This window comes from Streptomyces sp. NPDC050423 (assembly GCF_040655445.1).
In the GTDB taxonomy this organism is placed as follows: domain Bacteria; phylum Actinomycetota; class Actinomycetes; order Streptomycetales; family Streptomycetaceae; genus Streptomyces.
The window spans coordinates 114,108-163,601 of record NZ_JBFAJY010000011.1 but is presented as its reverse complement, the minus strand read 5'-3'; the positions used below and the strand labels follow the sequence as shown (position 1 = coordinate 163,601).

The window sequence follows — 49,494 nt, the reverse complement described above, 5'->3', positions numbered from 1 at the left end:
GCGTTCGTCCTGAGCCAGGATCAAACTCTCCGTGAATGTTTTCCCGTAATCGGGATCACACACATGAGAGCGGAACGACCAAGTCGGAATAAGACTGATCGTCCACTGCGTCCTCGCTATGTGCATTGCCTGGTAGACCCGCTAAGTGATCTGCCAGGACTTTCAAAGGAACCTCGAACCTGCCGAAGCAGGTCGGGGTATCAACATATCTGGCGTTGACTTTTGGCACGCTGTTGAGTTCTCAAGGAACGGACGCTTCCTTTGTACTCACCCGCAGAACATTCTCTGAGGCTTTCCTCCGGGCGCTTCCCTTCGGTCTTGCGTTTCCGACTCTATCAGACTCTTTCGTGTCCGATTCCCGGTCGAAGCGGGCCTCGCAATTTCCGCTTTCCAGTTCTTCGCTTTCGCGTTTCTCTTTCCGGCGAGTCCGACTCTATCAGATCCTTTCGGGCCTGATTCCCAGTCAGTGGGGCTTGCCTTCCCGGCCGTTGGGCCGTTCCGACGAGTGAGACATTAGCGGAATCCAGGGCCCCGACGCTAATCGGGGTCACGTTCCTTCGAACGTGGATTCCTCATTTCGCGAATGCGCACGCAGAGGCAGGCGACAGCTGTCGCTCGCTCGTTGTGGTTACTGCGGAATGGCTGCCCGGGGACCGACCGGGGTCGGCGCTCACGTCGGACAACTCGGAGCACATTACGGATGCGGGTCGGGCGTGTCAACCCCAGGTCCTGCCGGGGTGTGGTGGAAGGCCAGGCGGTAGTCACGGGGGCTGGTGGACAGATGGGTCGCGAAGTGCTGGCGCATGGTGATCTCGCTGCCGAAGCCGGTGCGGCGGGCGACCTCGGGGAGGGGGAGATCGGTGCGCTCCAGGAGCTTCTGAGCTGCGGCGATGCGTTGGGTGATCAGCCAGCGCAGTGGAGCGGTGCCGGTGGTGGCCTGGAAATGGCGGGCGAAGGAGCGCGGGGACATGCCCGCGCGGGCGGCGAGGCCGGCCACCGTGTGCGGTTCGGCCAGATGAGTCAGGGCGAAGGCCCGTACCGCCGCGAGGGTGTCGGCGTCGCGGTCGGTGTGCGGGGTGGGGTGCTCGATGAACTGCGCCTGGGTACCGGTGCGGAACGGGGCCGTGACCATCGAACGCGCGATCGTCGCCGCGGCCTCCGCGCCATGGGTCGTGCGGACGAGGTGGAGGCAGAGATCGATGCCCGCCGCCGTGCCCGCGGATGTCCAGAGGTTGTCGTCGTGGACGAACAGGGCGTCGGGAACGACCGTCACGCCGGGGTGGTGGGTGCGCAGGAGGTCGGTGAGGTTCCAGTGGGTGACTGCCCGCCGGCCGTCCAGGAGCCCCGCCTGGGCGAGCGTGAAGGCGCCCCCGCAGAGCGCGGCGATCGGTGTGGCGCGGGCATGGGCGTGTCGGAGCGCTTCGAGGACCGGCACGGGGGCCGGTGTCAGGTGGTCGTCGAGGCCGGGGACCACGATCAGGTCGGCGCGGGACAGCCAGGCGAGCGTGCGGTCGGGGGTCAGCGAGAGGCCGCCGCGCAGCGGGATGGGGGCCGGGGCGGCCGCCGTGCGGCGCAGGTCGAATGCCGGGACGTCCCGGTCGGTGCGGTCCACGCCCCAGACCTCCGTGATGACCGAGACGTCGAACGCGCGGATGCCGGGAAAGGACACGAGCGCGATCCGGGACGGGGCCGGGGGCGCGGTCGGTGCGGGATTCGGGGGCATGGCCATCCTGGCAGTAAAGCATCGATCGATGGCTTTGCGACCCCTGGGCCGCCGGGGTCCGGGGCGGCAGCATCGTAGCCATGGATATCGCGGAGAACGCAGCGCTGGTCGTGGTGGATGTGCAGCAGGGATTCGAGGAGGCGGAGTACTGGGGTCCGCGGAACAACCCCTCCGCGGACCGGAACATCGCCGCCCTGATCGACGCCTGGCAGTCGAGCGGGCGGCCGGTCGTGTTCGTGCGGCATGACTCGCCGAAGCCGGATTCGCCTTTGCGGGTGGGATACCCGGGGAACGACTTCAAGCCGTACGTGGAGGAGCGGCGCGGAAAGGGCGGTGGGCCCGAGCTGTTTCTGACGAAGAGCGTGAACTCGGCGTTCTACGGGACGCCCGATCTGGGGGCGTGGCTGAGCGCGGGCGGGGTGCGGCAGATCGTGGTGGCGGGGATCCAGACCAATATGTGCGCGGAGACGACGGCGCGGATGGCCGGGAACCTGGGTTACGAGGTGTTCTTCGCGTTCGATGCGACGTACACCTTCGACGGGGCCGGTCCGTGGGGATGGACGCTCGGCGCGCAGGAGCTGGCGCGGGCCACCGCCGTGACGCTGCACGGCGGTGGGTTCGCGGAGGTGGTGCGCAGTGCGGAGCTGATCGCGGCCGCCGCGCGGTAGCTCAGCCGTTGCCGGAGGCGAGCTCGCGGCTGCGGTCGCGGGCGGCTTCGAGCGCCGCGATGAGAGCGGCGCGTACCCCGTGGTTCTCCAGTTCGCGGATGGCGCTGATGGTGGTGCCGGCCGGACTGGTGACGGCCTCGCGGAGCTTGACCGGGTGTTCGCCGCTGTCCCGGAGCATCACGGCGGCGCCGATGGCGGCCTGGACGATCAGGTCGTGGGCCTGGGCGCGGGGCAGGCCCAGCAGGATGCCGGCGTCCGTCATCGCCTCGACGAGGAAGTAGAAGTACGCGGGGCCCGAGCCGGAGAGCGCGGTGGCCGCGTCCTGCTGGGACTCCGGGACGCGCAGGGTCTTGCCGACCCCGCCGAAGATCACCTCGGCGGTGGCGAGGTGGGCGCCGGTGGCGTGGCTGCCCGCGGAGATGACGGACATGCCCTCGTCGACCAGGACGGGGGTGTTCGGCATGACGCGGACGACCGGGGTTCCCTCGGTGAGGCGGTCCTCGATGAAGGCGGTCGTGATGCCGGCCGCGGCGCTGATGACCAGGCGGTCGGCGGTGACATGGGCGGAGAGCTCGTCGAGGAGGCGGCCCATGTCCTGGGGCTTGGCCGCGAGGATGAGGATGTCGGCGCGCCCGGCGGCCTCGGCGTTGCTGACGGAGTCGACCCCGTAGCGGTTGCGGAGCTCCTCGGCCCGCTCCGAGCGGCGGGTGGTGACCAGCAGGTTCGCCGGGCGCCACCCGGCCCGGATCATGCCGCTGAGCAGGGCCTCGCCGATCTTGCCGGTGCCGAGGACTGCGACTGTCTGGGTCATGCGGTTCACCCTCCGGGGGGCGCCGGCGGCTGTCGGTGCCGGCTGTTCTCGGTGCTCGTGCCCGCCATCCTCGCACCGGCCCGTCAGGCGGTGCGGCGGCGGAGGGTGGCCGCGCCGAGGGTGAGGACCAGGAGCGCGCAGCCCGCCACGATCACGATGTCGCGGATGAAGTTTCCGGTGACGTCCGTGTGGTGAAGGACCTCGTTCATTCCGTCGACGGCGTACGACATGGGCAGGACGTTCGAGATCGCTTCGAGGACGGGTGCCATCTGGTCCCGGGCGACGAACAGTCCGCAGAGCAGCAGCTGCGGGAAGATCACGGCCGGCATGAACTGGACGGCCTGGAACTCGGACGCCGCGAAGGCCGAGACGAAGAGGCCGAGCGCCGTGCCGAGCAGGGCGTCGAGCAGGGCGACCAGAAGCAGCAGCCACGGTGACCCGGTGACGTCCAGGCCGAGGACCCAGACGGAGAGGCCCGTCGCCAGGAGGGACTGGAGGACGGCGACGGCGCCGAACGCGAGGGCGTAGCCCGCGATCAGGTCGCCCTTGCCCAGCGGCATGGCGAGGAGGCGTTCGAGGGTGCCCGAGGTGCGTTCGCGCAGGGTGGCGATGGAGGTCACCAGGAACATCGTGATCAGCGGGAAGATGCCGAGCAGCGAGGCGCCGATGGAGTCGAAGGTCCTGGGGCTGCCGTCGAAGACATACCGCAGCAGCGTGATCATGACGACCGGGATCAGCAGGAGCAGCGCGATGGTGCGGGGGTCGTGGGTCAGCTGGCGCAGGACTCGGGCGGCGGTGGCGAGGGTGCGGGCCGCGCTGAGGGGTGAGGTGGCGGTGGCCGGGGTGGTGGTCGTGCTCATCGGGCGTTCTCCTGACGGGTGGCGGCCGCGTCGACCAGGTGGAGGAAGGCTTCTTCGACGGTGTCGGTGCCGGAGCCGGCACGCAGTGCCTCGGGGGTGTCGTCGGCGAGGATCTCGCCCTCACGCATCAGGAGCAGCCGGTGGCAGCGCTCGGCCTCGTCCATGACGTGGGAGGAGATGAGGAGGGTGGTGCCCCGTTCGGCGGCGAGGCTGTGGAAGAGGCTCCACAGATCGCGTCGGAGAACCGGGTCCAGACCGACGGTGGGTTCGTCCAGGACGAGGAGTTCGGGGGTGCCGAGCAGCGCCACGGCGAGGGAGACGCGGGTCTGCTGCCCGCCGGAGAGGGTGCCGGCGAGGGCGTCGCAGTGGCTGGTCAGGTCAACCTCGGTGATGGCGTGGCTGACGGCTTCGCGGCGGGCCTCCCGGTGTCGGCGGCCCGGCTGGAGGATCGCCGCGAAGTAGTCGAGGTTCTGCCGGACGGTGAGGTCCGTGTAGACGGACGGTGCCTGGGTGACGTACCCGACCCGCGGGCGGAGTGCGGGGTGGCCGGCCGACCTGCCCAGGACGTCGAGGGTGCCGGTGACCTTGGCCTGCGTACCGACGACGGCCCGCATCAGGGTGGATTTGCCGCAGCCGGAGGGGCCGAGGAGCCCGGTGATCCCGCCCCGCTCGACGGTGAAGCCGAGGCCTTTCAGGACGGTGCGGTTGCCTCGTACGACGGTGAGGCCGCGGGCCTCGATGGCGACGCCCGGAGAATTCATCATGTGATGAATTTTGTCGCGGTGGCGTCCTTCCGTCAAGGGATCCGTGGCCTCCGCGCCTCCCGGTTCGGCGGATGGTCACGCTCAGCTCGACGACGTACGTCTCCTCCGCCGTGCCGTCCGGGAAGTGCCGGGCGAGGTGCTCGCGCTCCTCGGAGAGGAAGCGCCGGGCGCGCTCGTCACCGAGGACCAGGAACGCGGAGTGGCTGCCGAGGTTGGCGAGGTGGGTGGCCGGCGGGACGCGCCGGGTCCAGGGCACGCGACGGTGTACGAACGTGAGCCCGGCCGGCAGGTCGCGTGCGGACACGGGCGAGCCGTGGACACCGGCGGTCGCCGCCGCGGGCCCGGCCTCCGCTCCGGGGGCCGGGCACCTCGGGCACCTCGGCGGCGAAGAAGGCGAGCAGCCGCGCGCCCTGTTCCGCGACCCAGGCGACATCGGGGTCGGCGACGTTCCACCACAGGGCCGGCGCACCGCCCGGCCGCAGGACGCGCATGGCCTCGGGGGCGGAGCGGGCGGAGTCGGTCCAGTGCCAGGACCGGGCGTACGTGGTCAGGTCGGCCGAGGCCGCGGCGAAGGGAAGGTGGTTGCCGTCGCCCCGTACCAGCGGGACGCCCGGCAGGGTCCTGCGCGGTTCCGCCGCCATGCCGGGGCCGGGCTCGACGGCGACGACCCGGGCGCCCCGGTCGTGGAGCCGGCGGGTCGAGATGCCGGTGCCCGCGCCGACGTCGAGGGGGCGGGCGCCTCGCAGGGGCCGGCCGGCGAGTTCCTCGACGGCGTCCAGGAGGGCATCCGGGTAGCCGGGGCGGGCCGCGCCGTACTGGGCGGCGGCGCGGTCGAACGACAGGGCGCGCGGGGGTGCCGGCGAGGACGACGGATTCGGGGTGCTTGTAGTGGCCATGTGGCCATCGCCGCCTCGGCAGCCCTGCCGGGGCGAGGCGTTTGCGGCGCCGGGGCGTTCTACTTGCGGCGGGGCTTCTTCGCCCTGGCCGTCTTGCGGGCTGCCGGATTCCCGGTCCGGGCGGAGCGCCGCTTCGCGTACCGGACCTGGGCCGCCTCGTACTCCGCGCGCCGGAGCTTCTCGCCCGGCGCCTCGGTGAGGGTACGGATGAAGTAGGCGAGCAGCCCGCCGATGAAGCCGATGGTCTTGAGGCCGCGCAGGTTGTCCTCGCGGGCAGGGTCGGCCGGGCGGCTGCTGAAGCCCTCCCAGGTCTTGCGGAAGGCGATCGCGCTGCAGACGGCGAACATCAGGACCACCAGGATGCCGACGAAACTGCCGACGTCGGCGATCTCCAGCCCCTGGTAGGCGAACCGGAGCACGAAGCAGGAGGCGGCGGCCGCGGCGAGCGATCCGACGGCGACCCCGGCGCGGCGCAGACCGTAGTTGCCGTCATGGGCGACCCAGGTCGTACCGAAGAAGCGGATGGGCTCGGGCTGCGGACCGGGGGCGGTCACGGTGGCGCCGTCGGGCGCCGTCGCGGACTCGGCGGTGCCGGGCGCGGTGTCGTCGGGGGTCTCGCTGTTCTCGCTCACGAGGTCGATTGTCCCAGGGCCGGGGCGATGGCGCTGCGACCGCTCTCACGGACGCAGCGCCGTCGCGCGTCAGCCGCAGTGGCTCCACGGGCTCGTGTACGAGTACGTACCGGCGCGCGTCTCGATCATGCCGCCCCACTTCACGCAGTGGGTGCCGGCGGCGAGCCGGACCGGGCCCGCGTACGAGGAGTACGTTCCCTGGTCCTTGGCCTGTTCCTTGCCGTCCCCGTCCACGTCGAGCCAGGCGCCGGTGGTCAGCGCTTGGCCGGCGGTGGCGGAGGCGTGGAAGGTGACGACGCAGTTGTACTTGGTGGTCGCGTTGTAGAGCAGGTAGACGCGGGCCAGTTCGACCGACGACGAGTTCCGGAACGCGTGCGAGTCGATCTGGGTGTACCCGGATCCGCAGACACCGGCCGGAGTGGCGGCGGCCGGAGCCGCACCGGCCGGGACCGCACCGAGGGCCGCGAGGGCGGCGACGGCTGAGACGGTGACCGCTGAGCGCCGTACAGAAGTACGCATACTCCCCCAATCATGATCGTGCAGGACAAGGGGGCGAGCTTACTGCGATCACCTGGTCACACGGAGTAGCTCTCGGGCCATGGCGGGACGCCCGCGGCGCTGCTCCGGGGTCCGGACATGCGTCCGGCCCCTCACGGGGAGGGGCCGGACGCGGGGTCGGTCAGCCGAGCCTGGAGACGTCGCGGACGGCGCCGCGGTCCGCGCTCGTCGCCATGGCCGCGTAGGCGCGCAGCGCCGCCGAGACCTTGCGCTCGCGGTTCTTCGGCGCGTACACACCGTTCAGCGCCTCGCGGCGGGTGGTCAGCTCGGCGTCGGGGACGAGCAGCTCGATCGAGCGGTTCGGGATGTCGATCCGGATCCGGTCGCCGTCCTCGACGAGCGCGATCGTGCCGCCCGACGCCGCCTCCGGCGAGGCGTGGCCGATGGACAGGCCCGACGTACCGCCGGAGAAGCGGCCGTCCGTGACCAGCGCGCAGCTCTTGCCGAGGCCGCGGCCCTTGAGGAACGACGTCGGGTACAGCATCTCCTGCATACCGGGGCCGCCGCGCGGGCCCTCGTAACGGATGACGACGACGTCGCCGTGCGTGATCTCCTTGCGGAGGATCTTGTCGACCGCGTCGTCCTGCGACTCGCAGACGACCGCCGGGCCCTCGAAGGTCCAGATCGACTCGTCGACGCCGGCCGTCTTCACGACGCAGCCGTCCACGGCGAGGTTCCCCTTGAGGACCGCGAGGCCGCCGTCCTTGGAGTACGCGTGCTCCAGGTCGCGGATGCAGCCGCCGGCCGCGTCCAGGTCGAGGGTCTCCCAGCGCTCGGACTGCGAGAAGGCGGTCGCGGAACGGACGCAGCCGGGGGCCGCGTGCCACATCTCGACGGCCTCCGGGGACGGCGAGCCGCCGCGGATGTCCCAGTTCTTGAGCCACTCGGCGAGTGTGTCGGAGTGCACCGAGTGCACGTCCTCGTTGAGCAGACCGGCACGGTGGAGCTCCCCGAGGATGGCGGGCATGCCGCCGGCCCGGTGCACGTCCTCCATGTAGTACGTGCCGCCGGGCGCCACGTTCGGGGCGACCTTGGAGAGGCAGGGGACCCGGCGCGAGACCTCGTTGATGTCGTCGAGGTCGTACGCCAGCTCGGCCTCCTGGGCGGCGGCCAGCAGGTGCAGGATCGTGTTGGTCGAGCCGCCCATGGCGATGTCCAGCGCCATGGCGTTGTCGAACGCGGCGCGGGTGCCGATGGCGCGCGGCAGGACCGTCTCGTCGTCCTGCTCGTAGTAGCGCTTGGTGATCTCCACGACCGTGCGGCCGGCGTCCTCGTACAGCGCCTTGCGGGCGGTGTGCGTGGCGAGGACGGAGCCGTTGCCGGGGAGCGCGAGGCCGAGGACCTCGGTCAGGCAGTTCATCGAGTTGGCGGTGAACATGCCGGAACAGCTGCCGCAGGTGGGGCAGGCGTTCTCCTCGATACGGAGCATGTCCGTGTCGGAGATGCTCTCGTCGACCGCGTCGCTGATGGCGTTGATCAGGTCGAGCTTGCGGACCGTGCCGTCGACGAGGGTGGCCTTGCCGGCCTCCATCGGGCCGCCGGAGACGAAGACCGTGGGGATGTTGAGGCGCATCGCGGCCATCAGCATGCCCGGGGTGATCTTGTCGCAGTTCGAGATGCAGATCAGCGCGTCGGCGCAGTGCGCCTCGACCATGTACTCGACGGAGTCGGCGATCAGGTCGCGGGACGGGAGGCTGTAGAGCATCCCCGCGTGGCCCATCGCGATGCCGTCGTCGACCGCGATGGTGTTGAACTCGCGGGGCACCGCGCCCGCGGCCTTGATCGCGTCGGAGACGATCCGGCCGACGGGGGCGAGGTGGGTGTGGCCGGGGACGAACTCCGTGAAGGAGTTGGCGACCGCGATGATCGGCTTGCCGATGTCCTCGCTCGCTACGCCCGAGGCCCGCATAAGGGCGCGGGCGCCCGCCATGTTGCGGCCGTGGGTGACAGTGCGGGACCTCAGCTGGGGCATCGTCTCTCGCTCCTTCGACAGAAAAGACTGATTCCGAGCGTACGCCTCCGCGCCAGGATGTGGACGGAGTGTCCGGAATCCGGGACTGGGGATCGGGGCTCCCGGGCCGGGATGGCTGCCCGGGGCTGAGCCGCGAGGCTGGACGGGGTCAGTCCTCCGCCAGGTAGCGCTGGAGGGCGGGCGCCACCATGGCGATGATCTTTTCCGGGTCCGCCGATGCCAAGGGCTCCGCCCGGATCACGTACCGCAGCACCGCGATGCCCACCATGTGCGACGCGGCCAGCTCCGCGCGGAAGGTGGCGTCGGGGACGTCCACCTGCTCCGCGATCCGGCCCAGCAGGCGCCGCAGCACGAAGGTGCGCAGGACCTTCGCCGCCGCCTCGTGGGTCATCGCCGAACGCATGATCGCCAGCAGGGGGGCCCGGGACACCGGGTTCTCCCACACCCCGATGAAGTAGCGCGCCAGCCGCTCCCCCAGGTCCTGCGTGCCGCCGCCGAGGACGTCCGCGATCTCCAGGGCGGGCTCGAAGGAGACCTCGATCGCGGCGGCGAAGACCTCGTCCTTCGTACCGAAGTAGTGGTGGACCAGTGCCGCGTCCACGCCGGCCGCCTTCGCGATGCCGCGGACCGACGTCTTGTCGTAGCCGCGCTCGGCGAACTCGGTGCGGGCGGCCTCCAGGATGCGGGTGCGGGCATCGGGGCCGGCCGTCGCCTCGGTGCGGGAGGGGCGGCCGCGGCGTCTGGGGCTCGGGCCGCCGTCACCCGCCGTCATGAGCGCGGCACCCGGGCGGAGGACGACGCGAGGTGCAGCCGGGTGAAGGCCAGCGCCTCGGCGAGGTCGGCCTCGCGTTCCGCGGTGGACATCGCCCGGCGGGTGTTGACCTCGACGACGACATGGCCGGCGAATCCGGTACGGGCCAGCCGCTCCAGCAGTTCGGCGCAGGGCTGGTCGCCCCGGCCGGGCACCAGGTGCTCGTCCTTGCCGGAACCCTTGCCGTCGGCGAGGTGGACGTGGGCCAGCCGGTCGCCCATGCGGTCGACCATGGCCATGCCGTCCGTGCGGGCGGTCGCGGTGTGCGAGAGGTCCACGGTGAAGTGCCGGTAGTCGTCGTTGGTGACGTCCCAGTCGGGGGCGTACGCGAGCATCTCCCGGTCCCGGTAGCGCCACGGGTACATGTTCTCGACGGCGAATCGCACATCGGTCTCGTCCGCCATCCGCCAGATCCCGCTGACGAAGTCACGCGCGTACTGCCGCTGCCAGCGGAACGGCGGGTGGACCACGACGGTCGACGCCCCGAGCTTCTCCGCGGCGGCCCGCGCCCGCTGGAGCTTGACCCAGGGATCGGTGGACCAGACGCGCTGGGTGATCAGCAGACAGGGGGCGTGAACGGCGAGTACCGGCACCTGGTGGTACTCCGAGAGGCGGCGCAGCGCCTCGATGTCCTGGCTGACGGGATCCGTCCAGACCATGACCTCGACGCCGTCGTACCCCAGACGCGCGGCGATCTCGAAGGCCGTCGCCGTCGACTCCGGATAGACGGAGGCCGTCGACAGGGCGACCTTCGCATCCGGGATGCGCACCACTGGTTCTGCCACGCAGCCAGCGTACGGGCCGCGGTGCGGTGCGCCGAGGGAGCCGGGCGGAAAGTGAGAAGGGCCATGGCCCTCCCGCGACCGTCCGCGGCCGCCGTCAGGCAAGGACCGCCGCTCCCTGCGCCGGCAGGTGGTCCAGGCGGCGCAGGATGACGCCCTCGCGCAGCGCCCAGGGGCAGATCTCCAGTTCCTCGACGCCCAGGAGGTCCATGGCGCCCTCCGCGACCAGGGCCCCCGCCAGCAGCTGGGCAGAGCGTCCGTCGGAGACGCCGGGCAGGCTCCCGCGCTCATCGGCGGTCATCGCGGCCAGCTTCGGCACCCACTCCTCCAGAGCCTTGCGGCTGAGGGTGCGCTGCACGTACAGCCCCTCGGTGGAGCGGGCGGCGCCCGCGATCCTGGCGAGCTGCTTGAAGGTCTTGGAGGTGGCCACGACGTGGTCGGGGCGGCCGAAGCGGGTGAACTCACCGACGCTGCGGGCGATCCTCGCCCGTACGTGCCGGCGCAACGCCTTGACCTCCGCCGGGTCCGGCGGATCGCCCGGCAGCCAGCCGGCGGTGAGCCGTCCGGCGCCGAGCGGCAGCGACACCGCGGCGTCCGGCTCCTCGTCGATGCCGTACGCGATCTCCAGCGAGCCCCCGCCGATGTCCAGGACCAGCAGCTTGCCCGCCGACCAGCCGAACCAGCGGCGGGCGGCGAGGAAGGTGAGCCGCGCCTCCTCCGAGCCGCTGAGGACGGCGAGGTCGATGCCCGTCTCGTCCCGCACCCGGGCCAGCACGGTGTCGGCGTTGCTCGCCTCCCGTACCGCGGAGGTGGCGAACGCCAGGACGTCCTCGCAGCCCTTGTCCTCGGCGGCCTGGGCCGCGTCGGCGATCGTCGCCACCAGCCGGTCCACGCCGAGCGGGCCGATCGCGCCGCCCTCGTCGAGGAGCTCGGCCAGGCGCAGCTCCGCCTTGTGCGAGTGCGCGGGCAGCGGGCGGGCGCCGGGGTGCGCGTCCACCACCAGCAGATGAACCGTGTTCGACCCCACGTCGAGGACTCCGAGTCTCATATGACGAACGCTACTGCGGTGGCCGGTTCGGACCGACCGGCGCATGGGGGTGGAAGAAGGAGCGGGGCCGGGTGCGTGCGGCTGCGAGACGGAGGACCGGGGCAACGCGGAGCGTTGTCGACTGACGACAACGCCGCAGGTGCGCGCACCCAGCCCCGCGACGCCACCCCCATGCGCCGGTCGGTCTTACTCTGGGCGCGTGCCAAAGACGAAAAAGGCGAAGCCGGACAAAGTCACGAAGAAGCAGAAAACGAAGCAGGAGATGCGGCAGCCGGAGACAGAGGGACCCAACGGGTCCGACGAGACAGGGATCGACTTCGCGCGGGCGTGGGTGGAGTTCCCGGACCCCGCCGACGACGAGCAGGTCTTCCGCTGCGACCTGACCTGGCTGACGTCCAGGTGGAGCTGCATCTTCGGCAGCGGCTGCCAGGGCATTCAGGCGGGTCGCGCGGACGACGGGTGCTGCACGCTGGGCGCCCATTTCTCGGACGACGACGACGAGAAGCGGGTGGCCGGTCATGTCGCCCGGCTGACCCCGGACCTGTGGCAGTTCCACGATGTGGGTACGGAGTCGGGCTGGGTCCAGACCGACGACGACGGGGAGCGCCAGACCCGGCGCTGGGAGGGTTCGTGCATCTTCCAGAACCGGCCCGGCTTCGCGGCGGGGGCCGGCTGCTCGCTGCACATCCTGGCGCTGCGGGAGGGCAAGGAGCCGCTGGAGACCAAGCCGGACGTGTGCTGGCAGCTGCCGGTCCGCCGTACGTACGACTGGATCGACCGGCCCGACGACACCCGGGTGCTCCAGGTGACGATCGGTGAGTACGACCGCAGGGGCTGGGGTCCCGGCGGTCATGACCTGCACTGGTGGTGCACCTCGGCGACGTCCGCGCACGGGGCCGGGGAGCCGGTGTACGTGTCCTACCGCCCCGAGCTGACCGAGCTGATGGGCAAGGAGGGGTACGACCGGCTGGCCGGGCTGTGCGAGGAGCGGCTCTCCTCGCTGCTGCCGATGGCCCCGCACCCGGCCGATCCGGCGTAGTCCCGGGGCGTCCCGGCAGGCGGTGGCGGGTTGGCGGGTGGCGCCTCAGTTCGCCGGTGGCGGGACGCTCGGGCTCTTTCCCGGGCCGGTCGGGGCCGACGGGCCGGGTGACTGGCCCGGCCCGCCCGGGTCCGTCGGTGTCGTGCTGGGGTCCGTCGGATCGGGTGTCGGGTCGGTCGGGTCCGGTGTCGGTTCCGTGGGGTCCGGTGAGGACGACGGCGGGTCCGACGGAGCGGGCGGGCGCGGATGGAGCGAGCCGCCCGGCCGCGAGGGCTGCGAGGGATGCGGTCTGCCGCCCGACGGACGCCTACTGCCGTCCCCGTGGATCGCGACGACCGATCCCGCCGGGGCGAGGACGACCCGTGCGGTCCAGCGCGAGGCCGGTTCGCGCCCGTGGTCGACGAGGACGCGGATCGTGACGCTGCCGCCCGCGGCGAGCTTCCCGGACGAGCTGCTGAGGCGCAGCCAGGACGCGGGGGTCCGGGCCGACCAGGCGACCGGGCCGGCGTCCGTCGCCGTCAGGGTGATCATCGTGGTGGCGCCGGAGAGACGCGCCTCGACGGTGAGCCCGCCGGCCCGGTGCCCCCCGGTGTCCGGGCCCGACTCCGTGTCCACGCTGATGACCTCGGCCGAGACGTCCGGGAGGCCGTCGTCGTCGGTGAAGCGGGGGCCGGACTCGGGGGTGGCGTTGCCCGCGTTCTCGTAGCGGTCGTACGGGTCGCCGCCGCGGCTCCCGTCCATGTCGGTCGCGGTGACCGAGGACCCGTCGTGCCCCTCGCCGGTGAGCGGTGCGCCGCGGTAGGCGGACCACAGGGCGATCACCGGGGCGGCGACGACCGTGGCGACCACCGTCGTCGTCATGACCCTCGACCGCAGCCGGTCCCGGCGCGCGGCGTGGTCCTTGGGGTCCATCGGGAAGCCCGCGCGGTCGAACCGCGGAGTGGCGGACCGATTCTTCTGATGCTTCTGGGCGTGGATCATGGCCACGTACGCGGACGGGCGCGGCGCCTCGACGACCGCCAGCGCGCCGGCCGGGGTGACGGCCGCACCGGGCCAGGGGCCCTCGGCACCGGCCCGCTCGGCGGCGTGGCGGCAGCGTGGGCAGTCGTCCACGTGCCGTACGAGTTCGCGGCGCAGGGTGGCGGAGAGCAGCACGCGCCGGTCGCCGGTGAGCCTGCCCGCCGTGGGGCAGCCGCCCGACTCGACGACGGCGAGCGCGGCCCTGGTCCGCTCCACCTCGCAGGCGGCCGCGGCCAGGAGTTCCCTGGCGGCAGCGGCCTCCAGACCGAGGACGGCGGCGACCGCGACCGGGGTGAGCCGGTGGCGTACCGCGAGCTCCAGCGCCTCTCGCTGTTCGGGGGTGGTGCCCGCGGCCTCGGGCCAGGCCAGCTGGGCGAGCTCGCGGCGGTGCGCCTCGGCGGCCGCGGGGGTCTCCGGGACGGTGGCGGACTGGGACATCGCGGAGCGGGGCGGTGCGGCGGGGGTCCTGGGCGCGTGCGCGGCCACGGAAGGTGGGGGCGTACGCCGTCCTGCGCGCACTCCCTGCACGGCCGGGGCGGGGGCGCGGTGGCTCTCCGGCGCCGACTTCCCGCGCGCCCGCCGCTTGTCGTGCTGGCGGTGGGCCCGGCGGCCCTGCTTCCGCTCGGTGAGCCTGCGCAGGCACGTCCACCTGGCCAGCGCGTACAGCCAGGTTTTACGTTCCTCCTCGTCCGTGGGACACCGTCCGCCCTGCCGTTCGGCCAGCGCGAGCACACCGCCGAGCGCGTCGGTGGCGGCGTCGTGGTCGCAGAGCACGGAGAGGCAGTAGGTGAACAGGCCGTCGAGATGCTGCTCGTAACGGGCAGGCGGCTTCTTCGGTGAGGAGTGGGGCGCACGGTGCTGCGTCCGGTGCGCGCCGGGGGTGCTCGCGGGTGTCTCCAGCCTGCTGCTCGTCACCTTGCGACCGTAGGCAGGACGGGGCATGGCCCTGACGCCCCTTGAGTAGATTTAACCCTTACGGGTGAACGTATCCCTTGAAAGCGGACGGGACCGGACAGGATTCCGCGATTCCACGGCGGGAAGGGGCGTGCGCTCCCCCCGGCGGCACCGCGCCGGACAGGACTGTCCGAGGTCACCTATACGGTGGCGCCATGGCTGCCCGTACGAAATCCGCGAAGGACCGGCCGTCCTACCGCTGCACGGAATGCGGCTGGACGACCGCCAAGTGGCTCGGCCGCTGCTTCGAGTGCCAGGCGTGGGGGACGGTCGAGGAGTTCGGCGGCGCCCCCGCGGTACGGACGACGGCGGCCGGCCGCGTCTCCACCGCCGCCCTCCCCATCGGCCAGGTCGACAGCCGGCAGGCCACCGCCCGCTCGACCGGTGTCGGCGAGCTGGACCGGGTGCTGGGCGGCGGGCTGGTGCCCGGTGCCGTCGTGCTGCTGGCGGGCGAGCCGGGCGTGGGCAAGTCCACGCTGCTGCTGGACGTGGCGGCCAAGGCGGCGAGCGAAGAGCACCGCACGCTCTACGTCACCGCGGAGGAGTCCGCGAGCCAGGTCCGGATGCGCGCCGACCGGATCCGGGCGATCAACGACCACCTGTACCTGGCCGCCGAGACCGACCTGTCCGCGGTCCTCGGCCATCTGGACGCGGTCAAGCCGTCCCTGCTGGTCCTGGACTCCGTGCAGACCGTGGCCTCGCCCGAGATCGAGGGCGCGCCCGGCGGCATGGCGCAGGTCCGCGAGGTCGCCGGGGCGCTCATCCGCGCTTCCAAGGAGCGCGGCATGTCGACCCTGCTGGTCGGCCACGTCACCAAGGACGGGGCGATCGCCGGGCCCCGGCTGCTGGAGCACCTCGTCGATGTGGTGCTGTCCTTCGAGGGGGACCGCCATGCCCGGCTCCGGCTCGTGCGCGGCGTGAAGAACCGGTACGGGGCGACCGACGAGGTCGGCTGCTTCGAGCTCCACGACGAGGGCATCACCGGCCTCGCCGATCCGTCCGGGCTCTTCCTCACCCGCCGCGACGAACCCGTGCCCGGCACCTGCCTGACCGTCACCCTTGAGGGCAAGCGCCCCCTGGTCGCCGAGGTGCAGGCGCTCACGGTCGACTCCCAGATCCCTTCACCCCGGCGCACCACCTCGGGTCTCGAAACGTCCCGGGTGTCGATGATGCTGGCCGTACTGGAGCAGCGCGGCCGGATCAGCTCGCTGGGCAAGCGGGACATCTACAGCGCCACGGTCGGCGGCGTGAAGCTCACCGAGCCCGCCGCGGACCTCGCGATCGCGCTGGCCCTGGCCAGTGCGGCGAGTGACACACCGCTGCCCAAGAATCTTGTGGCGATCGGCGAGGTGGGGCTCGCGGGCGAGGTCAGAAGGGTCACCGGGGTCCAGCGCAGACTGGCCGAGGCGCACCGTCTGGGCTTTACGCACGCACTGGTTCCGACCGATCCGGGGAAGGTCCCGGCCGGTATGAAAGTCACGGAAGTCGCCAACATGGGCGACGCGCTGAGAGTGCTCCCTCGCCGGTCTCGTGCACAGGCCCCACAGGAGGACGGCGCACGCCGGTAGACTTTGCCCTGGTCTCGCCCGTCCGTACGAACGGTATGAGGGACGTGGGGTGTTCCCTCCGGATCAGACCTGATCCGGACGAGAGGCCCAAAGGGCACCGCAAACCTGTGACCGGAGGAGTGCAGTGGCAGCCAGCGACCGGGCAGCATCGCCCGGAAAGTCCGGCCAAGGCACCGGTAACGAGGCGCTGATGCGCGCCTCGTTGACCGCCGTCGCGCCCGGAATGGCCCTGCGGGACGGCCTGGAGCGCATTCTCCGTGGCAACACCGGCGGGCTGATCGTGCTCGGCATGGACAAGACCGTCGAGTCGATGTGCACCGGCGGCTTCGTGCTGGACGTGGAATTCACCGCGACCCGGCTGCGCGAGCTGGCGAAGCTCGACGGGGCGTTGATCCTCGACAAGGACATGACCAAGATCCTGCGGGCCGGCGTGCAGCTGGTCCCGGACGCCTCCATCCCCACCGAGGAGACCGGCACCCGCCACCGCACGGCGGACCGGGTCTCCAGGCAGTGCAGTTTCCCGGTGGTCTCGGTCTCGCAGTCGATGCACCTCATCGCGCTGTACGTGCACGGGCAGCGCCGGGTCCTGGAGGAGTCGGCCGCGATCCTCTCCCGCGCCAACCAGGCACTCGCCACGCTGGAGCGGTACAAGCTCCGGCTCGACGAGGTCGCGGGCACGCTCTCCGCCCTGGAGATCGAGGACCTGGTGACCGTCCGGGACGTGACCGCCGTCGCGCAGCGTCTTGAGATGGTGCGCCGGATCGCGACCGAGATCGCCGAGTACGTGGTGGAGCTGGGGACCGACGGCCGGCTCCTCTCGCTCCAGCTCGACGAGTTGATCGCGGGCGTGGAGCCGGAGCGCGAGCTGGTCGTGCGCGACTACGTGCCGGAGCCGACCGCGAAGCGGTCGCGCACGGTGGCGGAGGCGCTCACCGAGCTGGACGCGCTGTCCCACACCGAGCTGCTGGAACTCGCCGTCGTCGCACGGGCGCTGGGTTACAGCGGCTCCCCCGAGACACTGGATTCGGCGGTCTCGCCGCGGGGCTTCCGGCTGCTGGCGAAGGTGCCGCGGCTGCCCGGGGCGATCATCGACCGGCTCGTGGAGCACTTCGGCGGTCTGCAGAAGCTGCTCGCGGCGAGTGTGGACGATCTCCAGACGGTGGACGGGGTCGGGGAGGCGCGGGCGCGCAGTGTGCGCGAGGGCCTGTCGCGGCTGGCCGAGTCGTCGATCCTCGAACGGTACGTGTAGCCCCCGCGGGCCGCGCGGGTGCGGCCCCCGCGGCCGGGGCGCCCTTCGGGGGCGCGCGCGGGGGCGTTCGGTGCCGGGTCAGTCCTTCGCGAGGACGAACGAGGCGCGCTGCACGGGCTCGCCCGGCGCCTTGGCCTCGACCAGGTACGTACCGGGACCGGCGCTCCCCGGCGGCGGCGTGGCGCACTTCGGGGCGCTCTTCGCGCGGTTCCACTCCACGGTGTGCACGACGGTGGCGCCCGCCGGGACCTTCAGCAGCACGGCGGCCGCGTTGCGCGGGCAGTCCTTGGAGGACCACACCTCTTCGTCGTCGCCACCGGCCTCGGTGACGGTGAGCACCGCGTTCTTCGGGCCGAAGTCGACCTTGCAGGCGGTGGAGGACGTGTTCTTGGCGACCAGCCGGAACTTCGGCTTCTCGCCGGGTGCGTAGCTGACCTCGCTCTTCAGGGTCAACTGCAGTGCGCCGGGTGTGCAGTCGGGGACCGAGGAGCCGGCCGGGAGCTGCTGTCCGGCGGTCCCGCCGCTGCCGCCGGCGCCGCCCGGACCGCCGCCGGTGCCACCGCCCGAACCGGAACCGGCCTTGCCGGAGCCGTCGTTGCCGGAGCCGTCGTTGCCGCCGCCCGAGCCGCCGGAACCCGCGTCCGAGCCGCCGCCGCCGCTGCTGCTGTCGCCTCCGCCGGAGTCATCCGACTCGTCGCGCCCGCCGGGCTGTCCGCTGATGACCGGGCCGGAAACCGAGGGTCCCGGCGTGATCGCGTCGGTGGGACCGGAGCCCGAAGCCTTGGAGTCGTCGTGGTTCCCCTTGCCGCCACGGGAGGTGACGGCCCATACGACCAGCAACGCGAGCAGCGCGATCAGCGTCGCCGCTACTGCCCTCCGTCGCCAGTAAATGGTGGAGGGAAGCGGCCCGATCGGATTACGCAGAGATCCCACGGCGCAAACTGTACGAGAGATCGGCCCCAACTCCCGCCCCACCCGCCGCCCTGATCCTCAAGTTTTGCGGATCATCATCCCGGGGCGGCCCGTTCGCGCTCCCGCGGTCCACGGGACGGCCGGCGCGACGATCGCCCAACGTGATCACGGGGGTTGGATACCTACCCTCCGTCACCTGGTTGTTCACATCTGAACGGAAAACTGGACCAAAAGCTGATCGGGAAGCTGGACAGGAAGCTGATCGGAACCGGGGCGGGAACCGGGGCGGGAACCGGAACGAGAATCTGCATGGCCGTGCGGAAGGCGGGCCGCCGGACCCGATGCGGCCAGTTGCCGCAACCGGGCCCCTGAGGGAGTGCGGCCACTTGCCGGACCGGAGGTCCGGTCGCACGGGGACAGACGGGTGGCACTATCACTCCAAGGGCTCTTATGAGGGGCGACACCCCCGTGCCCCGGTCCGTCGTCTGCCCTTCCGTGCCAGGATCGGACGTGCGATGACTGCCACGACAACGACACAGACGACGCCCCCCGCCTCCCTCCACACTCCCGTCATCGGGTGGTTCGACCAGCACGCCCGCGATCTGCCCTGGCGCCGCCCCGAAGCGGGCGCCTGGGGCGTGATGGTGAGCGAGTTCATGCTGCAGCAGACCCCCGTCAACCGGGTGCTCCCCATCTACGAACAGTGGCTGGCCCGCTGGCCGCGCCCCGCCGACCTCGCCGCCGACCCTCCCGGCGAGGCGGTCCGCGCCTGGGGCCGGCTCGGATACCCCCGGCGCGCGCTGCGGCTGCACGGGGCCGCCCAGGCAATAACGGAACGACACGGCGGCGACGTACCGAGCGAGCACGCCCAGCTGCTCGCGCTGCCCGGGATCGGTGAGTACACGGCGGCGGCCGTGGCCTCGTTCGCCTACCGGCAGCGGCACGCCGTCCTCGACACGAACGTCCGCCGGGTCTTCGCACGGGCCGCGACCGGCATCCAGTACCCGCCGAACGCGACCACCGCCGCCGAGCGCAAGCTCGCCCGCGCGCTGCTGCCCGACGAGGACGAACGGGCGGCGCGGTGGGCCGCCGCGACGATGGAGCTCGGAGCCCTCGTCTGCACCGCGAAGAACGAGGACTGCACGCGCTGCCCGATCGCGGAGCAGTGCGCCTGGCGGCTGGCCGGGAAGCCCGCGCACCAGGGGCCCCCGCGCCGCGGCCAGACCTACGCCGGTACGGACCGGCAGGTGCGCGGCAGGCTGCTCGCCGTCCTGCGCGAGTCGGTGGCACCGGTAGCGCAGTCGGCGCTGGACGCCGTCTGGGAGGAACCGGTGCAGCGGGCCCGTGCGCTGGACGGCCTGGTCGCCGACGGCCTCGTCGAACCGCTGGCGGGCGGCCAGTACCGGCTGCCGCTGACCTGACGGCCGGGCGGGACATCCCCGCCCGGCCGGGGTGCGAACCCGTTCCGCACCCCGAAGGGGCCTCTTTGCCCCACTCCTCCTGTGCTGTTACACAACCGATGGGCAGCCGTGCGTCGGCGTATGGCTGCTCCGCACAGCCCCGTGACAACCGCTCCGTAGCGTCACCGACGTCAGCCCGACGACCAAGCGGCTGGCAGCGGTACCACGGGGTTCCACGGGGACGGAGGCGGTTGTTATGGCGCAGGGCGAGGTGCTCGGATTCGAGGAGTACGTGCGTACCCGGCAGGAGGCGCTGCTGCGCAGCGCACGCCGGCTGGTCCCCGACCCCGTGGACGCGCAGGACCTGCTGCAGACCGCGCTGGCCCGCACCTACCGCCGCTGGGACGGCATCGCCGACAAGTCCCTCGCCGACGCCTATCTGCGCCGCGTCATGATCAACACCCGGACCGAGTGGTGGCGGGCCCGCAAGCTGGACGAGGTCCCCACCGAGCAGCTCCCCGACGCCAGCATCGAGGACGGCACCGAGCAGCGTGCCGACCGCGCCCTGCTGATGGACGTCCTGGGCGTGCTGGCTCCCAAACAGCGCAGCGTCGTCGTGCTGCGACACTGGGAGCAGATGAGCACGGAGGAGACCGCGGCGGCGCTCGGCATGTCGGCCGGTACGGTGAAGAGCACGCTGCACCGTGCCCTGGCGAGGCTGCGCCAGGAGCTGGAGAGCAGGGAAGAGGCGGGCCGTGAGGCCCGGATCCGCGAGGACCGGGAGCACAGTCCGGCCGTCCGTGCCGCGGCGGCTCCGGTGCGGCCCCGGACACGGGCCGGGGCGCCGGGGATCGGGCGTCATGACGAGCGGGGGCGGGAGCGGTGCGCGGCCTGACAGGCAGCGGTGACGGCGGCGACGGAAGCAGCGGCGCGGTCACCGGCGGGGGAAGCGGCAACGGGACCGGTGCCGGAGGCAGACGGTTCCCGGCCGGATGGGCGGCGAGCAGTACGGCTCTGGCCGGGCTCGCCGTCATCGGGCTGTTCGCCGTCAGCTGCTCCACCGGCGGCACCGGCACGCGCGACGAGGGCCCGGCGGGCACCCAGCCGGTCGCCCGGATCACGCCGACCGCCACGACGCCGTCCAGGGCCAAGCCGACCCCCAAGGTCGACGCCGTGGCCCTGCTCAAGGCGGATCCGAAGGTGAGCGAACGGGTCCGGACTGATCTGAAGCCCTGCACCGGTGACGAGTACCCGGTGGACACCTCGTACGGGAAGCTGACCGGCGGCCCCGCGGCCGACGTGGTCGTGAACGTGATGACCTGCGGTGACTCGGTGGGCGTCGGCACCTATGTGTACCGGTCCCGCGACGGCGCGTACGAGAACGTGTTCGCCACCGAGCAGCCGGCGGTCTACGGGACCATCGACCGCGGTGATCTGGTGGTGACGACACAGGTCTACGGGAAGAAGGACTCGGTCGCCTATCCCTCCGGCGAGGAAGTGATCACGTACCACTGGGCGAACACCCGGTTCAGTGAGCAGGACCGGGTGCACAACGACTTCAACCGAGCCGTCGGCGCCGGGGAGGGGGACTTCCCGGAGCCCACGGAACCGACGAAGAACTGAGAGCTTTCCGATGGCCGAGACCCATGTCCTGTTCGTCGAGGACGACGATGTCATCCGCGAGGCCACCCAGCTGGCGCTGGAGCGGGACGGCTTCGTGGTCACCGCGATGCCCGACGGACTCCGGGGCCTCGACGCGTTCCGGGCCGACCGGCCCGACATCGCCCTGCTCGACGTGATGGTGCCCGGCCTCGACGGGGTGAGCCTGTGCCGCCGCATCCGGGACGAGTCGACGGTTCCCGTGATCATGCTGTCGGCCCGTGCCGATTCGATCGACGTGGTGCTCGGCCTGGAGGCGGGGGCCGACGACTACGTCACCAAGCCGTTCGACGGCGCGGTGCTGGTGGCCCGGATCCGCGCCGTGCTGCGCCGCTTCGGCCACGCCTCGGGCGGCGGTCCGGGCGGCGGCGCCGGGGCGGAGGACGAACCGGAGGGCGGGGTGCTGGTCTTCGGTGACCTGGAGATCGACACCGAGGGCATGGAAGTGCGCAGGGCCGGCGAGCAGGTGGGCCTGACCCCGACCGAGATGCGGCTGCTGCTGGAGTTCTCGTCCGCGCCCGGCACGGTGCTCTCCCGCGACAAGCTGCTGGAGCGGGTCTGGGACTACGGCTGGGGCGGTGACACCCGGGTCGTGGACGTCCATGTGCAGCGGCTGCGTACGAAGATCGGCCAGGACCGGATCGAGACGGTCCGCGGCTTCGGCTACAAGCTCAGGGCATGAGGCGGCCGTCCCTGCGGACGAGTGTCCGCTGGAAGATCAGCATCGCGATCGCGGCGGTCGGCGCCCTGATCGCGGTCGCGCTGAGCCTGGTCGTGCACAACGCGGCCAGGGTCTCGATGCTGGAGAACGCCCGCGAGGTCCAGCTGGAGCGGCTGACCTACGCCCAGCTGCTCTACGAGGCGACGAAGACGAAGAAGGCCGACCCCCGCTTCGGCGCGAAGCTCAACGATCCGACGATGCCGAAGAGCCTGCGCCAGGAGACCCGGAAGAACCGGCGTGCCACACATGTGGAGGACGGCGGCGGGGTGCCGGACGTCTGGGCGGCGGTACCACTGCCCAATGGCGACGTGCTCTCGCTGCACACCCGTTTCGCCGACCGCTCCACCACGATCATCGGCGATCTCGACCGGGCCCTGATCATCGGATCGGTCTCGGTGGTCTTCGGCGGCTGCGCGCTGGGGGTGCTGATCGGCGGCCAGCTGTCGCGCCGGCTGCGCAAGGCGGCGGCCGCGGCCGGGAGGGTCGCGCAGGGCAATACGGAGGTCCGGGTCAGGGATGCCGTCGGGGGCGTCGTGCGGGACGAGACCGATGAGCTGGCCGGTGCGGTGGACGCCCTGACGGACGCGCTGAACGAGCGGATCGAGGCCGAGCGCAGGGTCACCGCGGACATCGCGCACGAGCTGCGCACCCCGGTGACGGGGCTGCTGACGGCGGCGGAGCTGCTGCCGCCGGGCCGCCCCACGGAGCTCGTACGGGACCGGGCGCAGGCGATGCGCACGCTGGTCGAGGACGTACTGGAGGTGGCCCGGCTGGACAGCGCGTCCGAGCGGGCCGAACTGCAGGAGGTCGCGCTGGGCGACTTCGTGAGCCGCCGGATCGCGCTGCTGGACCCGCAGGTGCGGGTCCAGGTGGTCCACGAGTCGTGGGTCAGCACCGATCCGCGCCGGCTGGAGCGCATCCTGGGCAATCTGCTGGGCAACGCCGCCAAGCACGGCTCCACCCCGGTGGAGGTCACGGTCGAGGGCCGGGTGGTACGGATCCGCGACCACGGTGCGGGCTTCCCGGCGGCGCTGCTGCGTGAGGGCCCGAGCCGGTTCCGTACCGGGAGCACCGACCGGGCGGGCCACGGTCACGGCCTCGGGCTGACGATCGCGGCCGGTCAGGCGCGGGTGCTCGGCGCCCGGCTGACCTTCCGCAACGCCGCCCCCGAGGGCGCGGCCGAGGGCACCGGCGGGGCGATCGCCGTGCTGTGGCTGCCCGAGCACGCGCCGACCGACACCGGCAGTTACCCGATGCTCCAGCTGGCCGAGCAGCGCAACCCCGAGCCGAACGGCAAGGCGGCCGCCGACAGCGGCACCCGGGCGAACGGCGAGCGGCCGGACCGCTGAGCCGGCCGGACGCGGCAGCGAGGAGGCCCCGAGGCGTGCGCCCCGGGGCCTCCTCGTACCGTGCGGACGGCCGTGACCTACACGGCGTCGGCCACCGGGGCCTTGGCCGTCTCCGGCCCCGCTCCGCGCAGCGGAACCTCCTTGACGAAGAGCGCCGCCACCAGGGCGACCAGTCCGACCGAGGCGCCCACCAGGAAGGCGATGTGCGTGCCGGACGACACCGCGAACTGGTACGCCTCACGCAGCGGAACCGGCAGCTTCGCCAGGCTCGCCGCGTCCAGCTGGGCGGAGTGCGCGGTGGCCGCGCCGCCGCCGCGTGCCGCCATCTCGTCGTTGACCCGTCCGGTGAACAGCGCGCCCATGATGGCGACACCGAAGGAGCTGCCGAGCGTGCGGAACAGGGTGGTGGCGGACGAGGCGACGCCCATGTCCTTCAGCTCGACGCTGTTCTGCGCGACGAGCATCGTGATCTGCATCAGGAAGCCCATGCCCGCGCCGAGCACCGCCATGTAGACGCCCGAGGTGAAGCGGGTGGTGTCGGTGTCCATCAGCGAGAGCAGGAAGAGGCCGGTCACCATCAGGACCGAGCCCAGGATGGGGAAGATCTTGTACCGGCCGGTGCTGGTGGTGACCCGGCCGGCGACCAGCGAGACGACCATCATCGACAGCAGCATCGGCAGGAGCAGCAGTCCGGAGTTGGTCGCGGACGCGCCCTGGACGGACTGCTGGAACAGCGGCAGGAAGAGCACCGCGCCGAACATCACGAAGCCCGACATGAAGCCGACCACGGACATCAGCGTGAAGTTGCGGTTGCGGAAGACGTGCAGCGGGATGATCGGTTCGGCGGCCTTCGTCTCGACGAAGAGGAAGCCGGCCAGCGACGCGACACCGATCGCGATGAGCTCCATGATGATGGCGGAGTTCCAGTCGTACTGCGAGCCGCCCCAGGTGGTGACCAGCACGATCGAGGTGATGCCGACCGTCAGCAGCCCGGCGCCGAGATAGTCGACCTTCGACTTGGTGCGCTCGCGCTTGGGCAGGTGCAGTACGGCGGTGACCATGCCCAGGGCGACGGTGCCCAGCGGCAGGTTGATGTAGAAGCTCCAGCGCCAGCCGAGGTGGTCGGTGATGGTGCCGCCGACCAGCGGGCCGCCGATCATGGCGACCGCCATCACACCGGCCATCAGGCCCTGGTACTTGCCGCGCTCGCGGGGCGGCACCAGGTCACCGATGATCGCCATGACGCCGACCATCAGCCCACCGGCACCGAGGCCCTGGATCGCGCGGAAGCCGATCAGCTGTCCCATGTCCTGGGACATACCGCTGAGGACCGAGCCGATCAGGAAGAGCACGATGGACGTGAGGAATATGCCCTTGCGGCCGTACATGTCGCCGAGCTTGCCCCAGATGGGGGTGGAGGCGGCGGTGGCCAGGGTGTAGGCGGTGACGACCCAGGACAGGTGCTCAAGACCGCCGAGGTCACCGACGATGGTCGGCATCGCGGTGCCGACGATCAGGTTGTCGAGCATGGCCAGCAGCATGGCGATCATCAGCGCGAGCATCACCACTCGTACGCTGCGCTGCTGCGGCTCGCGCTTCGGCTTGCGACCGACCGCCTTCCCGCCTGTCGCCGTCTTCAGGTCCGACATGTTCCCCAACTCCCCAGATCCCCTGTACACCGGACCCTTACTTGCCGCCCGGCTAGTTGACTACACTGGGGGAAAGTACCCCCGCACTAGCCGGGCGTCAAGTAAGTATGGGGAGAGCACCATGAGCAGCACGCCACAGCCGCGCCGGGGAAACACCCGTCAGCGCATCCAGGACGTCGCTCTGGCCCTCTTCGCCGAGCAGGGCTACGAGAAGACCTCACTGCGTGAGATCTCCGAGAAGCTGGACGTCACCAAGGCCGCCCTCTACTACCACTTCAAGACCAAGGAAGACATCCTCGCCAGCATCTTCGAGGACCTCAACCGGCCCGTCGAGGACCTGATCGCCTGGGGCCGGGAGCAGCCGCGCACCCTGGAGACGAAGAAGGAGATCCTCGGCCGCTACAGCGAGGTGCTGACCGACGCCGCCCCGCTCTTCCGCTTCATGCAGGAGAACCAGGCGACCGTACGCGACCTGAGCATCGGCCAGACGATCAAGGGCCGGGTCCTGGGGCTCATCGACCTGATCAGGGACCCCGACGCACCGATCGTCGACCAGGTGCGGTGCTTCAGCGCGCTCTTCACGATGCACGCCGGCATGTTCGCCCTCAAGGACGTCGACGGCGACCTCGAGGACAAACGCAAGGCCGTCCTGGAGGTCGCCGTCGATCTGGTGACCCAGGCGCATGCCCCGGGCTCCGACCAGTAGCGGATCTGTTGTCGCGGCCGGTCAGACCTTGACGCCCGCCTTGTGGAGGTAGTTGACCGGGTTGACGGCGGAACCGTAGTTCGCGGTGGTCCGGATCTCGAAGTGCAGGTGCGGACCACTGGAGTTGCCGGTGTTGCCGGAGAGGGCGATCTTCTGCCCCTTCTGCACGGACTGGCCGATGTGCACGTCGATCTTGGAGAGGTGCGCGTACTGCGAGTACGTGCCGTTGCTGTGCTTGATCACGACGGCGTTGCCGTACGCGGGACCGTCGCCGCCGCCGTTCGGGCCGGCCTTCACGATGGTGCCCTTGTGCGCGGCCTCGACCTTGGTGCCGATCGGCACGGCGAAGTCCTGGCCGGAGTGCTTGTGCGACCAGCGGCTGCCGTCGTTGCCGTAGCTCGCGCTCAGCTGGTAGCGGTGGACCGGGGTCCCCCAGCTGAGCTTCTTCGCGGCCTTCTTCTTGGCCTCGGCCTTCTTCTTCGCCGCATCGGCCTTCTTCGCGGCCGTGTGCTCGGCGGCCTTGCCCTGCGCGGCCGCCTGCTCGGCGACCGAGTCGGCCGCGGTGGCGCTGCTCACCAGGCTCGCGGTGCCGGCGGTCCCCGTCGTGCCGGCCGCGAACGCAGCGCCCGCACCGAGAACCATCGACGTACCCAGACCGGCCGCCACCACGGCGCCGCGCACACGGGAAGCGGACGGGCGGTGGGAGTGCTTGAACGTAACGCGCTTCGACATAAGCGGAAAACCTCCGGAGATGACTGGACCCGGCACTCCGGCCGGGCTGGCTATCCCTTGGTAACCCGCACCCCCGCCCATGCTCAAACCCCCCATCTACGAAGAAAAGCCGTAGCCGTAGCCCCGGGAATTCGATTCCGAGGGTCCCGGACCCGACCCCTCCCCCACCTTCGGATCTCTTCGCCCGGAGACGTTTAACCCCAGTTCCAAACCGGCCCAATCGGACATGACCCCGTTATCGGGGCACTTCACCCAGCGGACCCCGAGGTCCCGCCGGGCACAGGGCCGAAGGTCCCTCCCGCGATCACGGCACTTTCTCCTAAGCCGCCTAGTAGGCCCCGAAAGGGCTGTGCGCCTTGTCACCGCCGGTGGGACCAAAGGCCGTCCGATTCGGGACCTTCGGCGGGCAACCTGACTACGCTGATACGGCGAAAACCGATCGGCTCCCGGGGGGACGTCACATGACCGGCAACACCGCAGGTACGGGCGGAAACGGCGGTACGAGGCCGGACACGGGACGACTCGACGGCATCGAGCTCGCCGACGCCGTCGAGTCGGTCCGCAACCAGCTCATCGAGGCCGCCACCCGCGGCACCGGCCGCCCGCTGGCCTTCGAGGTCGGCGACATCCAGATGGAGTTCACCCTCGAACTCCGCAAGGAGGCCAAGGGCTCCGCCCGGGTGAAGGCCTGGGTGGTGGAGGCCGGCGCCGACGCGGGCCGCACCACCGGCCAGACCCACAAGGTCGCCTTCACCCTGAAACCCCGCGACGTCACGACCGGCGAGGCCTGGCAGATCGGTCACGAGGGCGACGGGAGTACCGCGCGGTTCGGCCAGGGGCGGCCCCGGCCGTGACAGCCGTGCGGCCCGCTGACCGCACCGTCGTGGTCCTGGGCGCCGGTTCCGTCCAGGGCAGCGGTGTCCTGCTCACCGACCGGCTGGTGCTGACCTGCGCCCACGTCGTCAAGGGCGGCGGCCGCTGCTCCGTCGCGCACCCGGACCTCACCGGCCACACGGACTCGGCCGTCGTCTGGATCGACCACGGCCTCGACGCCGCCCTCGTCGAGACCCCGGCCCCGCTGTTCCCGGTCGAACCGGTACGGCTCGGCGTCCTGCAGAGCAGCCAGGCACTCGCCGACTGCGAGATCACCGGCTTCCCCGACGTACAGCGCTACGGCCCCGACGATCATCTGGAGGCCGACCAGTACACCGCCACCGTGCTGCCCATGGCGGGCCGGGTGCGCAAGCTGCTCGTCTGCGAGCTCGACGGTCCGTCCGCCGGGGCCGACCACGAGCCGCCCGCACTGCGCGGACTGTCCGGCGGCCCGGTCTTCGCGGGCAGCGTCCTGCTCGGCATCGCCCGGCAGATCCCGCCCCGGCACGGGGGCCGGCGGGTGGAATGCGTACCCCTCGACCCGCTCGTCACCTCCGAGCCCTTCCGGCTGATCTACCGCGAGACCGGCCACGAGCTCTCCTGGGAACGGGTCCACGGCCACTTCCCCAGGGATCTGCGCTACGAGGAGGAGTACGCGGCCGCGCTCGGCGCCGCGTACCGGCGCACCAAGATCTTCGGGCTCGACGAGCTCGGCCGGCACGACTCCGAATGGGACCTGGACACCGCCTACCTCAGCCTGGAGGCACAGTCGCGCGACCGCCCCGGAGCACCCGCCGACCCGCACCCCGGGCCCCGGCGCATCGACACACTGCTCTCCGACCGCCCCCGGGTACTGCTGCGGGGCGACGCGGGCGCCGGGAAGACCACCCTGGTCTGGTGGCTGGCGGCGCACGCCTCGGCCGGCACCCTCGGGCCCCGGCTGACGGCGCTCAACGGACTGGTCCCGTTCGTCGTCCCGCTGCGCACCCTGCGGGCCCGGGGCGGTACGTTCCCGTCCGTCGGGCAGCTGGCCACCGCCGCCCGGCCGGCCGTCGACGACCCGCCCGAGGGCTGGGCCGGGCGGGTACTGGAGTCAGGTCGCGGGCTGCTGCTCGTGGACGGCCTGGACGAGGTCCCGCCCGACGACCGCGAGGCCGCGTACGACTGGCTGTCCGGGATGCTGCGCCGCTACCCGGCGACCCGCTGCGTCGCGACCGTGCGCCCGCACGCGGTGGCCCCGGACTGGCTGGCGTCCGAGGACTTCGAGGAGCTGCGGCTGCTGCCGATGCGGAACGAGGACATCGCCGCCTTCGTCGCCGCCTGGCACCGGGCGGCCCGGCTGGACGACCCGGACCACGCGACTCTGACCGAGCTCGAACACGATCTGACCCGGCAGTTCGCCGCCAACTCCACCCTGAGCAATCTGGCCCGCACCCCGCTCCTGTGCGCCGTGATCTGCGCCCTGCACCGGCGGCGCCAGGGCCTCCTGCCGGAGACCCGCTGGAGCCTGTACGACTCCGCACTCGCCATGCTGCTCGGAAACCGCGACAAGCGGCGCAGGATCGACGCCCCCGAGGGCATCACGATGAACGTGGACGAGCAGGCCCAGCTCCTCCAGCGCATCGCGATCTGGCTGGTGCGGGGCGGCCAGTCGGAGCTGGACCGCGACCAGGCACTGCACCAGCTGGACCAGGCGCTGCGCGGCATGGAGCAGATCAGGCGCCAGGGCACGGCGCAGGAGGTCCTGACCCATCTGCTGAACCGCAGCGGCGTCCTCCAGGAGCGGGCCGACGGCGTCTACCAGTTCGCCCACCGGACCTTCCAGGACTTCCTCGCCGCGAAGGAGTTCATCGAGGGCGGCCACCTCCACGAACTGATCGGCCGGGCGGACTCGCAGCAGTGGCAGGACGTCATCCTGCTGTCCGCCGGACACTGCGGCCGCCGCGAGCACCCCGTACTGGTCAACGGCCTGCTGGACACCCGGGTGCGCCCGGACAGCAGTGTCACGCCGGCCGAGCTCTCCGTCCTGGCCGCGCTGTGCGCGCAGCACGCGACCTGGCTCGACGACGCGACCCGTGCCCGGGTCTCCGCCGCCGTGGCGGCGCTGTTCCCGCCCGGCTCCTTCGGGGAGGCCCGCCTGCTCGCCCGGCTCGGTCCGGCCGGGCTGCGCCACCTCCCCGACCCGGCCGATCCCGGCCTCACACCCGCGAATACCCGTTACATCGCGGATCTGATCGAGGAGGCCGGTGGTGCCGAGGCCGTCCCGTACGCCCGCCGCTGGGCGCTCGCACACCCCGGGCTCGAGCTGCGGTTCCGGGAGACCTGGGACAGGTACCCGGCGGCCCTCTACGCGGAGCAGGTCCTCTCCGCGATAGCTCTGAAGGACCAGAGGATGAGTGTCCACGCGGTGGACCAGCTGACGGCCCTGCGCCATCTCCCGACCGTCACCCACCTGGACATCATGGGGCAACTCGCCTCGGCCGAGTTACGGGCGGGGCTGCACGGCAGGCCGTGGAGCGAGCTCACCATCCGGGAGAACACCGTGCTGACGGATCTGTCCTTCCTCGCCGACGCGGCCGGAACACTGATGGGTCTGTCGTTGACGGACTGCCCGAACGTTCAGGAACTCGGCCCGCTCGGCGGACTCCCGGAACTGAAATGGCTCCGGCTGGACATGAGCCGCCTGCCGCCCACCGCGCTGCGGGCCACGGTCGCGAGCAAGCTGTACGCGCTGCACCTCGACGGCCTCATGGCAAACCGGCTCAGTGACATACCCGCACACCCGCGGGTCACCACTCTGATGCTCAGGTGCGCGCGCCCGATGACGATCGACGCGCTGCACGGCTGGGACAGCCTGCACATCCTGGACCTGATGTCCCCCACGGCGGTTCTCCCTCTGTGCGCCGCACTCCGGCAGTCCCCTCAGGTGACGGACCTGGCGGTGCGCGCGGCCGCCCCGGAGTTCCTGGGCGCGGCCGTGGTCCCGTCGGTCACCTCCCTCACGCTCAATCCGTTCGGGGGGCTGACTGACCTCGGTCCGCTCCCCCGGGTCTTCCCCTCGCTGAACAGGCTCCGGCTGAGGCCCGGCAGCACTTCCAGCGGTGCGGACATCGACCTGACCCCGCTGGAAGTGCTGCCGGGCCTCACGGTCGACGTCATGGGCTCCGGCGAGGTGTCCGGCGGCAAGGGACTTGACGTGCGCCGCTGAGCACAAGGAGAAGGGGCTGCCCCGGTCCGGTCGAAACCGGTCCGGGGCAGCCCCTTCGGTGCGCTCGGGCGCTACGCGCCTGTCACGCTTCCTTCGTCATGTTCGGGCCGGCGCCGCCTGCCGCCTGCTCGATCGGGGGGACGTCGGGCAGAGCCGACTTCTCCTCGCCGCGGAAGGTGAACTGCTTCTCGTCACCCTCGCCCTCGGTGCCGACGACCACGATGTGACCGGGGCGCAGCTCACCGAAGAGGATCTTCTCGGAGAGGATGTCCTCGATCGAGCGCTGGATCGTCCGGCGCAGCGGCCGGGCGCCCATCACGGGGTCGTAGCCCTTCTTCGCCAGGAGCGACTTCGCGTCCGCGCTGAGCTCGATGCCCATGTCGCGGTCCTTCAGCCGCTCGTCCACCTTGGCGAGCATGAGGTCGACGATCTGGATGATGTCTTCCTCGGTGAGCTGGTGGAAGACGACCGTGTCGTCGACACGGTTGAGGAACTCGGGCCGGAAGTGCTGCTTGAGCTCTTCGTTGACCTTGTTCTTCATCCGCTCGTAGTTCGTCTTCACGTCACCCTGGGCGGCGAAGCCCAGGTTGAAGCCCTTGGAGATGTCCCGGGTCCCGAGGTTGGTCGTCATGATGATGACCGTGTTCTTGAAGTCCACGACCCGGCCCTGGGAGTCGGTCAGGCGACCGTCCTCCAGAATCTGGAGCAGGGAGTTGAAGATATCGGGGTGGGCCTTCTCGACCTCGTCGAAGAGGACGACGGAGAACGGCTTGCGGCGCACCTTCTCGGTGAGCTGGCCGCCCTCCTCGTATCCCACGTACCCGGGGGGAGAGCCGAAGAGACGGGAGACCGTGTGCTTCTCGCTGAATTCCGACATGTCGAGGGCGATCAGCGCGTCCTCGTCACCGAAGAGGAATTCGGCGAGCGTCTTGGAGAGCTCGGTCTTACCGACACCGGACGGACCGGCGAAGATGAACGAGCCACCGGGGCGCTTCGGGTCCTTCAGACCTGCTCGCGTACGGCGGATCGCCTGCGAGAGGGCCTTGATGGCGTCCTTCTGGCCGATGACGCGCTTGTGGAGCTCGTCCTCCATGCGCAGCAGACGGGAGGACTCCTCCTCCGTCAGCTTGAAGACCGGGATGCCGGTGGCGGTGGCGAGGACCTCGGCGATGAGCTCGCCGTCGACCTCGGCCACGACGTCCATGTCGCCGGCCTTCCACTCCTTCTCGCGCTTGGCCTTCGCCGCCAGCAGCTGCTTCTCCTTGTCGCGGAGAGACGCCGCCTTCTCGAAGTCCTGGGAGTCGATGGCCGACTCCTTGTCACGGCGGACGCCCGCGATCTTCTCGTCGAACTCGCGGAGGTCCGGCGGCGCGGTCATCCGACGGATGCGCATCCGGGAACCGGCCTCGTCGATCAGGTCGATCGCCTTGTCCGGCAGGAAGCGGTCCGAGATGTACCGGTCGGCCAGCGTCGCGGCCTGGACCAGCGCCTCGTCCGTGATGGACACGCGGTGGTGGGCCTCGTAGCGGTCGCGCAGACCCTTGAGGATCTCGATGGTGTGCGGCAGCGACGGCTCGGCGACCTGGATGGGCTGGAAGCGGCGCTCAAGAGCGGCGTCCTTCTCCAGGTGCTTGCGGTACTCGTCGAGCGTCGTGGCACCGATGGTCTGGAGCTCGCCCCGCGCCAGCATCGGCTTCAGGATGCTCGCGGCGTCGATCGCGCCCTCGGCGGCACCCGCACCCACCAGGGTGTGGAGCTCGTCGATGAACAGGATGATGTCGCCGCGGGTGCGGATCTCCTTGAGCACCTTCTTCAGGCGCTCCTCGAAGTCACCGCGGTAGCGGGAACCGGCGACCAGCGCACCGAGGTCGAGGGTGTAGAGGTGCTTGTCCTTGAGGGTCTCGGGCACCTCGCCCTTGACGATGGCCTGGGCCAGGCCCTCGACGACCGCCGTCTTGCCGACACCGGGCTCGCCGATGAGGACAGGGTTGTTCTTCGTACGGCGGGACAGCACCTGCATGACCCGCTCGATCTCCTTCTCGCGCCCGATGACCGGGTCGAGCTTGGATTCACGAGCGGCCTGGGTGAGATTCCGGCCGAACTGGTCCAGCACCAGGGAGGTGGAGGGCGTGCCCTCCGCGGGGCCGCCCGCTGTGGCAGCCTCCTTGCCGCCCGAGTATCCGGAGAGCAGCTGGATGACCTGCTGGCGCACCCGGTTCAGGTCGGCGCCCAGCTTCACGAGGACCTGGGCTGCGACGCCCTCGCCCTCGCGGATCAGGCCGAGCAGGATGTGCTCGGTGCCGATGTAGTTGTGGCCGAGCTGAAGGGCCTCGCGGAGCGACAGCTCCAGGACCTTCTTCGCCCGGGGAGTGAAGGGGATGTGGCCGGACGGGGCCTGCTGGCCCTGACCGATGATCTCCTCCACCTGCTGGCGGACCGCCTCGAGCGAAATCCCGAGGCTCTCCAGGGCCTTAGCGGCGACACCCTCACCCTCGTGGATCAGGCCCAGGAGGATGTGCTCGGTGCCGATGTAGTTGTGGTTGAGCATCCGGGCTTCTTCCTGAGCCAGGACGACAACCCGCCGCGCGCGGTCGGTGAACCTCTCGAACATCGTTAATCGCTCCTCAGAGCGGTCAGGCAGTAAGGGGTCGGTCCCCTCCCTGTCCTTCCGCAGCTTAGTCCCGCAAGCGGGGACCGCTCATTTCAACTGCCGACACCCGCGATGGCCTCCTGCCCCGAACGCCGACACCTGCTCCAACCCGATGGTGCGAGACGATGTTCCCGCAGGCCAGGCAGATACCTCTATCGCCAGTACGCCGATGGCGAACGTGAGACGTCCGTGACTTGCGTGTCGCCCCTCCCCACTAGGGATGTCTTACCCGCAATTACAGACAGTCCATGCGGCGTACGCGGGTTCCCTCCGCTACGGGCGAACATCTTCGTACTCCTGAATGCGCCCGTACGCCCCCAACCCGGACACACTACGCGTTGGATCAAGGACTCTGCGTAACCCCGGGGCCGGATCGGGAGTTCATCCGGCATGGCCCTCACCGTCCCGCCTCCCCGCACTCCGCTTCCCGCCGAACGGGACGGCCGTGCCGGAGGTGAACCACGGGGCGGCTGCGCCCAGTGGTACGAGCAGGAGCTCGGCTGGGCCGCCGCCGGCGTCGCCCCGGTGCGGCTGCTGACCGGGCTGCGGTTCGACGCTCTCGTCGTCCCCGCCGCCGCCGGTCACGCGGCGCTGCGGCGGGTGGGCCGCACGGGGCCAGTGGCGCTCATGGGTGAGCGGATGAGTCTGCTGGTGGCAGCGGGAAGCGCGGATGAGCTGCCCGGACTGCTCGACTGGCTGGAGTGGGGCCCAGTCGCCCTCGCGCTGACCGCTCTCGGCACGGGCGGCCGGATCACCGCTCCGCCACCGCCGGGCCGGCCGGGCCCGCCGGGGGCCGCCGTCTGGCTGCGGCCCCCCCGGCCACTGCGCGAGCAGGAGGGGGAACCGGTGCTCCCGGCCCTCTCCCGCTTCGGGAGCAGGGGTGGGGATACTCCCGATCTCGTCCGGCTCGTGGACGCCGTGGCGACGGAATGCCACCGGGCCCGGCTGATGCGCGCCAGGACCGGACCGGCCTCCGATGGGTCGGCTGCTCAGCCGTTGGCCTTCTCGTAGGCCTCACGGATGTCCGCGGGAACACGGCCGCGGTCATTCACATTGTGGCCGTTCTCGCGCGCCCACTTACGGATCTCGGCGGTGTCCTTGTTGCCGCCGGGGACCGCACGGCCCTTGCCACGCCCGGAGGCGGCACGGCCACCGGTACGGCGGCCGCTCTTGGCGTAAGGCTCGAGCAGCGTGCGGAGCTTGTCCGCGTTGCTCGTGGTGAGGTCGATCTCGTACGTCTTGCCATCCAGCGCGAACGTGACGGTCTCGTCCGCCTCGCCGCCGTCGAGGTCGTCAACAAGAAGGACCTGAACCTTCTGTGCCACCGGATTTCCTTTCATCGAAAATGGAGTACGCGGAAAGGAAACCGCTTTTCCCCGGAAAACACAAACCCTCGGGAGAGGTTCAGGAGCGCAAGAAGACGGGAAACGTGCGCGATTCGGACATAGAGCTCGGCGTTCTTCCGACGGTCACAGGTGCAGAAGCATCCGACTGTTACCCAAGGTGTTCGGCTTCACTCGTTCGAGACCCAGGAACTCCGCGACTCCCTCGTCATAGGAACGCAGCAGCTCGCTGTAGACATCTCCGTCGACCGGCGTCTCTCCGATCTCCACGAAGCCGTGCTTCGCGAAGAAGTCGACTTCGAAGGTGAGACAGAAAACCCGTCGCACGCCCAGCCAGCGGGCGGTCTGCAACAACTTGTCGAGCACTTGGTGCCCGACTCCGGCCCCCTTGATGCTGTGATCGACCGCGAGAGTACGGACTTCGGCGAGGTCTTCCCACATCACATGGAGTGCACCGCAGCCGATGACCTGGGCGTCCTCGTCGCGTTCGGCGATCCAGAACTCCTGGATGTCCTCGTAAAGCGTGACCGTCGCTTTGTCGAGCAGGATGCCTTCACGCACGTAGCCGTCGAGGAGACGCCGGACGGAGCCCACATCGCTCGTCCTCGCGCGCCGGACGGTGATGGCCGCGTTTATAACCGACGGTTCGGTCTGGAAATCGGTTTGTGGAAGCTCTGAGGACATACCCCGACGCTATCGCCCGGCCTCCGACTCCGCTCCATCGGCTGCTTCGGTGGCTTCGTCGGCCGCTTCATCGACTGCTTCACCGGCCGGCGGCACCTCGTCCTCCGGAAGGGCGGGCACAACGATCCGCATGGCGTCCCGGAGAGCCTCGCGCTGCTCGGCCGACATCATGCCGAAGAACGCGACCAGCGCGGCGGCCGGGTTGTCACTCCTCGACCAGGCTTCGTTCATCAGTGCGGCCGAGTACGCGGCACGGGTGGAGACCGCCGTATATCGATATGCGCGGCCGTCCACTTCCCGGCGCACCCAGCCCTTCTGATGGAGATTGTCCATTACCGTCATGACGGTGGTGTAGGCGATGGACCGTTCCTGCTGAAGGTCCTCAAGGACTTCCCGCACGGTGACCGGACGGTTCCATTGCCAGACCCGGGTCATCACGGCGTCTTCCAGCTCTCCCAATTGGCGGGGCACAGCGTCACCCTAGTGCCAAATGTCTGGAATGGCCGGTTATTCACACAGCAAAAGGGCGTACGGCTCTCTCGGAGCCGTACGCCCTTCGTACGGTGCTGTGCGCAGTGCGCGCGGCCTCGGCGAGTCAGACCGCTTCGGTCCGCGGGGACTGGTGGGCCGATTCCACGCGGCTGATCGCCGCATCCACGGCCGCATCCTCTTTGGCCTTGTTGGGACCGCCCTGGCTCTTGACGATCGTCACGACCAGGCCGATGAAGAAGGCTGCCATCACCACGGGGGGCACGAGCGCGGATACGTAGTCCATGCCGTCCAGAGTAGCGAGCCCGGTACGGACTTCCGCGCGCCCCCTCCGCAGCGCGCCGCGCTACCCCGCGGCGCGCTGCTGCGGCGGGGGCACCGGGCGGCGGCGGGGCGGGAAGACCTCCGAGGGCTTCGGCGCCGGGCGTTCGGACGGCGCCGCGGGACGGGGCGGGGCCGCCGGGACCTTCGGCTTGTCCGGCTCCGCGGCACGGCCGCCGGGCAGTGCGAGCAGCCGGCTGCGGGGCGCGGGGGTCGTCGCGGCGACGGCGCGCCCGGCCAGCCGGGCGCGCACCGAGCGCTCCGCGAGCACCTGACAGCGCTCCAGGAGCGCCGCGGCGACCGGCCCGCCGCGCAGGGCGCGCAGCGCGGCCAGATCCTCGGGACGGGGGTCGTACCCGGCAGCCAGAGCGTCCTGGAGGAGCTCCAGATAGCCGCTGAGGGAGCCGGGGAGGGCGTTTCGGTAGCGGACGAGGTCGGCGAGCAGGAAGGCGCGCAGCCGTCCCGCCTCGCCGACCGTCTCGTCCACGGAGCCCGCTAGCCGCAGGCAGTCCTGGACATCCTCGTCGGGCAGGGGCGCGGGGTGGAGGGCGATGGCGAGGGCACGTCGGAGCACTCGCAGCTCGTCCGCGCTGAACGCCATACCGCCGCGTGATCCGTAGGGCGTGGGCATGACGCGACAATACGTGCTAAATGGACAAAATCCGTTTAACTGGCCGTCAGGCGGCGCGGCGGCCCGATGAGCCGCCGCGCCGCCGGACCGCCGGTCAGGGCCTGGTGGCAGGGCCCCGGCTACAGGCGCGACACGTTGCGCTCGTACACCAGGCGCAGGCCGATGAGCGTGAGCCAGGGCTCGTGCTCGTCTATGGCCGAGGACTCGCCCAGCACCATCGGAGCAAGGCCGCCCGTCGCGATGACCGTGACGTCGTCGGGGTCGGCCGCCAGTTCCTTCTTCATCCGCCCGACGACTCCGTCGACCTGGCCGGCGAAGCCGTAGATGATGCCCGACTGCATGGCCTCGACGGTGTTCTTGCCGATCACGCTGCGCGGCCGGGCCAGCTCGATCTTGCGCAGTTGCGCGCCCTTGACGCCGAGCGCCTCGACCGAGATCTCGATGCCGGGCGCGATGACGCCGCCGGTGTACTCGCCGCGGGCGGAGACCGCGTCGAAGGTGGTGGCCGTGCCGAAGTCGACGACGATCGCCGGACCGCCGTACAGGTCGACTGCGGCGACCGCGTTGATGATGCGGTCCGCGCCGACCTCCTTCGGGTTGTCCATCAGGATCGGCACGCCCGTCTTGATGCCCGGCTCGACGAGAACGGCGGGGACGTCGCCGTAGTAGCGGCGGGTCACCTCGCGCAGCTCGTGCAGGACCGCCGGGACGGTGGAGCAGATGGCGATGCCCTCGATGCCGTCGCCCAGCTCCATGCCCAGCAGCGGGTGCATGCCCATCAGGCCCTGGAGCAGCACCGCCAGCTCGTCCGCGGTGCGGCGGGCGTCGGTGGAGATCCGCCAGTGCTCGACGATCTCCTCACCGTCGAACAGGCCGAGCACCGTGTGGGTGTTTCCGACGTCGATGGTGAGCAGCATCAGGCGCCGGCCCCGTCGGTGTCGCGGAAGTCCAGGCCGATGTCGAGGATCGGCGAGGAGTGGGTGAGCGCGCCGACGGCCAGGTAGTCCACCCCGGCCTCGGCGTAGGCACGGGCGGAGTCCAGCGACAGCCGGCCGGAGGACTCCAGGACCGCGCGGCCGCCCACGAGGGCGACGGCCTCGGCCGTCTGCGAGGGGGTGAGGTTGTCCAGCAGGATCAGGTCGGCGCCCGCCTCCAGCACCTCGATGACCTGCTGCAACGTGTCGACCTCGACCTCGATCGGGATCTCCGGGAACTCGTCCCTGACCCGCTTGAAGGCCTCGGCCACCCCGCCCGCCGCGATGACGTGGTTGTCCTTGACGAGCGCGGCGTCGGACAGCGACATGCGGTGGTTGACCCCACCGCCGCAGCGCACCGCGTACTTCTCCAGGGCGCGCAGGCCCGGGGTCGTCTTGCGGGTGTCGCGGACCTTGGCCTTCGTGCCTTCGAGCACATCGGCCCAGGCGCGGGTGGCGGTGGCGATGCCGGAGAGCCTGCAGAGCAGGTTGAGCGCGCCACGCTCGCCGGTGAGCAGGTCGCGGGTCCGGGTGGTGACGGTCAGCAGCTTCTGGCCGGGGACGACGCGGTCGCCGTCCTCGACGTGCCGCTCGACCTCGAACTCGGAGGTGCAGACGATGGACAGGACGGCCTCGGCGACGTGCAGCCCGGCCACCACACCCGCCTCGCGTGCGGTGAAGTCGCCGGTGGCCACGGCGTCCTCGGGGACGGTGGCCACGGTCGTGACGTCCACCCCGCCGTCGAGGTCCTCCGCGATGGCGACGTGCGCGACGTCCTCCACCTGAACCGGGTCGAGGCCCGCGTCGGCGAGGAGCTGGGCGAGCGACGGGTCGAGGCCGCACTCCAGGTCGTCCAGCTCGTAGCCGTCGCCCCCGCCGCAGCCGCAGCCGTCGCCGCAGCCGCCCGCGGCGGGTGCGGGCGCGCCGATCTGGATCAGCGGTACGTCCACGGGTGTGGGGCGCGGATTCTCTTCGGGCGTGCTCACGGTTACGGCTCCTCGGGGGTGGGGTGAGTGGTGCTTGCTGCTGCGCAGTCTGCTGCCCCGGCCGGGCGTACGGGGCCGAACGCCTCGGTATCCGTCCGCCGGATGACCAGCTGCCGGTCGGGGGTGAGCCGTACGACGAGGTGGCGGCGCCAGTTCTCGTCGTCGCGCTCGGGCCGGTCCTCGCGCCAGTGGCAGCCGCGGGTCTCCTCGCGCTGCCCGGCCGCGGCGACCAGCACCCGGGAGACCAGGAGCAGGTTGGTGGCCTCCCAGGCCTCGACGCCGGGCACCGCGAGCTTCGGCTCGGCCGCGTCGGCCTTCAGGAACGCGCTGCGGTGCAGGTCCTCCAGCTCGTCGGCGGCGGTGGCGAGGCTGTCGGCGGAGCGCAGGACGCCGGCTCCGCGGGTCATGATGCGCTGGATCGTGCCCCGGGCCCCGGGGTCCAGCAGCGGCGAGGTCACCGGGTGCGTGACGACGGCCTCGGCGCCCGCGCGCGGGCGGTCCGCGACGATGTCGGCCGCGATGCGCTCGGCGAACACCAGTCCTTCGAGGAGCGAGTTGGACGCCAGCCGGTTGGCGCCGTGCACCCCGGTACAGGCGACCTCGCCGCAGGCGTACAGACCCGGCACGGTCGTACGTCCCCGCAGGTCGGTGCGGATGCCGCCGGAGGCGTAGTGCGCGGCCGGGGCGACCGGGACCGGCTCGTTGACCGGATCGATGCCGTGCGCCCGGCAGGCCGCCAGGATGGTGGGGAAGCGCTGCTCCCACATCTCGGCACCGAAGTGGCGGGCGTCGAGGTACATGTGCTCGGTGCCGTGCAGCTGCATCTGGCGGGTGATGGCCTTGGCGACGATGTCGCGCGGGGCGAGCTCCGCCATCTCGTGCTGCCCGAGCATGAAGCGCGTACCGGACGCGTCGACGAGATGGGCGCCCTCGCCCCGTACCGCCTCCGACACCAGGGGCTGCTGTCCCTCGGCGCCGGCGCCCAGGAAGAGCACGGTGGGGTGGAACTGGACGAATTCGAGGTCCGAGACCTCCGCGCCGGCCCGCAGCGCGAGCGCCACGCCGTCGCCGGTGGAGACCGACGGGTTGGTGGTGGCGGAGAAGACCTGGCCCATGCCGCCGGTGGCGAGGACCACCGCGGGGGCGTGCACCGCGCCGACGCCGTCGTGCTGGCCCTCGCCCATGACGTGCAGGGTGACACCGGCCGTACGGCCTTCGGCGTCGGTGAGGAGGTCGAGCACAAGGGCGTTCTCGACGGTGTGCAGGGCGGCCGAGCGGACCGCCTCGACCAGGGCGCGGGAGATCTCCGCGCCGGTCGCGTCGCCGCCCGCGTGGGCGATGCGGCGGCGGTGGTGGCCGCCCTCGCGGGCCAGCGCGATGGCGCCGTCGTCCGTGGTGTCGAAGTGGGCGCCGGTCCCGATCAGCCGGCGTACCGCGCCGGGGCCCTCGGTGACGAGCGTACGTACCGCCGCCTCGTCGCACAGGCCCGCGCCCGCGACCAGGGTGTCGTCGAGGTGCTGCTCCGGGGTGTCGCCCTCGCCGAGGGCCGCGGCGACGCCGCCCTGGGCCCAGCGGGTCGAGCCGTCGTCGAGCCGGGCCTTGGTGACGACGACGGTGGCGAGGCCCGCGGCGGCGCAGCGCAGTGCGGTGGTGAGGCCGGCCACGCCGGAGCCCACCACCACGACGTCGGCGTCGATGGACCAGCCGGGGGCGGGGGCGGTCAGCCGTATTCCGGTCACGAGGTGGCTCCGAAGGTCAGCGGGATGTTGTCGATGAGCCGGGTGGCGCCCACCCGGGCGGCGACGGCGAGCACCGCGTCGCCGGCGGTGCGGTCGTCGGGGAACTCGGTGAAGTCCGCCGGGTCCACGAGGGCCACGTAGTCGAGTGCGAGCGGGGGCTGTTCGGCCGCCGCGTCGTCCAGGACCGCGCGGGCGGCGGCGCGCACGGCGGCCGGTCCGCCGTCCGGCCTGGCGCGGGCGACCGCCTGAGCGTCGGCGGCCAGCCGGGCCTCACCGAGCCGGATGAGCCCGGCGGCCCGGTCCTCGCTCGCCCCGCCGGACAGCGCGCGGGCGTGCAGCGCCTGCTGGGCGGCGAGCCGGTCGCGGGCGGCGAACAGGGCCCGGGACAGCGCGAGGGCGGTGTGGCGCTCGTGCGCGTCGAGGAAGCGGTTGCGGCTGGAGAGCGCGAGGCCGTCGGGCTCCCGGGCCGTCTCCACCCCCACGATCTCCACGGGGAAGTTCAGATCGCGCACCATGCGGCGGATCAGCGCCAGCTGCTGGGCGTCCTTCTGCCCGTAGAACGCGAGGTCGGGACGGGTGAGGTGGAGCAGCTTGGCGACGACGGTGAGCATCCCGTCGAAGTGCCCCGGGCGCGAGGCCCCTTCGAGCCGCTCGCCCATCGGGCCGGCCGAGATCCGTACCTGCGGTTCACCGCCGGGGTATACCTCGTCGACGGACGGGGCGAGGACGGCGTCGGCGCCGGCGGCACCCGCGAGGGCGAGATCGGCGTCGAGGGTGCGGGGGTAGCGGTCGAGGTCGGCCGCCTCCCCGAACTGGAGCGGGTTGACGAAGACGGTGACGACGACCTGACCGGCCGGGCCGACGACCGCGCGGGCGGCGCGGATCAGCGAGGCGTGGCCCTCGTGCAGGGCACCCATCGTCATCACGACGGCGCGCTCGGGGCGGGCGCGGGGGGCGTCGGCCGTGCTGTCGGCGGTCGTGGCCGGGGCGTACGCGTCGAGCTCGGCGGCGGTGCGGAGCAGGGTGGCGGCGGGGTCGGTCATCGGGACTCCTCCGGTCCGGCGGTGCCGGTGCGGCCGCCCTCGGTACGGTCGCCGTCGGCCAGGACGCCGAGCAGGTCCTCGGCGAGCTCCGGCTTGAGCATGCCGTGGGCGAGGGCGCGGTCGGCGGTGGCGCGGGCCATCGCGACGTATCCGGCCACCGCCTGCGGGGCGTGGGTGCGCAGCTCCCCGATGTGCGCGGCGACCGTGCCGGCGTCGCCGCGGGCGACCGGGCCGGTCAGGGCGGCGTCACCGGAGCGCAGGGCGTTGTCGAGCGCGGCGCCGAGCAGCGGGCCGAGCATCCGGTCGGGGGCGGCGACCCCCGCCGTGCGCAGCAGCTCCATCGACTGGGCGACCAGCGTGACCAGGTGGTTCGCGCCGAGGGCGAGAGCCGCGTGGTAGAGCGGGCGGGACTCCTCGGCGATCCACTCGGGTTCGCCGCCCATCTCGATGACCAGCGCCTCGGCCGCGAGCCTCAGCTGTTCGGGGGCGGTGACGCCGAAGGAGCAGCCGGCCAGCCGCTGGACGTCCACGGAGGTGCCGGTGAACGTCATCGCCGGGTGCAGGGCGAGCGGCAGTGCGCCGGCCCGCAGCGCGGGGTCCAGCACCTTCGTGCCGTACCGCCCCGAGGTGTGCACGATCAGCTGTCCCGGCCGGACCGCGCCGGTCTCGGCGAGGCCCTCCACGAGGCCCGGCAGGGCGTCGTCGGGCACGGTGAGCAGGACGAGCTCGGCGCGCGCCAGGACCTCGGCGGGCGTCACCAGGGGGACGTCGGGGAGCAGGGCGGCGGCGCGGCGCACCGAGGCGTCGGAGACGCCCGAGACGGCGACCGGGCGGTGTCCGGCGAGCCGCAGGGCCGCGGCCAGTGCGGGGCCGACGCGGCCCGCGCCGACGACGCCGACGGTGAGGCGGGCGGGGCGGTCCCTCGCGTCGAGGGGCTCCTTGGGGGCTGTTGCATTCACGCGGCAGTGGCCTTCCGTTCCAGTCCGCGGGGGGTACCGGACGATTTCTCTGCATGCTACGCCAGCGTTTCGCCCGGCTCCCGGCTGTCCACAGGCTGTGGGAAACCCCGGTGGCCGGCGGCAGGTCACGCGGGTCGGGCGCTCGGGCAAGGGGTCGGTCGGCCGTTCGAATAACCCGTGGGCAGGAGCCCGCTTCTGCGTGATGATCGTCCCATGGCAGACACGAACGAGCAGGCGCGCGACGAGACGGCGGACGAGACACCGGGCCCGGACGGACCCCAGGACGCGGGCCACTTCCCGCGGATCCGCCGGATCACCGCATGGCAGCGGGCCGAGCGCACCCTGTGGCGGGCTCCGATGGACCGCTCGATCGGCGAGCAGCTGGCCGCGCTGTCCGCCGACGCCGGCACGCTCACCGATCTCGGGCAGCCCGTGGACATCTACGGTGACGGCGTGGTCGCCGAGCTGGAGCAGCGGATCGCCGAGGTGCTGGGCATGGAGGCGGTCGCGTTCTTCCCGACCGGGACGATGGCCCAGCAGGTCGCACTGCGGTGCTGGGCGGGGCGCAGCGGCAATCCGACGGTGGCGCTGCATCCGCTCGCCCACCCCGAGATGTACGAGCGCGGCGCGCTGTCGGTGGTGAGCGGGCTGCGTACCGTGCACCCGACGTCCGAGCCGCGGCTGCCCACGGCGGACGAGATCCGCGACTTCGACGAGCCGTTCGGCACCCTGATGCTGGAGCTGCCGCTGCGGGACGCGGGCTACGTCCTGCCCACCTGGGAGGAGCTGGAGGCGGTGGTGGCGGCCGCCCGCGAACGCGATGCGGTGGTCCACTTCGACGGGGCGCGGCTGTGGGAGTGCGCGACGCACTTCGGCCGGGAGCTGCCGGAGATCACGGCGCTCGCGGACAGTGTGTACGTGTCGTTCTACAAGACCCTCGGCGGGATCTCCGGGGCCGCGCTCGCCGGTTCCGCCTCGCTGGTCGAGGAGGCGAGGACCTGGCGGCACCGGTACGGCGGCCAGCTCTTCCAGCAGTTCCCGGCGGCGCTCGCCGCTCTGAGCGGCCTGGAGCGGGAGCTGCCGAAGCTGCCGTCGTACGTGGCCCAGGCGCGGGTGGTGGCCGAGGCGCTGGCCGAGGGCTTCGCGGAGGCCGGTGCCGGGTGGTTCCGGGTGCATCCCGACCCGCCGCACACGCACCAGTTCCAGGTGTGGCTGCCGTACGCGGACGACATCCTCACGGAGGCGTCGGTGCGGCTGGCGGAGGAGACGGGCACGGCGCTCTTCCGCATGTGGCAGCCGGCCGGCGCCGGGCCCCCCGGGATCTCCTGCACGGAGGTCACCGTGACCGAGTCGGGGCTGACGTGGACGGCTGCGGACGTGAAGGCGGCCCTGGGCGACTTCCTGAAGCTGGTGGCCGAACAGGAACGGCTCGCCCGGCAGGAGTGAGGCGCCCCGGCGGGCCGCCGATTGACGCCGGCCGTCAATCGGGGCCCGCCCCGCCCCGCTCACCGGGCACCATGGCGGGGTGAGCGTGACCATCGACATCACGGGGCTGGACCCCGGACGCATCGTCTTCGAGACCTCCCCCCTCGCGGAGCTGGGGCTCGCCCTGCACGCGCTCTCCGAGCCGGGGCACCACCCGGGCCTGCACGGCTGGGCGACGGCCACCGCCACGGCCCTGGAGCCGGATCTCGCCGACCGGCTGCACGGAGCGGACTTCCTGTGGCGGAACACCTTCTCGGACGTCTTCCTGCCGTTCGCGGGGGTCCGGGGCGGCGACGGCAGGACGGGCGCCGGCCTCGCGGAGGACCTGGACATCCTCGACCGGCTGGACGACGAGCGCTTCGTCGCCGCGGCCCTGGAATTCACCTGCGCCGCCCTGTACGGGGCCGGCGCGCCCTCGCCCCTCGTCAACGCCGGGATGCGCGCCCGCGCCCTGGACATGGCGGCGACGCGCGGCCCGCAGCAGGCGGAGTTCACCCAGCGGCTGCTGACCGACCCCGCCTCCGTACGCCGCTGGATCCGGCGCCTCTTCGAGGACTGCGACCAGGCGTTCTTCGCGGACACCTGGCGGCGGACGCGGGTCCAGCTGGTGGCCGACGCCCGGCACAAGACGGATCTGCTGCGGCACAAGGGGATCGGTGAGGCGATGGGCGCGGTCTCCACCGCGGTGTCACTGGACGCGTCCGGGGACCGGATCCACATCGACAAGCTGACCGAGGGGTCGACCGACGCCACCGACCCGGCCGTGGGCCCCGGGATCACGCTCATCCCGACCAGCCTCGGCCGGCCGCATCTGACGGTGCTGCACGCGCCGGGCTGGCGCCCGGTGATCCACTACCCCGTGCACCGGCCGGAGCTGCCCTCCCCCGCCTCCGTCGGGCTGCTTCAGCTGAGGATGGAGGCGCTGGCCCACCCGATGCGGATGCGGCTGTGCCGCAACATCGCCCGCTCCCCCTACACGACCGGGGAACTCGCCGAGACGCACGGCATCACGCCCCCCGAGGTCTCCCGTCATCTCACGGTGCTCAAGAAGGCCGGTCTGATCACCACCCGGCGCCGCGGCCGGTACGTGCTGCACCAGCTGGACCTGACCGTCGTGGCGCGGCTCGGCAGCGACTTCCTGGAGGGCATCCTGCGCTGAGGCGCACGCCCGCGCTCAGCCCGCCCTGCCGCCGGCGCGCACCAGCCCGGTCTCGTAGGCGAGGACGACGACCTGCACCCGGTCGCGCAGGCCGAGCTTGGTCAGGATGCGGCCGACATGCGTCTTCACGGTCGCCTCGGAGAGCACCAGCCGCGCGGCGATCTCGCCGTTCGACAGGCCCTGCGCCACCAGCAGCATCACCTCACGCTCCCGTTCGGTGAGCTTGGCGATGTTCTTGTGGCGCGGTTCGGCCGTACCGCTCGGCAGCATCGGGGAGAAGCGGTCGAGCAGCCGGCGGGTGGTGGACGGCGCGACGACCGCGTCACCGCTGTGCACGGACCGGATCGCGGCGAGCAGTTCGCCCGGTGGCACGTCCTTGAGCATGAAACCGCTGGCCCCGGCCTTCAGCCCGGAGAACGCGTACTCGTCGAGGTCGAACGTCGTCAGGATGAGCACCTTGGGCGCATCGGGCTCCGCGCAGATGCGGCGGGTGGCCTCGACGCCGTCCAGCCTCGGCATCCGCACATCCATCAGTACGACGTCGACCGCGGTGGACCGCAGGTTCTCGATCGCCTCCGCGCCGTCGCCGGCCTCCGCGACGACCTCCATGTCCGGCTGCGCGGCCAGCACCATCCGGAAGCCGGTACGCAGCAGCATCTGGTCGTCGACGAGCATCACGCGGATCGCCATGGGGCACCTGTCTCCTGTTTCGTTCAGCGGTCGGTCCTCGATGGGCGGGGCGGCCAGGGCGTGTTCGAGAAGTCCCTAGCCGGCCGGTTTGAGCGGCAGCAGCGCGCTGATCCGGAATCCGCCGCCGGGGCGCGGTCCGGCGTCCAGCGTGCCGCCGACCATGCCGACCCGCTCACGCATGCCGATCATCCCGTGGCCCGCGCCGTCGGCGCCGCCGTCCTCGTACAGTTCGTGCGCGGCGCCCCGGCCGTCGTCCTCCACCAGCAGGCCGAGGCCGTCGTCGAAGTACACCAGCCGCACACTGGCCCCGGCGTTCGGGCCGCCGTGCTTGCGCGTGTTGGTCAGCGCCTCCTGCACGATGCGGTACGCGGTCAGCTCGACGCCGCTGGGCAGTGGGCGCGGCGTGCCCTCGATCTTGAAGTCGACGGTCAGACCGGACCGCCTGACCTGGTCGACCAGGTCCTCGATCTGCTCGACATCGGGCTGCGGGACGTACTCCCCGCTCTCCTGTACGTCTCCGGTCCTCAGCACACCGAGCAGCCGCCGCATCTCCGCGAGGGCCTGCCTGCCGGTGCTGGAGATGGTCTCCAGCGCCTGCCGGGCCTGATCGGGTGCCGCGTCCATGACGAAGGCGGCGCCGTCGGCCTGCACCACCATCACCGAGACGTTGTGCGCGACGACATCGTGGAGTTCACGGGCGATACGGGCCCGCTCGGCGGCCACCGCGACCTTCGACTGCGCCTCGCGCTCCCGCTCCAGCCGGGCGGCACGCTCCTCCAGCTGGTCGAAGTAGGCCCGCCGGGTCCGCATCGAGTCACCCAGCACCCAGGCCAGCACGAACGGCACCGTCATCACGACGACGATGAACCCCCCCTCCGCCCAGCCGCCCGGCTCCTGGTTCGGCCAGCGGATCTGGGAGAGCCCGGCCGCGCACAGGCTGCACGTCAGCGCGAGCCGGGACGCCCAGCGCTCGCCGACGGTGGCCACGGTGAAGGTGATCACCAGCATGGCGAAGTTCGCGGTCATGGGTCTGACCCCGAACACCAGCTGGACGACGCCCATCGCGATGGCGAGCAGCAGCATCTTCTCGGGTGCGCGGCGGCGCAGTGCGACGACGACGCTGAGACCGATGACGACCGGCACCACGGCGAAGCGCTCGCCCTCCCCGCGCCCGGCGCCGCCCGCCACGATGGTCGCGCCGGAGATCCCGAGGAGGAAGACAGCCCAGAAGCTGTCGACGCCCGACGGGTGTCTGCGGATGAAATCGTAGAGGCGCTGCACGTAACCCAGCGTAGGGACAGCCGACAGGTGGGTGGGTCAGCCAAAGGGCCGATCCGGGTCCGCAGACCGTACTCCCCAAGGTGGAGACTTGGGCAGGTGACGGATGACTGGCGTGGGTGGCAGGAGGCGGCCGAGACCGCTTTGTACGGGGACGGGGGGTTCTACCGGAGCCCCGAGGGGCCCGCGGGTCATTTCCGTACCTCCGTGCACGCTTCCCGGCTGTTCGCCGCGGCCGTCGCCCGGCTGCTGGTCAGGACGGCCGACGGGCTCGGGACCGGTTCGGTGGACCTGGTGGATCTGGGGGCGGGGCGCGGAGAGCTGTTGACGGGAGTGCTCGCCGCGCTTCCGGCGGAGGGCGGCGCCGGTCTCGCGGTACGGGCGTACGCCGTGGAGCTGGCCGCACGCCCCCGCGGTCTGGACCCACGGGTGGAGTGGTGCGCGGAGCCTCCGCGGGGCGTGCGCGGGCTGCTGTTCGCCAACGAGTGGCTGGACAACGTGCCGACGCCGGTCGCCGAGACGGACCCGGACGGCGTCGACCGCTATGTCCTGGTCCGGTCGTCGGACGGCGCGGAGCGGCTGGGCGGGCCGGTGAGCGGGGCCGACGCCCGGTGGCTGAGCCGCTGGTGGCCGTCGGCGGGACCGGGCGGCCGGGCGGAGATCGGCCGCCCGCGCGACGAGGCGTGGGCGCGTGCGGTGTCCACGCTGTCCGCCGGGCTCGCGGTGGCCGTGGACTACATGCACGTACGGGAGGCGCGGCCGCCCTTCGGCACGCTGACCGGCTTCCGGGCGGGGCGCGAGGTCCGGCCGGTGCCGGACGGCAGCTGCGACCTCACCTCCCACGTGGCACTGGACGCGTGCGCGGCGGCGGGCGGCCCGGACGCGGAGATCCGCACCCAGCGCGAGGCGCTGCACGGCCTGGGCATCAGCGGCGGACGCCCGCCGCTGTCCCTGGCGTCGAGCGACCCGGCCGGCTACGTACGGGCCCTGGCCGGGGCGGGCGAGGCGGCGGAGCTGACCGCACCCGGCGGCCTGGGCGGCTTCGGCTGGCTGACGCAACGGGTGCCGCTCCCTTCGGGAACGCTGCCCCCGCACCCCACGGCACCGCCCCCCGCGGGGATACTGTCCGCATGACGGAGACCACAGTCGGCATCGGCGGCGCGGCGGAGAGCACCGACATGGTGCTCAACATCGGCCCGCAGCACCCCTCCACGCACGGCGTGCTCCGGCTGAGGATCGTCCTGGACGGCGAACGCGTCCAGCACGCCGAACCGGTCATCGGCTACATGCACCGCGGCGCGGAGAAGCTCTTCGAGGCCCGCGACTACCGGCAGATCGTGATGCTCGCCAACCGCCACGACTGGCTGTCGGCGTTCTCCAACGAACTGGGCGTCGTGATGGCCGTCGAGCGGATGCTCGGCATGGAGGTCCCGGAGCGCGCGGTGTGGACCCGCACCCTGCTGGCCGAGCTGAACCGGGTCCTCAACCACCTGATGTTCCTCGGTTCGTACCCGCTGGAACTCGGCGGGATCACCCCGGTGTTCTACGCGTTCCGGGAGCGCGAGGAGCTCCAGGCCGTGATGGAGGAGGTCTCCGGCGGCCGGATGCACTACATGTTCAACCGGGTCGGCGGCCTCAAGGAGGACCTCCCGGCGGGCTGGCTCGGCCGCGCCCGGGACGCCGTCGCCTCGGTCCGGTCCCGGATGGACGTCTACGACAAGCTGGTGCTCGGCAACGAGATCTTCCGGGGCCGTACCCGCGGGGTGGGCGTGCTGTCGGCGCGGGCCGTGCACGGGTACGGGGTGTCCGGGCCGATCGCCCGCGCCTCGGGCGTCGACTTCGACCTGCGGCGGGACGAGCCGTATCTCGCGTACGGGGAGCTCCAGGACACCCTGAAGGTCGTCACCCGCACCGAGGGCGACTGTCTGGCCAGGTTCGAGTGCCTGCTGGACCAGACGCACAACGCCCTGGACCTGGCGGACGCCTGCCTGGACCGGATGGCGGACCTGGCGCCCGGTCCGATCAATCAGCGGCTGCCCAAGGTGCTCAAGGCCCCCGAGGGCCACACCTACGCCTGGACCGAGAACCCGCTCGGCGTCAACGGCTACTACCTGGTGTCCAAGGGCGAGAAGACCCCGTACCGGCTGAAGCTCCGCTCGGCGTCGTTCAACAACATCCAGGCGCTCACCGAGCTGCTGCCCGGCACCCTGGTCGCCGACATGGTCGCGATCCTGGGCTCGCTGTTCTTCGTCGTCGGCGACATCGACAAGTAGCCCGGACCGCGGCGGGAGGCCTCTGCCCCCCGCCGCTACGAGATCGCGCTGCGCAGCTCCGCGACGTCCAGCTGTTCGGTCTCGTCGTGCGCGGTCAGGTCGATGACCTTGCCGACGGCCCGGTTCTCGGCCGTGCCCGTGCGGTGCGCGGCGAGCGCCTCCTCGCCCACCACGTCGGCGAGGTCCTCGTTCTGCACGGACTCGATCGCGGCGTGCGCCTTCTGCG

At 71.7% G+C, this 49,494-nt stretch carries 45 protein-coding genes and 1 pseudogene (1 of these 46 cut by a window edge); 17 read left to right on the top strand and 29 right to left on the bottom strand.

Going from position 1 to position 49,494, the window contains the following annotated elements:
- Positions 1-694 precede the first annotated feature (694 nt).
- Positions 695-1,729 (bottom strand): helix-turn-helix domain-containing protein, encoded by a 1,035-nt coding sequence (locus AB0I52_RS11490; protein WP_363071247.1) that lies wholly within the window; start codon positions 1,727-1,729, stop codon positions 695-697.
- A 74-nt stretch (positions 1,730-1,803) separates the two neighbouring features.
- Between AB0I52_RS11490 and AB0I52_RS11485 the strand changes: the two genes are divergently transcribed.
- Positions 1,804-2,391, top strand: a complete 588-nt coding sequence (locus AB0I52_RS11485) for a cysteine hydrolase family protein (protein WP_363071245.1) — start codon at positions 1,804-1,806, stop codon at positions 2,389-2,391.
- A gap of 1 nt (position 2,392) precedes the next feature.
- On the opposite strand, the gene proC is transcribed toward AB0I52_RS11485, so the two are convergent.
- The 10 genes and pseudogenes from proC to AB0I52_RS11435 form a co-directional block, all read right to left on the bottom strand.
- Positions 2,393-3,202, bottom strand: coding sequence for a pyrroline-5-carboxylate reductase (gene proC / locus AB0I52_RS11480; RefSeq protein WP_363071243.1), 810 nt, complete (start codon positions 3,200-3,202; stop codon positions 2,393-2,395).
- A gap of 83 nt (positions 3,203-3,285) precedes the next feature.
- Entirely contained in the window at positions 3,286-4,062 is a 777-nt protein-coding gene (locus AB0I52_RS11475) for an ABC transporter permease (protein ID WP_363071241.1), read from the bottom strand.
- A complete protein-coding gene (locus AB0I52_RS11470) occupies positions 4,059-4,826 on the bottom strand; it encodes an ABC transporter ATP-binding protein (protein WP_363071239.1) in 768 nt (255 codons plus the stop codon). The genes AB0I52_RS11475 and AB0I52_RS11470 overlap by 4 nt, the downstream gene beginning before the upstream one ends.
- Before the next feature lie 70 nt (positions 4,827-4,896).
- Positions 4,897-5,722, bottom strand: a pseudogene (locus AB0I52_RS11465) (class I SAM-dependent methyltransferase); the annotation flags it as partial.
- Between the two features lie 59 nt (positions 5,723-5,781).
- On the bottom strand, positions 5,782-6,354 hold the full coding sequence (locus AB0I52_RS11460) for a hypothetical protein (RefSeq protein ID WP_363071237.1): 573 nt from the start codon (positions 6,352-6,354) through the stop codon (positions 5,782-5,784).
- A 69-nt stretch (positions 6,355-6,423) separates the two neighbouring features.
- Positions 6,424-6,873 carry an acetyltransferase gene (locus AB0I52_RS11455; protein ID WP_363071235.1) on the bottom strand — a complete coding sequence of 150 codons (450 nt, stop codon included), beginning with the start codon at positions 6,871-6,873 and terminating at the stop codon, positions 6,424-6,426.
- 160 nt (positions 6,874-7,033) lie between these two features.
- Complete coding sequence (gene ilvD / locus AB0I52_RS11450; protein WP_363071233.1) at positions 7,034-8,884, bottom strand: dihydroxy-acid dehydratase; 1,851 nt, start codon at positions 8,882-8,884, stop codon at positions 7,034-7,036.
- Between the two features lie 148 nt (positions 8,885-9,032).
- Positions 9,033-9,656 carry a TetR family transcriptional regulator gene (locus tag AB0I52_RS11445; protein ID WP_363071231.1) on the bottom strand — a complete coding sequence of 208 codons (624 nt, stop codon included), beginning with the start codon at positions 9,654-9,656 and terminating at the stop codon, positions 9,033-9,035.
- Entirely contained in the window at positions 9,653-10,480 is an 828-nt protein-coding gene (locus AB0I52_RS11440; protein WP_363071229.1) for a sugar phosphate isomerase/epimerase, read from the bottom strand. Before AB0I52_RS11440 ends, AB0I52_RS11445 begins: the two co-directional genes overlap by 4 nt.
- Before the next feature lie 94 nt (positions 10,481-10,574).
- Positions 10,575-11,525 carry a Ppx/GppA phosphatase family protein gene (locus AB0I52_RS11435; RefSeq protein ID WP_363071227.1) on the bottom strand — a complete coding sequence of 317 codons (951 nt, stop codon included), beginning with the start codon at positions 11,523-11,525 and terminating at the stop codon, positions 10,575-10,577.
- Between the two features lie 199 nt (positions 11,526-11,724).
- On the opposite strand from AB0I52_RS11435, the gene AB0I52_RS11430 reads away from it, so the two are divergent.
- Positions 11,725-12,564 (top strand): hypothetical protein, encoded by an 840-nt coding sequence (locus AB0I52_RS11430; RefSeq protein WP_363071225.1) that lies wholly within the window; start codon positions 11,725-11,727, stop codon positions 12,562-12,564.
- 45 nt (positions 12,565-12,609) lie between these two features.
- Here the strand turns inward: AB0I52_RS11430 and AB0I52_RS11425 are convergent, their stop codons facing one another.
- Complete coding sequence (locus AB0I52_RS11425) at positions 12,610-14,499, bottom strand: hypothetical protein (RefSeq protein WP_363071224.1); 1,890 nt, start codon at positions 14,497-14,499, stop codon at positions 12,610-12,612.
- Positions 14,500-14,693: 194 nt separating this feature from the next.
- On the opposite strand from AB0I52_RS11425, the gene radA reads away from it, so the two are divergent.
- Both radA and disA read left to right on the top strand, forming a co-directional pair.
- Entirely contained in the window at positions 14,694-16,106 is a 1,413-nt protein-coding gene (radA, locus tag AB0I52_RS11420) for a DNA repair protein RadA (RefSeq protein WP_362966434.1), read from the top strand.
- Positions 16,107-16,230: 124 nt separating this feature from the next.
- A complete protein-coding gene (gene disA, locus AB0I52_RS11415) occupies positions 16,231-17,355 on the top strand; it encodes a DNA integrity scanning diadenylate cyclase DisA (protein WP_363071222.1) in 1,125 nt (374 codons plus the stop codon).
- 78 nt (positions 17,356-17,433) lie between these two features.
- On the opposite strand, the gene AB0I52_RS11410 is transcribed toward disA, so the two are convergent.
- On the bottom strand, positions 17,434-18,246 hold the full coding sequence (locus AB0I52_RS11410) for a hypothetical protein (RefSeq protein WP_363071265.1): 813 nt from the start codon (positions 18,244-18,246) through the stop codon (positions 17,434-17,436).
- A gap of 536 nt (positions 18,247-18,782) precedes the next feature.
- Here AB0I52_RS11410 and AB0I52_RS11405 point away from each other — a divergent pair.
- The 5 genes from AB0I52_RS11405 to cseC all read left to right on the top strand — a co-directional run bounded on the left by AB0I52_RS11405 (position 18,783) and on the right by cseC (position 23,396).
- Positions 18,783-19,688, top strand: coding sequence for an A/G-specific adenine glycosylase (locus AB0I52_RS11405; RefSeq protein ID WP_363071220.1), 906 nt, complete (start codon positions 18,783-18,785; stop codon positions 19,686-19,688).
- A gap of 235 nt (positions 19,689-19,923) precedes the next feature.
- Complete coding sequence (locus tag AB0I52_RS11400; protein WP_363071218.1) at positions 19,924-20,562, top strand: SigE family RNA polymerase sigma factor; 639 nt, start codon at positions 19,924-19,926, stop codon at positions 20,560-20,562.
- Positions 20,550-21,290, top strand: coding sequence for a hypothetical protein (locus AB0I52_RS11395; protein WP_363071216.1), 741 nt, complete (start codon positions 20,550-20,552; stop codon positions 21,288-21,290). Before AB0I52_RS11400 ends, AB0I52_RS11395 begins: the two co-directional genes overlap by 13 nt.
- A gap of 10 nt (positions 21,291-21,300) precedes the next feature.
- Complete coding sequence (cseB, locus tag AB0I52_RS11390) at positions 21,301-22,008, top strand: two-component system response regulator CseB (RefSeq protein ID WP_363071214.1); 708 nt, start codon at positions 21,301-21,303, stop codon at positions 22,006-22,008.
- Positions 22,005-23,396, top strand: a complete 1,392-nt coding sequence (gene cseC / locus AB0I52_RS11385) for a two-component system sensor histidine kinase CseC (RefSeq protein ID WP_363071212.1) — start codon at positions 22,005-22,007, stop codon at positions 23,394-23,396. Before cseB ends, cseC begins: the two co-directional genes overlap by 4 nt.
- A 77-nt stretch (positions 23,397-23,473) precedes the next feature.
- Here the strand turns inward: cseC and AB0I52_RS11380 are convergent, their stop codons facing one another.
- Positions 23,474-25,045, bottom strand: coding sequence for an MDR family MFS transporter (locus AB0I52_RS11380; RefSeq protein WP_363071210.1), 1,572 nt, complete (start codon positions 25,043-25,045; stop codon positions 23,474-23,476).
- A 121-nt stretch (positions 25,046-25,166) separates the two neighbouring features.
- Between AB0I52_RS11380 and AB0I52_RS11375 the strand changes: the two genes are divergently transcribed.
- Entirely contained in the window at positions 25,167-25,751 is a 585-nt protein-coding gene (locus tag AB0I52_RS11375) for a TetR/AcrR family transcriptional regulator (protein ID WP_363071208.1), read from the top strand.
- 21 nt (positions 25,752-25,772) lie between these two features.
- Here AB0I52_RS11375 and AB0I52_RS11370 read toward each other — a convergent pair whose 3' ends face one another.
- Complete coding sequence (locus tag AB0I52_RS11370) at positions 25,773-26,483, bottom strand: M23 family metallopeptidase (RefSeq protein WP_363071206.1); 711 nt, start codon at positions 26,481-26,483, stop codon at positions 25,773-25,775.
- Positions 26,484-26,944: 461 nt separating this feature from the next.
- On the opposite strand from AB0I52_RS11370, the gene AB0I52_RS11365 reads away from it, so the two are divergent.
- Together AB0I52_RS11365 and AB0I52_RS11360 are read left to right on the top strand one after the other, a co-directional pair.
- Positions 26,945-27,337, top strand: coding sequence for a trypco2 family protein (locus AB0I52_RS11365; RefSeq protein ID WP_363071204.1), 393 nt, complete (start codon positions 26,945-26,947; stop codon positions 27,335-27,337).
- Positions 27,334-30,564: an NACHT domain-containing protein gene (locus AB0I52_RS11360; protein WP_363071202.1), complete on the top strand. Its 3,231-nt coding sequence runs from the start codon at positions 27,334-27,336 to the stop codon at positions 30,562-30,564. Before AB0I52_RS11365 ends, AB0I52_RS11360 begins: the two co-directional genes overlap by 4 nt.
- A gap of 82 nt (positions 30,565-30,646) precedes the next feature.
- On the opposite strand, the gene AB0I52_RS11355 is transcribed toward AB0I52_RS11360, so the two are convergent.
- Positions 30,647-33,175, bottom strand: coding sequence for an ATP-dependent Clp protease ATP-binding subunit (locus AB0I52_RS11355; RefSeq protein ID WP_362964134.1), 2,529 nt, complete (start codon positions 33,173-33,175; stop codon positions 30,647-30,649).
- Positions 33,176-33,604: 429 nt separating this feature from the next.
- On the opposite strand from AB0I52_RS11355, the gene AB0I52_RS11350 reads away from it, so the two are divergent.
- On the top strand, positions 33,605-34,225 hold the full coding sequence (locus tag AB0I52_RS11350; RefSeq protein WP_363071200.1) for an SCO3374 family protein: 621 nt from the start codon (positions 33,605-33,607) through the stop codon (positions 34,223-34,225).
- Here AB0I52_RS11350 and AB0I52_RS11345 read toward each other — a convergent pair.
- The 10 genes from AB0I52_RS11345 to AB0I52_RS11300 form a co-directional block, all read right to left on the bottom strand.
- Positions 34,204-34,539, bottom strand: coding sequence for an Lsr2 family protein (locus AB0I52_RS11345; RefSeq protein WP_363071198.1), 336 nt, complete (start codon positions 34,537-34,539; stop codon positions 34,204-34,206). The genes AB0I52_RS11350 and AB0I52_RS11345 overlap by 22 nt on opposite strands.
- 144 nt (positions 34,540-34,683) lie before the next feature.
- Complete coding sequence (locus AB0I52_RS11340; protein WP_362964138.1) at positions 34,684-35,241, bottom strand: amino-acid N-acetyltransferase; 558 nt, start codon at positions 35,239-35,241, stop codon at positions 34,684-34,686.
- A gap of 9 nt (positions 35,242-35,250) precedes the next feature.
- Entirely contained in the window at positions 35,251-35,712 is a 462-nt protein-coding gene (locus AB0I52_RS11335) for a BlaI/MecI/CopY family transcriptional regulator (RefSeq protein ID WP_363071196.1), read from the bottom strand.
- A gap of 124 nt (positions 35,713-35,836) precedes the next feature.
- Positions 35,837-36,016 (bottom strand): hypothetical protein, encoded by a 180-nt coding sequence (locus AB0I52_RS11330; RefSeq protein ID WP_363071194.1) that lies wholly within the window; start codon positions 36,014-36,016, stop codon positions 35,837-35,839.
- 60 nt (positions 36,017-36,076) lie between these two features.
- Positions 36,077-36,652, bottom strand: a complete 576-nt coding sequence (locus AB0I52_RS11325; RefSeq protein ID WP_363071263.1) for a hypothetical protein — start codon at positions 36,650-36,652, stop codon at positions 36,077-36,079.
- A 149-nt stretch (positions 36,653-36,801) separates the two neighbouring features.
- Entirely contained in the window at positions 36,802-37,599 is a 798-nt protein-coding gene (locus AB0I52_RS11320; protein ID WP_362964144.1) for a type III pantothenate kinase, read from the bottom strand.
- On the bottom strand, positions 37,599-38,642 hold the full coding sequence (gene nadC, locus AB0I52_RS11315) for a carboxylating nicotinate-nucleotide diphosphorylase (protein WP_363071192.1): 1,044 nt from the start codon (positions 38,640-38,642) through the stop codon (positions 37,599-37,601). The genes AB0I52_RS11320 and nadC overlap by 1 nt, the downstream gene beginning before the upstream one ends.
- Before the next feature lie 2 nt (positions 38,643-38,644).
- Complete coding sequence (locus tag AB0I52_RS11310; protein ID WP_363071190.1) at positions 38,645-40,381, bottom strand: L-aspartate oxidase; 1,737 nt, start codon at positions 40,379-40,381, stop codon at positions 38,645-38,647.
- Positions 40,378-41,424 (bottom strand): pantoate--beta-alanine ligase, encoded by a 1,047-nt coding sequence (gene panC / locus AB0I52_RS11305; RefSeq protein WP_363071188.1) that lies wholly within the window; start codon positions 41,422-41,424, stop codon positions 40,378-40,380. Before panC ends, AB0I52_RS11310 begins: the two co-directional genes overlap by 4 nt.
- Entirely contained in the window at positions 41,421-42,383 is a 963-nt protein-coding gene (locus tag AB0I52_RS11300; RefSeq protein WP_363071186.1) for a DUF2520 domain-containing protein, read from the bottom strand. Before AB0I52_RS11300 ends, panC begins: the two co-directional genes overlap by 4 nt.
- A gap of 213 nt (positions 42,384-42,596) precedes the next feature.
- Between AB0I52_RS11300 and AB0I52_RS11295 the strand changes: the two genes are divergently transcribed.
- Positions 42,597-43,829: a beta-eliminating lyase-related protein gene (locus AB0I52_RS11295; RefSeq protein ID WP_363071184.1), complete on the top strand. Its 1,233-nt coding sequence runs from the start codon at positions 42,597-42,599 to the stop codon at positions 43,827-43,829.
- A gap of 85 nt (positions 43,830-43,914) precedes the next feature.
- Positions 43,915-45,027 (top strand): DUF5937 family protein, encoded by a 1,113-nt coding sequence (locus AB0I52_RS11290; protein WP_363071261.1) that lies wholly within the window; start codon positions 43,915-43,917, stop codon positions 45,025-45,027.
- A gap of 15 nt (positions 45,028-45,042) precedes the next feature.
- On the opposite strand, the gene AB0I52_RS11285 is transcribed toward AB0I52_RS11290, so the two are convergent.
- Together AB0I52_RS11285 and AB0I52_RS11280 are read right to left on the bottom strand one after the other, a co-directional pair.
- Positions 45,043-45,717 carry a response regulator transcription factor gene (locus AB0I52_RS11285; protein WP_363071182.1) on the bottom strand — a complete coding sequence of 225 codons (675 nt, stop codon included), beginning with the start codon at positions 45,715-45,717 and terminating at the stop codon, positions 45,043-45,045.
- Between the two features lie 75 nt (positions 45,718-45,792).
- Positions 45,793-46,998: a sensor histidine kinase gene (locus tag AB0I52_RS11280; protein ID WP_363071180.1), complete on the bottom strand. Its 1,206-nt coding sequence runs from the start codon at positions 46,996-46,998 to the stop codon at positions 45,793-45,795.
- A gap of 96 nt (positions 46,999-47,094) precedes the next feature.
- On the opposite strand from AB0I52_RS11280, the gene AB0I52_RS11275 reads away from it, so the two are divergent.
- On the top strand, positions 47,095-48,129 hold the full coding sequence (locus AB0I52_RS11275) for an SAM-dependent methyltransferase (protein ID WP_363071178.1): 1,035 nt from the start codon (positions 47,095-47,097) through the stop codon (positions 48,127-48,129).
- Positions 48,126-49,268, top strand: coding sequence for an NADH-quinone oxidoreductase subunit D (locus tag AB0I52_RS11270; protein WP_363071176.1), 1,143 nt, complete (start codon positions 48,126-48,128; stop codon positions 49,266-49,268). Before AB0I52_RS11275 ends, AB0I52_RS11270 begins: the two co-directional genes overlap by 4 nt.
- Before the next feature lie 35 nt (positions 49,269-49,303).
- Here AB0I52_RS11270 and AB0I52_RS11265 read toward each other — a convergent pair whose 3' ends face one another.
- Positions 49,304-49,494: the end of a hypothetical protein gene (locus AB0I52_RS11265; protein ID WP_363071174.1), read on the bottom strand. The gene runs 847 nt beyond the window's last position; the window shows 191 of its 1,038 coding nt (coding positions 848-1,038); its start codon lies beyond the right edge, outside the window; its stop codon occupies positions 49,304-49,306.

Coding starts and splice junctions, on each gene's coding strand:
- AB0I52_RS11490 (WP_363071247.1), bottom strand. CDS start 1,729: ATGGCCATGCCCCCGAATCCCGCACCGACCGCGCCCCCGGCCCCGTCC.
- AB0I52_RS11485 (WP_363071245.1), top strand. CDS start 1,804: ATGGATATCGCGGAGAACGCAGCGCTGGTCGTGGTGGATGTGCAGCAG.
- proC (WP_363071243.1), bottom strand. CDS start 3,202: ATGACCCAGACAGTCGCAGTCCTCGGCACCGGCAAGATCGGCGAGGCC.
- AB0I52_RS11475 (WP_363071241.1), bottom strand. CDS start 4,062: ATGAGCACGACCACCACCCCGGCCACCGCCACCTCACCCCTCAGCGCG.
- AB0I52_RS11470 (WP_363071239.1), bottom strand. CDS start 4,826: ATGATGAATTCTCCGGGCGTCGCCATCGAGGCCCGCGGCCTCACCGTC.
- AB0I52_RS11455 (WP_363071235.1), bottom strand. CDS start 6,873: ATGCGTACTTCTGTACGGCGCTCAGCGGTCACCGTCTCAGCCGTCGCC.
- ilvD (WP_363071233.1), bottom strand. CDS start 8,884: ATGCCCCAGCTGAGGTCCCGCACTGTCACCCACGGCCGCAACATGGCG.
- AB0I52_RS11445 (WP_363071231.1), bottom strand. CDS start 9,656: ATGACGGCGGGTGACGGCGGCCCGAGCCCCAGACGCCGCGGCCGCCCC.
- AB0I52_RS11435 (WP_363071227.1), bottom strand. CDS start 11,525: ATGAGACTCGGAGTCCTCGACGTGGGGTCGAACACGGTTCATCTGCTG.
- radA (WP_362966434.1), top strand. CDS start 14,694: ATGGCTGCCCGTACGAAATCCGCGAAGGACCGGCCGTCCTACCGCTGC.
- AB0I52_RS11405 (WP_363071220.1), top strand. CDS start 18,783: ATGACTGCCACGACAACGACACAGACGACGCCCCCCGCCTCCCTCCAC.
- AB0I52_RS11400 (WP_363071218.1), top strand. CDS start 19,924: ATGGCGCAGGGCGAGGTGCTCGGATTCGAGGAGTACGTGCGTACCCGG.
- cseB (WP_363071214.1), top strand. CDS start 21,301: ATGGCCGAGACCCATGTCCTGTTCGTCGAGGACGACGATGTCATCCGC.
- cseC (WP_363071212.1), top strand. CDS start 22,005: ATGAGGCGGCCGTCCCTGCGGACGAGTGTCCGCTGGAAGATCAGCATC.
- AB0I52_RS11380 (WP_363071210.1), bottom strand. CDS start 25,045: ATGTCGGACCTGAAGACGGCGACAGGCGGGAAGGCGGTCGGTCGCAAG.
- AB0I52_RS11375 (WP_363071208.1), top strand. CDS start 25,167: ATGAGCAGCACGCCACAGCCGCGCCGGGGAAACACCCGTCAGCGCATC.
- AB0I52_RS11370 (WP_363071206.1), bottom strand. CDS start 26,483: ATGTCGAAGCGCGTTACGTTCAAGCACTCCCACCGCCCGTCCGCTTCC.
- AB0I52_RS11365 (WP_363071204.1), top strand. CDS start 26,945: ATGACCGGCAACACCGCAGGTACGGGCGGAAACGGCGGTACGAGGCCG.
- AB0I52_RS11355 (WP_362964134.1), bottom strand. CDS start 33,175: ATGTTCGAGAGGTTCACCGACCGCGCGCGGCGGGTTGTCGTCCTGGCT.
- AB0I52_RS11350 (WP_363071200.1), top strand. CDS start 33,605: ATGGCCCTCACCGTCCCGCCTCCCCGCACTCCGCTTCCCGCCGAACGG.
- AB0I52_RS11340 (WP_362964138.1), bottom strand. CDS start 35,241: ATGTCCTCAGAGCTTCCACAAACCGATTTCCAGACCGAACCGTCGGTT.
- AB0I52_RS11330 (WP_363071194.1), bottom strand. CDS start 36,016: ATGGACTACGTATCCGCGCTCGTGCCCCCCGTGGTGATGGCAGCCTTC.
- AB0I52_RS11325 (WP_363071263.1), bottom strand. CDS start 36,652: ATGGCGTTCAGCGCGGACGAGCTGCGAGTGCTCCGACGTGCCCTCGCC.
- AB0I52_RS11320 (WP_362964144.1), bottom strand. CDS start 37,599: ATGCTGCTCACCATCGACGTCGGAAACACCCACACGGTGCTCGGCCTG.
- panC (WP_363071188.1), bottom strand. CDS start 41,424: ATGACCGACCCCGCCGCCACCCTGCTCCGCACCGCCGCCGAGCTCGAC.
- AB0I52_RS11295 (WP_363071184.1), top strand. CDS start 42,597: ATGGCAGACACGAACGAGCAGGCGCGCGACGAGACGGCGGACGAGACA.
- AB0I52_RS11285 (WP_363071182.1), bottom strand. CDS start 45,717: ATGGCGATCCGCGTGATGCTCGTCGACGACCAGATGCTGCTGCGTACC.
- AB0I52_RS11270 (WP_363071176.1), top strand. CDS start 48,126: ATGACGGAGACCACAGTCGGCATCGGCGGCGCGGCGGAGAGCACCGAC.